Here is a 57,671-nt window from a genome sequence, read left to right as displayed (position 1 = left end):
TCAGGGAGCGATAGAGCACTTTGTGCTCAAAGTACATATAGGGGTTGGGGTCTTCCAAAGCCGCATTCAGCAGCCCCTTGGCATCATATACGGTAGATGGGTAGACAATTTTTAACCCTGGTGTATGGAAAAACCAGGCTTCGTTGGATTGAGAATGAAATGGCCCGGCGGCCACGCCAGCTCCCGTTGGCATCCTCACTACCACATCTGCCTTCTGTCCCCACCGCCAGTGGCTTTTGGCCAGGTTGTTCACGATTTGATTGAACCCTTCAGTTACGAAATCAGCAAACTGCATTTCCACCATCGACTTCATGCCTTTGATGGAAAGCCCAAGGCCAGTGCCTATGATAGCTGATTCACACAATGGCGTGTTGCGTACCCTGTCTTTTCCAAATTTTTCAACAAAGCCATCCGTCGCTTTGAAAACTCCGCCGTACTCTGCAATGTCCTGGCCCATGAGCACAAGCTCGGGGTATCGCTCCATGCTTTGACGAAGCCCGTCGGTAATGGCATCGAGAAAGCGCTTCGGGGAGGTGCTCTTACTCTTTGGAGCAACTACTTGCTGCACGAAAGGGCTATAAAGGTCAGCCAGCTCCTGCTCTGTAGACGGAATTACCTCCGGCTCACTGAAAGCTGTCTTGACTGCCTTGTCTACCTGGCCTTTTATCTTCTTCCTAGTCTTTTCTGCGGTCTCGTCGGTCAGCACGCCAGTTTCGAGCAGATATTGTTCAAAATTATTAATTGGGTCTTTGGTGGCCCAATAGTCCATCAGCTCTTTAGGCACGTACTTGGTACCGGACGCTTCCTCGTGCCCACGCATCCGGAATGTGTTGGCTTCAATCAGAATTGGACGTGGATTTTTTCTAATGTCTTCCGCCAATCTGGATATGTTGAGATAAACTTCCAGGATATTATTGCCGTCGATGCTGATCGTTTCGATGCCATACCCTGGCCCTTTGTCCACAAAAGATTTGAACTTGAACTGCTCGTTGCTGGGTGTACTCAGGCCGTAGCCGTTGTTCTCTACAATAAAAAGCACCGGCAAATTCCAGACAGCCGCCACATTAAGTGCCTCGTGGAAGTCGCCCTCGCTGCTGCCACCATCGCCGGTGAAAACAGCGGTTGCGGCATTCTCCTTTTTCAGCTTACCTGCCAGGGCAATACCATCTGCCAGGGCCAACTGCGGCCCCAAATGGCTGATCATTCCCACAATCTTGTACTCTTGCGTTCCAAAGTGAAATGACCGATCCCGGCCTTTGGTAAACCCATTGGCCGTGCCCTGAAACTGCGAAAAAAGCCTTTCATAGGGAATACCACGGGAGGTAAACACGCCAAGATTCCGGTGCATAGGCAGGATGTATTCGCTTTCCTTGAGAGCGAGTGTAGCCCCAACGGATATTGCCTCCTGGCCAATGCCTGAAAACCATTTGCTGATTTTGTTCTGGCGAAGAAGAATAAGCATTTTCTCTTCAATCAGTCTGGGTTCTAAAAGCTTTTCGTATATGGAAAGAAGCTGTTTATCTGTCAGCGACTCCCTGTCAAATTTCATTTGGGTGTGGGTTCCGGCCGCAATTGCCATAATCTGTTGTTTAATTGTTAGCCAAATGTAAATGTTTGAGCTTTGCGGAGGAAAGCGGAGATGGAAAATTCTTCGCAAAACCGAACCTTTTACTTATTCGATGTAGTTTCGGACAATAGTATCAGTGAATGCTTATTTTAGCGACAATTTTGTAGCAAATGATTCAATTCGAAAGTTTTAAACTGGCCAATGGGCTGGAGGTGCACGTTATACCCGACCCCAGCACCGAACTGGCAGTGGTCAATATCTTATACAAGGTAGGGTCGAGAGATGAGGAAGAGCATAAGACTGGCTTTGCTCACCTTTTTGAACACCTGATGTTTGGCGGCTCAAAGCATATTCCCAGCTACGATGAGCCGCTTCAGTTGGTTGGCGGGGAAAACAATGCTTTCACGAGTCCAGACATTACCAATTATTATATCACATTGCCGGCCGCCAATATCGAAACGGCTTTCTGGCTGGAATCGGATCGTATGCTGAGTTTGTCGTTTGACCCAAAAGTGCTGGAAGTGCAGCAAAAAGTGGTGATTGAGGAATTCAAGCAGCGTTATTTGAACCAGCCTTACGGCGATATTTGGCTGAAGCTAAGGCCCCTGGCTTATAAAGAGCACTCCTATAAATGGGCGACCATCGGCAAGGAAATTTCTCATATAGAGAATGCGACCATGAGCGATGTGCAAGATTTTTTCTTCAAATATTATCGTCCCAATAATGCTATCCTGGTAGTGGCTGGCAAGGTCACTACAGAACAAGTACAAAAATTGGCAGAGAAATGGTTTGGCCCAATTCCAGCAGGAGATGTCCCAGCACGGCGCTTGCGAGCGGAACCAAAGCAACATGATGCACGAATACTGAATGTGCAGTCAAAAGTGCCTTTGAGCGCTCTTTACAAAACCTTTCACATGAGTGGAAGGGCAGCCGACAACTACCAAACTATCGATTTTCTCGGTGACATTTTGGGCAGAGGTAAATCGAGCAGGTTATACAATGTGCTGGTGAAGGAGAAAAAAATATTCAACAGCATACAGTCGTATGTGCTGGGCTCCATTGACCCCGGCCTGCTGATGATTGATGGCAAGCTGAATGAAGGACACAGTTTTGAAGAAGCCGACAAAGCCATTGATGAGGTGTTGGGTGAAATAAAAACGAAGAAGATCAACGACGACGAGTTGATCAAAGTGAAAAACAAAGCGCTTTCATCTCTTGTTTTCTCTGAAGTGGAGTTACTGAACCAGGCAATGAATGTGGCTTTCATGTCGTTTCTGGGAGACCCAAACTGGGTGAACAAGGAGACCGATAAAATCGAATCAGTGACCACTGACAATATTCTTGACGAAGCCAACAACATTCTCACCAACGACAATAGCTCCACGCTCTACTACGAAGCAATAAAATGAAAAAACCAACTATCAGGATCGGCTACGGATACGATGTGCACCAACTAAAGGAAGGCTACGACCTATGGCTGGGAGGCATTAAAATTGACCACGAAAAAGGGGCTGTCGGACATTCGGATGCTGATGTGATCATCCATGTGATTTGCGACGCCATTTTGGGTGCTGCCAATATGCGGGATATAGGGTTCCACTTTCCTGATACCGACCCGAAATACAAGGGCATCGACAGCAAGAAACTGCTCGACGAGGTGATGACGTTGATTCGAAATAAACACTATGAGGTGGGAAACATTGACGTGACCCTGTGCGCCCAAAGGCCAAAAGTGAATCCGTTTATTCCCAGAATGGTGGCCGTTCTTTCGGAAGTAATGGATGTAGCCGAAGAAGATATTTCCATAAAAGCTACTACCACCGAAAAGCTAGGCTTCGTTGGAACCGAAGAAGGTATTGCCGCCCATGCCGTGGCGCTTATTTATAGAGTAGAAAAGGCGAAGGGAGAAGGTTAATGAACGCAAATGTTTACTTGATCCTGACGGAAGACGGCTCCCATTCCTTAAAAAATGAAGCCCTCAATGAGACCTACCACTCGTTCCATGGCGCTGTTCAGGAATCAGCTCACGTTTTTATCGCAATGGGGCTCGGGCATTGGTGTGATCATCACGACAGTTCACCGAGAATTTTGGAGATTGGCTTTGGCACGGGGCTCAATGCATTTTTAAGTTTGATTTTCGCAGAAGAGCACCAACAGGAGGTTTACTTAGAATCATTAGAGACCTTTCCTTTGCCAGCTGAAATCTATGAAGCACTTAATTATGCTGAGGCGGTCGGAAATGCAGAGTTTGGTCACTTGTTTGACCAGCTACACACGTCTCAGTGGGGTGAAAAAGCTGAGCTGACTGCCCATTTTTCACTTAAAAAAGAAGAAGCTCCGGTGCACGAATATTCTCCAACCACTCCTTTCAATATCATCTATTTCGACGCATTTGCCCCCAACAAGCAACCTGAGATGTGGACAATGGACGTGTTACAAAAGATGTATGACTCGCTTGCCCCAGGAGGTTTTCTGGTCACTTATTGCGCACAAGGGCAGTTTAAGCGAAACCTGAAACAAGCGGGTTTTACGGTGGAGGAGCTCCCCGGCCCGCCAGGCAAAAAGGAAATGGTAAGGGCTGTGAAAAGTTAGGTTATGCTGTCACCTTTCTCAAGCTCACACTCAAATCCTTTTTCACTAAAATCATGTGGTTGTCGGGGATAGGCTTCCAGTCTTCAGCAAACTCCGTCAATTTTTCAGACACAATCATCACCGACTTTTCTTCTGGCGTGGCAGGCAACATGTGGCACATGCCGTCTTCGCACACATAGCGGCTTCCTTCTGAGTAGTACAGAGTCAATGGCTTGTCGCTCGGGTTTGAAATGTACCGCAGGCCCACCATGCGCTCACCGTCAACAAACACCATGTTGAGGTAGGCAGGGTCGGTAATCTCAGCTTCATGCATGGCAGCCTTCATGTCGACAATCATTTCCTCGAAGGAATCGGCCACATCCTCGGCGTCGAAGTTGGTGCCTCTTGTCGCCAGCTTATCAAGAAAAACGGCGAATAGGTGCTCAGAGTCCGTCTGGCCTTTGATCCAGCGGTAGCGATCTTCATGTAGAGAAGTGGTTAGTCGGCGTTTTATTTTGATGAAATCGTCGACGCCACCATTATGCAGCATCAGGTAGTTTTGGTAATGAAAAGGATGGCAATTAGCCTCCGATACGTCCCCTTCGCTGGCAGCACGAACATGGGCTACCAGGCATTCCGACTTTACTTTTGGGGCCAGGTAGCGCAGGTTACGGTTGTTCCACGCCGGATAAATCGACACAAACGTGGCGGGGTCAGGCGAAATTTCTTTGTGGTACCAGCCTACGCCGAAACCGTCACCGTTGAGCGGCTCCTCAATTTCTTTGGCGCTAAAGCTCTGTTTGATCATGGAGTTTTTAGGCTCGTACAGGAATTTATCCATCAGGATGGGTCTTCCCAGGTAGGCGAGGAGTCGGCACATAAGGGTGTGTAGTTAAATTGAGAAAAGATAGGGGATTTTTGGAACAGACAATTTAAATCCCGTCTATTTAATTACTTCGTTGGCAGCCGATAAAGCAGATTGATAAACTTTTGCTGAAATAAAGAAACTTGCCTCTTCAATCAGTTGATCCAAAAGAGGTTTGACAGCACCGATAAACCCTTTCTCCTTTGCTAAAATCAAAATGCCAACAAGGCCAATGCACCGAATATTATACGACTCAGCGATAGCCCTTCCTTTTCTTTCGTCAATCAAAAGGAGGCTATTAGTATATGTCAAAGACAAGGCAATTGCTTCGGACTCGCCTCTATCGAGCGTTTCCGTAAGTTGGTCATAAACGGAAAAATCTTCAAGGCTCTTTGTCTTTATCCAATCGGCATTGACAAAAACACTCATATCGATTCCGAAATTTGCCAACTGTTCGATTTCAACAAACACTCTTTCGGGTATAAAAACATCCCCAAACAGAGAATGGAGCAAATCTAATTTTTGTACCACTATCAAGTTGGACACAGAAGATGTGTCTGCAACTACTACCACCTCAAAGCTTCTTTATTATCTGAAGATCTTTCTCCAAGTCATCTTCACCATAGTGGACAGGTATTTTCCTGTCGGCAAGAATCTTTTGGAACTGGAACGGGTGAATGCCAGCAAAGGCAGATGATTTGCCCATGGTGAAGACGTCCCTTTGAAACAGGAATATAGCCAGTTCAAGCTTGAACTGCTCTTCAGACATGTTTGCCTGATTGAGTATTTCGTCTGTGATAAGCAAACTCATACTTCAAATTTAATCAAATTGAGCCAAATATTACAATCTACACCAGCGCCTCCCACAACACCTCCACCGGATGCTTCGCCACTCTGTCGGTTCCATCTTTGATCTGATGGCGACAGCTGGTGCCAGGCGCTGCGATAATCGTTTCGTCGGCTTCTTTCCTTACCGCTGGAAAGAGCACTAACTCGCCAATTTGCATCGAAACCTCATAGTGCTCTTTCTCATAGCCAAAAGAGCCCGCCATGCCGCAGCAACCACTTGGAATGAGTAGCACCTCATAATTTTTTGGCAGACTAAGCATTTTCTTGGAAGGCACGACGGAACTCAGCGCCTTCTGATGACAGTGGCCATGCAGCCTGATTCTTTTCTTTTCTTCAGTAAACTGCTCCGCTTTGATGTTTCCCTTTTCCATTTCGGCCGCCAGAAATTCGTCGATTAGGAAAGTGTTCTTTGCAATTTCCCTGGCCTGCTCCTTTACTTCACCTCTGGTCAGGTCGATGTATTCATCCCTGAAAGAGAAAATTGTACTTGGCTCAATCCCCAGCAATGGCTTTTCATTTGACACCTTACCCGCCAGCAACTTGATATTCTTCTCCGCCAGCTTTTTGGCTTCTTTGATCAGCCCTTTGGACAGGTGTGCCCGACCTGACTCTTCGTGAGTGGGCATTTCGACCAAATAGCCCAGCCTGTCCAGCAGCTTTACAGCTATGGCACCTATCTCGGCATCGTTGTAGTCGGTGAACTCATCGCAAAACATGAGCACGCTTCCCTTGGCTTCAGATGGATCTACAGTCGGTTTGAACTCCTTCTCAAACCAGGCACGGAAAGTTGTTGTACTTAATCTTGGAATAGGCCTGTCCTGAGCAAAACCCAGGAATGCTTTAATAATGGGTGCGGTAACCGGATTGCTGATGGTGAAATTGTACAAGCCGGGAGCAATTGATGCAAGCTTGCTGGCTTTGGCAAAGCCAGCCACCATCCTGCTACGGAAGGGGATGCCATTTGCTTCATGATAATGCTGCGTGAACTCTGCTTTCAGTTTGCCCATGTCTACGTTGCTTGGGCACTCCGATTTACAGCCCTTGCACGACAGGCACAAGTCCATCACCTCTTTGATCTCTTTGTGGTCGAATGGGTTTTTCTTCGTACTGCTCGTCAGCATTTCCCTGAGCATGTTCGCTCTGGCCCTCGTAGTTTCCTTTTCGTTGCGGGTGGCCATAAAGCTCGGGCACATGGTACCTCCACTCAAATGGGTTTTTCTACAGTCTCCTGAGCCATTGCACTGTTCGGCTGCCCGAACAATTCCCAGCGTTTCAGAAAAATCGAAAAGTGTATCAATTTCTTTGGTGCCTTGCCCGACCGTATACCGAAGTGACGTATCCATCGGCGGCGTGCGAACGATCTTGCCGGGGTTCAGGATGTTTTCCGGATCAAAAGTGTCTTTGATCCTTTCCATCAACTCATAGTTTTTTTGCCCGACCATCTGAGGGATGAACTCCCCTCGCAACCTGCCGTCGCCATGCTCTCCGCTCAAGCTACCTTTGTATTTTTTTACCAGGGTCGCTATTTCCTCGGCAATGGTGCGGAACATTTGCTGGCCCTCGGCTGTCTTCAAGTCCAGAATAGGGCGCAGATGCAGTTCGCCAGTGCTGGCATGTGCATAATGCACGCTGCTCAGCCCATATTTATGCAGAATTTCGTTGAACTCCCTGATATATTCCGGCAGCTCGTTCACATCCACAGCGGTGTCCTCAATCACCGGAACGGCTTTGGCATCTCCGGGCATGTTAGCCAACAATCCGAGCCCTGCTTTTCTCAGCGTCCAAATTTTGCCCATGTCGTCACCAAAGAGAACTGGAAAATGATAGCCCAGGCCAACTGACTGCATCTCAGCAATCATCGCTGCAACATCTCTGTCTCTTTCCTCGGCTATTTCCCTTCCGATTTCAACCACTAAAATGGCTCCCGGGTCACCCTGAATAAAGAACCTGTTTTTGTTTTGTTCAATATTGCTCTTTGTGCAATCGAGAATGATTTTATCAATCAGCTCACAGGCGCTTGGGTTGTATTTGAGCGCAATGAGGTTGCCCCGCAAGCTTTCTTCGATGGTATTATAGTGAACGCAAACCAGTGCCCTGTCTTTTGGGGGGAGTGGTACAAGATTAAGCTTCAATTCGGTGATAAAAGCAAGCGTACCTTCCGATCCAGCCAGCAGCGAGCAAAGATTGAAGTCGGGGCCCTTTTCGCTGAAAGGCTTTTCCCTCAGGAGCATGTCCATGGCATACCCTGTGTTGCGCCTGGGGATGCTTACCTTGGGGAATTCCCGCTCAATTTCCGCCTGGTTTTCGGGGTCATTTAAAATGTTGAATAGTTCTCCGTAAATCTTGTTTTCAAGGCTGGAATTGCTCTCCACCTTCTCCATGAACTCATCCTGATCCAGTGAATGAAAGATTGCATCGGAGCCGTCACTTAGAATTACTTTGGCCTCCAGAAGATGCTCCCTCGTGCTGCCATACACCACAGAATTGGAGCCGCAGGAGTTGTTACCGACCATGCCACCTACCATCGCCCTGTTAGCCGTAGACGTCTCCGGGGCAAACATCAGGCCGAAAGGTGCCAGGTGTTTGTTCAAATCATCACGCACAACGCCCGGATGCAGGCGCACCCACCTTTCTTCCTTGTTTACCTCAAGAATCCGGGTAAAATATTTGGATACGTCTACCACGATGCCACTGCCTACTACCTGACCTGCCAGTGAAGTACCCGCAGTACGTGGAATCAGAGAGGTTTTATGCTGACGAGCAAATTCAATAAGTTTCCTGATGTCGGAAATGCTCTTTGGCATAGCCACAGCGAGCGGCATTTCCTTGTAGGCGGACGCATCCGTAGAGTATAACCTCCGCAGCACATCGTCAATAAAGAACTCTCCTTCCAGGGTCGAGCCGAAGGATTTTAAGGTGTTTTGCATAACTCACAAAGAAGAACTCAAATTTATGAGTTGAATCAAACAAATGAACAATAAGGGGGATATTCTTTATCTCCAGGAGCTAAATCCTTGTGAGCACAAAGTCTTTCTTTTCACCTTGCTCGAAGCTTTTGAGGGTCATGCTCTCATCAGTTTTTTCGTATACTTGCCAGGTGCCGTCTATTACTTTAGATGGTTCTTTTGGATTGGTAAGATCGACGGTCAAAACCTTTGCCGCCTCATCTACCTCATAAGACCCATAGGAATCGTTCTGTCCATTCTTGTTGACAAGAAAATCGCCATTCGAAAATATTTCAAATGTGAATTCCGAAAGCGTTGCTGTTTCGTCAGTTCCAGCCAGCTTATACGTTGTAATCGACCATTCTCCTTCAAAGTCCGCCGCTGTGATAGCCACCGGCTTGGGGTCTTCATCTTTGCTGCATCCCAGCACAGCCACTGCCACAAATAGTAGGGCCCATTGCCTCCACACACCTTTCATCGTCATCCGCTTCTTTTTTATTGTATGAATTTAAACAATTAATCAGGCCTTTACACTGATTCGTCAAATGATTCTTCTGGTTCTCGTCATTTTACATTTAATTTATTATTCGAAAGGAATTACTTAAACGAAATGAAAAGAACACACCCGATTTTACTGGCGGTTGCCTTTTTGGCAATTTTCAACCAGAGCTATGGTCAAAACTCAGATTTGAAAGTCAGCAAATCTTCCGAAATGTCTATTTCTGGCACCTCCACACTTCATAGCTGGACCTGCAATGTCACTGACGTAAGCGGTACTGTTAAAGTAGATGAGAAAATTCTCAAAAAAGGCGAATTCAAGAAAGGCGATAAAATAGCGGCGGTGTCTATTACTGTGCCCGTGCTTAGTATCAAAAGCGAACGTGGTGAAACCATGGAGCAGAAAATGTACAATGCGCTCAAGTATGAAGAAAATCCAAACATTACATTTTCACTGACCGACAATCAGATCACCTCGCCGGGCAAAGAGACCTTTGCTGTAGAAGCAAAAGGAAACCTGACCATTGCCGGTAAAACAAATGCTGTCACCCTCCCTGTGGCAGGAAAGCGGGATGCCAGTGGAAAGTATTCGTTCGAAGGTTCCTACAAACTAAATATGAAAGACTATGACATGGAGCCACCAACCGCCATGTTTGGGCAGATAGTAACCGGAGAAGAAGTGGAAATATCATTTAAACTAATTGTGGAGAACTGATAAGATTATGTTGTTGAAAAGATTGCTAACTATTTGCTGCGTTTCGGTGGCGGGTTTAACTTACGCTCAAGAGGGCCTGGAGCCCATTACCAAGACGATAGAAGGAAGTGAAGTGTCGTTTAAAATGGTTCCCATTCCAGCTGGTACTTTTACGATGGGCAGCCCCGAAGGCACAAAAAACAGGGAAGAAGACGAAGGCCCTGTTCATCAGGTAGCCCTGGAGGCATTTTATATGTCTGAGACCGAAGTGACATGGGAACTGTACGAATTATTCACTGACAAGGACAAAAGAGCTACCCTTGTGTATGTGGATGAGGCAAGCCAGAAGAAGGCCGATGCTATGGTAAAGCCAAGCACGCCTTACCTGGACCCCAGCTACGGCATGGGTAAGTATGGCTTTCCCGCTACCAGTATGACGCAGTACGCCGCTGTCACCTTCTGCAAATGGCTCAGCGAAACCACTGGCGAGTTTTACCGACTGCCGACTGAGGCCGAATGGGAATATGCCTGCCGGGCAGGTTCAACCACAGCCTACTCATTTGGTGACAACGCAGACTCACTTAAAAGTTATGCCTGGTTCTACGACAACAGCAACGACAAATACCACGAGGTGAAAGGCAAAAAGCCGAATGCCTGGGGACTTTACGACATGCATGGCAATGTGATGGAATGGACGCTCGACCAATACCAGGCCGACTACTATGCAAGCATTGAGGACGGCAAAACCAACCCCTGGAGAAAGCCCACCAACCTACATCCGAGGTCGGCCCGTGGAGGCTCATGGGACGACGACCCGGAAGACCTGCGGTCAGCCAACAGAACAACATCATCTCCCAACTGGCAAAAGCGTGATCCACAAATTCCTAAAAGCTTCTGGTGGGCATCAGACGCCCCATTTGTAGGCATCAGACTGGTAAAGCCAGCCAAGCAACCAACAAAAGCAGAGCAAGCGGCCTTCTGGGCTTCCGTTCTTGATGAAGGTTAACTATATTGATTTCCTGAAACTACCAATACATACTTAACACATACCGTTATGACTCATATTGATTCAAAAAATACCTCCGGGCTCAATCGCAGAGATTTCGTAAAGGGTTCTGCCATGGCCGCCGGTGGCATCATGCTCAGCGGCCTGGCATGGGATGCCAATGCCATGACCCTGCAAAAACCAAAGGAGCTTAAGCTTGCCCTCGTAGGCTGTGGCGGCCGTGGTTCCGGCGCCGTAGTACAAGCGCTTATTGCTGACCCCAACGTGAAGCTGGTGGCCATGGCCGACGCTTTCAGAGACAGGCTTGACGCTTGCTACAGCAACATTACCAAAGACGACGTAGACGGCAAAGGCAGTTTGAAGGCAAAAATTGACGTGCCGGAAAAGAATAAATTTGTTGGATTTGAAGGCTATAAGAGCGCTATTGACCTGGCTGACGTCGTCATCCTGGCCACACCTCCAGGATTCCGCCCTTATCACCTGGAGTATGCCATCAAGCAGAGCAAGCATATCTTCTGCGAGAAACCTTTGGCTACAGATGCGGTTGGCATCCGTAAAGTTTTAGGTCTTCTGGAAGAATCGAAGCAAAAGAACCTCAATATAGTCGTTGGTCTTCAGCGTCACTACGAGTCTTCTTATCGTGAGGTCATGAAGAGAGTTCACGGTGGCGAAATAGGCGACGTTACGTCAGGCCAGGTTTACTGGAACAGCGCTGGTGTATGGGTGAGAGAAAGACAACCTGACATGACGGAGATGCAGTACCAAATGAGAAACTGGTATTATTTCAACTGGCTGTGCGGCGACCACATCGTGGAGCAGCACATCCACAATATTGATGTGATGAACTGGGCCAAGCAAGGTTATCCGGTGAAGGCGCAGGGCATGGGCGGGCGCCAGGTAAGAACTGGCAAGGAGTTCGGCGAAATTTTCGATCACCACTATGTGGAATACACCTATGAGGATGGTGCTATCATGAACAGCCAGTGTCGGCACATCAAAGGCTGCATGGACAAAGTAACCGAAGAAATTGTAGGCACCAAGGGTCGTGCCGATGGCAGCGGCAACATTGTCGACCTCAAAGGAAATATTATTTACAAGCACAGGGGCAAGGACGATCCGAACCCATACGAGCAGGAGCACGTCGAGCTATTTGCCTCCATTCGCAAGGGTGGTGTCATCAACGACCTTGAAAATGGTGCGAAAGCAACCATGACTGCTATCATGGGACGTATGGCCACCTATTCTGGAAGAGAACTCACCTGGGAAGAAGCAATCAATTCTGAGGTGAACTTGTTCCCGGACAGCCTTGCATGGGATGCGAACCCGAAGTCAATGCCCGACAAAAATGGTTTTTATACCATTGCAGTACCGGGTGTAACTCAGGTTATCTGACAAGAAATCGAGTAGCTATCATTAGACCCTGGCGGCTTCAAACCCGTCAGGGGTTTTTATTTAATTGACAAATGACTGGCCAAAGATGAGTTCCTCTACGACGTCGCCATCCTTCTTCCATACCATAGCCGATACCTCGCTGTTTCTTTCCAGGAACCTTCTTATCTCTTCCATTTCCATTACGCAGAAGGCGGTTGCATAAGCATCAGCCTGAGCGCCTGACGGTGCCGTAACAATGACAAAGGCGCCATTGGTCAACGCCTCCCCGGTTTCGGGATCAATGATGTGTGAGTATTTTCTCCCCCCAAACTCAAGGTATTGATAAATGTCGCCTGATGAGGCAATGAAACAGTTGGAGCATTTGATCAGCTCATTGATGCCAGGGCCGCTGCTATTTTTGTCCTCTAAACGAAACTCCCACGTAGCTTTGTTGGCAGGAGCATCTGCCGCTGCGATGGAGCTGCCCGTTGACACGAACGACCGTGCAAACCCCTCTCCCTTTAGCACCTTAAGTGCCTCGTCAACAGCATAGCCTTTCCCGATTCCTCCGAAGTCGAGTTTCATCCCCTTTTTTACGTATTTTATTTTGAATGGCAGCCTGCTTGTGTCAAACACAATAGCATCAAAGCCATTGACGGCCAAAGCCTCCGCAATCTGCTGTTGTCCGGGGAGCTCATTTTTTCGTTTTGCCCTTCTCCACAACTGTACCAAAGCACCAATGGTAGGATCAAATGCTCCAAAAGTTTGTTCAGATATGGCCTGCGACATTTTGAGCACCTTCCCTAAGTCCTCACTCACTTCTACCCAGTTGGCAGGGGATGTAGCATTGAGCTGCCAGCTTTCGCTTTGTTCTGAGTAGTCGCTCAGCGCCAGGTTAATTTCATCGATTCGGGCAAATGCCTTGTATGCTGCCTGTCGGGCCATAAGGCTGTCAGAGCCATCAATAGTAATATTAAAGATTGCACCCATTTTCGGCTCAGCGAAACTAAACTGCTGGCCCCGGGACTCCAAAACAGATAGTAGCAGTAAGAAAAGTAAAACCGTTGGCTTCAAAACAAGTGACTTTATATAATACAACGCTCAATCATCAAACTAAGCGAGGAATAAACGCAGGTTTTATCTATTTTGAAAGTTGATTTACAGAAACACCTACTTAACTCGTTATGGCAAAGAACATTTCCATGTTTAAAAGGGCGATTGCCTTGTCAATCGCCGCCGCTTTTTTTACCCACTGTTCCCAAGAAACTCCCCCAGTCGATCGCTCCACACTAACCGACGCCCAAAAGCGGCTGCCGGAGTATGCCGTTTCGGGGCTGGAGGTGGCTGATGGGTTGGAGGCGACACTTTTTGCCGCCGAGCCCATGATCATGAACCCTACCAACCTCGATGTTGATCCCAGAGGAAGAGTTTGGGTGTGTGAAGCGTTTAACTACCGCAGCGAGCTCAATCCAGGTAACGAAGTAGATGCGAAAGGGGATAAAATCGTCATTCTGGAAGACACGGATGGCGATGGAAAGGCCGACAGCCGAAAAATATTTTACCAGGGAACGGATATCAATGCCGCTCTGGGCATAGGCGTCTTTGGCAACAAAGTCATCGTATCTTGCAGTCCAAATGTTTTTGTCTTCACCGACGAAGATGGTGATGATGTGCCAGACAAAAAGGAGGTGCTTTTTACGGGACTAGGCGGAGTGCAGCACGACCACGCCATTCACTCTTTTACTTTCGGCCCGGATGGCAAGTTCTATTTCAACTTTGGTAATGCAGGTGATCAGCTACTGGACAAAGACGGCAACCCCATTGTCGACATGGTGGGCAACGAGGTAAACGGCTCCGGCAACCCATACCGCCAGGGGATGCTCTTCCGCTGCGACACCGACGGCAGCAACATGGAAGTACTCGGTTTCAATTTCAGAAACAACTATGAACCGACAGTCGACTCATATGGCTCCATCTGGCAGTCTGACAATGACGACGATGGCAACAGAGGGGTTCGCATCAACTTCATTCTGGAGTACGGCAACTACGGCTTTACCGACGAGTTCACTGGTGCGAGCTGGAGTACCCGTCGCACGAATATGGAAAAGGAAATTCCACTTCGCCATTGGCACCAAAACGATCCCGGTTCGGTGCCTAACCTTTTACAAACAGGTGCAGGCTCGCCTACCGGCATGGTCGTTTACGAAGGGGACTTGCTTCCTGAGAGGTTCAGGAACCAGATGATACACACGGATGCGGGGCCTAATGTCGTTCGGGCATATCCGGTAGAAAAAAAGGGAGCAGGCTACACTGCCTCCATTGTCAATATACTTAAGGGCAATGACGACCCATGGTTCCGGCCTTCGGATGTATGCGTAGCACCAGATGGTTCATTGTTCGTCGTCGACTGGTATGATCCTGGAGTTGGTGGACACCAAATGGGCGATCAGGCCCAGGGAAGGGTTTACCGTGTGGCTCCCAAGGGTGTCGACTATGAGGTAGAAAAAGCAAACGTTTCCGGCGCTGAAGCGGCAGTGAAGTCTTTGCAAAGCCCCAACATGGGCACTCGCTATCTCGCCTGGACGGCCCTTGAGGCAATGGGCAGTGAAGCGGAAGCCGAATTGAAAGGTCTTTTGGCCAGCAGCAATCCAAGAATGAAAGCAAGAGCTCTGTGGCTGTTGGCAAGGATTGACGGGAAGACAGATGAATACATTCAGCTAGCCACCAACGATGCAGATGAGAACATAAGGATCACCGGATTAAAAATTGCCAGAAGCCTACAGGTAAAAAACCTGGATGACTATCTGGCAAAGGCAGCCTCCGACAAGTCGCCCCAGGTAAGAAGGGAAGTAGCCATTGCAGTTCGCTATCTGGATTCACCAAAAGCGGTGGATATTTGGACCGACCTGGCCATGCAATACGATGGAAAGGACAGGTGGTATTTGGAAGCATTGGGTATAGGTGCCGATCCCAGAGGCGAAGAATTCTTTAACAACTGGATAGAAAAAGGTGGCCTGGAGAAGCCAGGAGCCAACGACATTGTGTGGAGAAGCCGGGCCAAGTCGGCCCTGCCAATGCTGGCTAAGCTGGCTACAAATGGAGACGGAGGCATGCATGATAATCTCCGCTATTTCCGTGCCTTCGATTTTCACAAAGATCCTTCAAAAGACAATCTGCTTGCTGGTATGCTGACGATCAAACATCCCCAGCAGGACAGCATAAAGATTCTGGCCCTGAGCCATATTTCGCCAGAGAAAATAAATTCGGATCCGGCAGTCAACAAAATCATGAGGGGGTCGCTGGCACAAATGAAAGGCACTCCAACGTATATGGATTGGGTAAAAAGGTATCAACTAAGGGACCAGGTTCCATCTCTGGTGAGCATCTACACACAGTCGCCAAAAAGTGAATTTGGCCCCGAGGCGATTAAACTTGTGCACCAATTTGAGGGCATCGACTTTTTCAAAAAACAACTTCAGCAAAAAGACAACGAGAAGGTCATCGAAACGCTGAATGCGATGACCAACCTTTGGGGCTCGGAGGTTTGGAATACTTTCAAGGAAATATCACTCGATGAAAGCAGAGACCTGGCGGTAAGGAAAGCAGCCATTAAAGCCTACGGAACAGGTTGGTCGACCGAAAACAACCTTTTGGACATGGCACTGGCCAACGAGGTGCCCGAGGAGCTGAAAGAGACCGCCATGTACACACTTCTCAACGGCATAAAAAGCTCTGTGAGGAAAGAGGCTGCCAAAATGCTGGCCGCCGGAGATACCAAGTTTGGTTCCATCGAAGAGTTGGTGGCTTTGGATGGAAGTGCTACAAACGGCGCTGCCATGTTCGAGAGAGTTTGCTCCACCTGTCATGTGGTCAACAACAAAGGAACCCAGTTTGGCCCACAGCTATCGGAAATTGGTGACAAGCTTGGGAAGGAAGGGCTTTATAAAGCAATTATGTATCCCGATGCCGGCATCAGCTTTGGGTATGAGGGCTTTTTGATCACGACGACAGCCGGCGAAAAAATAGCCGGTTATATTTCCAGCGAAACCAGTGACGCACTTGAGGTAACTGTCATTGGCGGTGCCAAAACAAGGTATGCCAAAAAGGATATCGTATCAAAAGAGCCACTTGAGAACTCGTTGATGCCTACCGGGCTGCACAACGCTTTCACACAGCAGGAGCTGGTCGATTTGGTGGCTTATTTGTCCTCGTTGAAAAATGGAGCGCCGGTTGCTGCCCGATAACACAAAATATACCTACTTGAACACCTAAATAATTAACGAAATGAATAGAAGAGATTTTATTGGCAGAGCAGCGCTGGCAAGTGGCGCAGTGTCGCTTATGGGAGGAAGTGCCTTTGCATTACCGAACAAGAACACTTTCCAAGCCGTTGGTAAGCCATTTAAAATGGACTATGCGCCGCATTTTGGCATGTTTAAAAACCATGTTGGTGATGACCCAATTGAGGAGCTGAAATTTATGTTCGACCAGGGCTTCCGGTCGCTTGAAGACAATGGGATGCTTGGCCGACCCGTTGAAATGCAAAACAAGATCGCAGCAACCCTCGAAAGACTTGGCATGCGAATGGGCGTGTTTGTGATTGACGGCGGCGACAATTGGAAAATTTCCTTGACCACAGGAAAAAAAGAGTTTAAAGATACGTTTGTTGATGCCTGCAAAAGATCCGTGGAACTGGCCAAAAGGGTCAACGCAAAGTGGATGACGGTTGTTCCGGGCTTCTACGACGCAAGCTTACCCATAGGAATACAAACAGCCAACGTAATCGACGCACTAAGAGCTGGTGCAGAAGTACTGGAACCCCATGGGCTGGTGATGGTACTCGAACCGTTAAGTGACAGACCTGACCTCTTCATGCGAACTTCCGCCCAAACTTTCGAGCTTTGCAAAGCCGTGAATAGCCCCGCCTGCAAAATCCTGTACGATATCTATCACATGCAAAGAAACGAGGGAAACCTCATTGCCAATATCAATCTTACGTGGGAAGAAATCGCCTACTTTCAAATTGGCGATAACCCGGGAAGAAAAGAGCCGACTACTGGTGAGATCAACTACAGGAATGTGTTCAAGCATATTTACGACAAGGGATACCGCGGTGTAATGGGCATGGAACACGGCATTTCAAAATCCGGAAAAGAAGGAGAAATGGCGCTTGTGGCTGCCTATAGAGAAGTTGACAATTTTTAGTGTAAAAATAAGCCGTTTACCGATACTCATTCATTACAGCCACTTAGGGAATATCCTCCTTGCAAAATGAGGGATTTTTGAGCTTAAATAGTTATAGAATGCTGAATTGTGTCAACTTTCGAAGTTGGTACAATTCAGCTCATTCCAGGCTTCAATGCCGGGTTTGACTTTGTATTGATTTTTATCTGTTTTACCTATTTTGATGCGAAAACTACTACCCTTGCTTCAGCTGGCCATAGGCGCTTGTCTGTACAATACTGCTCCGGCACAAAACCTCGTCAGCCAAAATCCCTCCATAGAAGTTCTCAGCAATCAGTACGACACCGAAGTCGGGTATAGTGGCAGAATATTCAACGGTGCAGAATATGGAATCAAGTATGCAGATGTTGTTGATCATGCTTTTTTAGTTTCTGAGTGGCAACCTGGCAGCATCAACTTCCTTGATAGAGAATACAAAGGACTCGAACTGCGGTATGACATTGTGAATGACCTGGTTGTTCTCAAACACTACAATCCCAATAACGGCATTTCCATTTCCATCATGCCGGCTCAGGAAAAGATCAATTCTTTTACACTTGCTTCGGTAAAGTTTGTTCGCCTGTCTCCGCAGGTTACCGGCGAGCAAAAATCCCGCTTTTACGAACTGATTGTAGACAAAGAATATAAACTGATTGCCAGGCACACAAAAGAAAAGTTCATAGATAAGTCAAGAGGTGCGCCAGTGGTCGGATTTCAACACAAGGTCAAATTATACCTTAAAAAAGACAATGAATTGGTCATCATCAGAAGCAAGCGAGCGCTATTAAAGGTTCTCGAAGACAAAAAGAAAGAACTCGCTGACTACTCAAGAGCCAGGAAACTGTACTGGCGAGAAAACCCAAAAAGAGCCGCTGCCGTGATAGTTAGCCATTATTTTGATTTAAAAGCAGAAAACTGAAAATGAAAAAAGCAGCTACTTTATTACTTATAATAGGGCTCGGGTTCCATTCTCAGGCACAAAACCCAACCATCACCGCTACTTTCAGTGAAACACCCTTTGATCAGGCTGTAAAAACCATAGAAGAGCAAGCGAAAACAGCGATCTTCTACAATCCACAATGGACAGACACTTTACGTGTAAACGCTACTCTTAACTCCGCCTCTCTAAGAGAAGCTTTAACAGCCATCATTCCGTCGTCTTCCGACTTAAGCTTCTTCATCAATTCAGGCGGCAAAGTGATTATATCGAAAGGCTATGTGATCCGGGAAAGCCTCCCTGTTGATTTTTTCACGAGGGAGCCCGTAGAAGACAAAATGGAGGTAGCTGCCCTGGAATTAGAAAAAACAAGAAATAATCAGGGGCCCGTGGAGGCTGCCATTGAAAACAAGACTTTCGAAGTAGGCAAAAAAACAGCAGTGCTAGCCACTGGCAAAGCCACAGTTGCCGGATATGTGAAAAGCATGGCTTCCGGCGAACCTGTGATTGGGGCTTTGGTCTATATCGAAAACCCGAAAATTGGCACCATTACGGATCAGTTTGGCTACTACTCTCTCACGATTCCCAACGGCAAGCAAATGCTGAAAATCCAGAATGTGGGAATGAAAAGCACGAGGCGCCAAATCATTCTCTACTCCGATGGGCTTTTTAACATAGAAATGGAAGAGGACGTGGTGGCTTTGAAGGAAGTGGTAATCGAAGCTGAACGGGATGTGAACGTTACAGGCATGCAAATGGGGCTCGACAGGCTCGACATTCAGTCGATCAAGCAAATGCCTTCAGCTTTTGGCGAGGCCGATATTATGAAAGTAGCCCTAACGCTGCCTGGAGTGCAAAGCGTTGGCGAAGGCTCTAATGGTTTCAACGTGCGGGGCGGCAGCACCAGCCAGAATCTTATTTTGTTGAATGACGCCGTGATTTACAATCCTTCTCACCTTTTTGGCTTCTTCACGGCTTTCAATGCCGACGTGGTAAGGAATGTGGAGTTGCACAAAGCGGGCATTCCGGCAGAGTATGGAGGCAGAATCTCCTCGGTTTTTGAGGTAGACATGAAAGATGGCAACAAGAAAAAATTTGCCGGCAGCGGCGGCATCGGACTTGTCACCGGCCGACTTTCTCTGGAAGGCCCCATTATAGAAGACAAAGCTTCGTTCCTTATCGCTGGCCGAAGCAGTTACTCAGACTGGATTTTGAAAAGGTTGCCAAACGCCACTTTCAAAAACTCCACTGCCGGTTTCAACGATCTGAATGCGAGAGTGACCTACGACATTGATGAGAAAAACAGCGTCTATATTACCGGCTATTTGAGCAATGACAAGTTTAGTCTCAACTCGGATTCACTGTACCAATACACCAACTCCAACGCTTCCATCAAATGGAAAAAAATATTCAATAGCAGACTTTATGGGGTTTTCACGGGAGTTTCCAGCCACTACGACTACAGCCTGTCATCTGAAGATGTTCCTGTAAACGCCTTCAATCTGGGCTACGGCATCAACCAGCACAACTTCAAAGCCGACTTCAGCTACTTTCCGGAGTCCATGCATAAGATCGACTTTGGGCTGAGCAGTATCTACTATGACCTAAGCCCTGGCTTCAATAAACCCGTAGGTGACCAATCCATTCTTCAGGAGAAGATTTTGGAAAAGGAAAAAGGAATTGAATCAGCCATTTATGTGGGCGACAAGGTCGATGTCAACGACAAGCTTTCCGTCTACCTCGGATTGCGCTATTCTATGTACTCTTTTCTTGGGCCAAAAAGTGTTATTCAATATGACCCAACCCGGGCAAAGGATGTAAATACCATGCAGGACACTGTGCAGTATCCTCCAGGTGATTTTATCAAAACCTATCACGGGCCGGAATACAGGGCTTCCATGAGGTATGCCTTCAATCCCATCAGTTCTGCCAAGTTGAGTTTCAATAGAATGCGACAGTACATTCATCAGCTGTCCAACACCCAGGCCATTTCTCCTACTGATATTTGGAAACTCAGCGATTCCTACATCAGTCCGCAGATTGGAGATCAGTTCTCTATAGGGTACTATCGCAATATGAGATCCAACAGTTTGGAACTGTCAGTGGAAACCTATTACAAGTGGCTAACCGATATGCTTGACTATAAAAACGGTGCAGTGCTTGTGTTGAATGAGCACCTCGAAACTGACGTGATAAAAGCCAAAGGCAAGGCATACGGCCTTGAGATCATGCTGAAAAAGAAAACTGGCAAGCTCAACGGATGGGTAAGCTACACGTACTCCAGAACGCTCGTGCAAATTGCAGGGCAGTTTCCGGAAGAAAGAGTAAACAGAGGCACATACTTCCCCGCCAGCTACGACAAGCCGCATGACCTGACGATTGTTTCAAACTATAAATTCACCAGGAGGATCAATATTTCGGTCAATTACACATACAGCACCGGCCGGCCAATCACCTACCCGTTATCGGTGTACACGATAGGTGGGGCGAACAGGGTTCACTATTCCGACAGAAACGCCTACCGCATTCCAGATTATAGCCGAATGGATCTCTCGATTAACTTCGAAGGCAACCACAAGATCAAGAAGCTAGCCCACAGTTCATGGACCTTCGCCTTGTTCAACGTGCTTGGGCGCAACAATGTGTACTCCATCTACTTTGTGACCGAGCAGGGAGAAATCAACGGCTACAAGCTTTCCGTCTTTGCCCAACCCATTCCAACCATCACCTACAATTTCAGATTCTAATTCCATGAGAAAGCACAAAGGTATTTTTGGAAGAGCGCTACTAAAGTCATCTGTGTTCCTATGGGTGCTGACCACAAGCAACCTGATTCAGGCTCAGGACGTTTCCTACAAGGAAGAGATTCACATACAGCACGATGGGCCTGTGTATTTAACAGGTGATCGGTTAAGATTTTCAGTCACATGTCTTGATCAGTCAAACCGCCTGCTTTCACCACTTAGCAGACTGGCTTATGTTGAACTCCTCGACAGCGAAAATACACCACTGGCACAGTCGATCATCGATTTGAATGATGGAAAAGGAAAAGGCGACATTCTTTTGCCATTTACCGCCACTTCAGGTAACTACACCTTGAGAGCCTATACCAAATGGATGCGAAATTTCCCACCCGAGGACTATGCTTATTCAATCGTTACTATTGTCAATCCATTTAAGTCGCTAGGTCTGGTAGAAACCACTGAAAAGCCAGCTGCCAGAAAAGCATATGCTCCCACAGCGGGCCTGAGCATATCAACCCCCAGCGACATATATCGCTCAAGGCAAAAAGTAACCATCAACCTTGGCTTGAATGGCGTAGAAGGTAGACCTGCTAATGGGCTGGTGTCAGTTTCTGTAAGCAAGGTGCCTGATTTCTTCATGACAGACCAGGAAAATTCCGGGAAGCTTCCTGTGGTTGTCAAAAAAAATCCCTCCCAGGCTTCATTTAAACCCGACAGGCACTACTTGCCTGAAACGAAGGGGCAATTCCTCACTGGTAAAGTGTATGAATCGGGCACCACAACCCCAAAGGCAAATGAATTGATCTACCTGTCCATCATTGGAACTCAACCGGAATTTTATACTTCAAAAGCTGACAGCGAGGGCATCATCCGGTTCGAGATTGTGGACTTTTATGGCCAGGGGGAGGTGCACCTGCAAAGCAGCGATCCTGATGCCAATGTAGATATAGTTATCGATCCTTCGTTTTCAGAAGCCTTTGTTGCACTTGAGGTTCCGTCACTGAATATTGATGAGAAGTGGGAGAGTTACCTCACTCAGGCAAGTCAGAATATGCAGGTTAGAAATGTGTATTCCAGCATTATCCCATTTGATGAACACCAGCCGTCGGCTGACTCATTACCTTTTTATGGCATTCCCGATCAGAAATACTACCTGGATGACTACACAAGGTTCCCTTTGATGGAAGAGGTGCTGAGGGAATATGTAGCTGGTATTTTCCCAAGAAAAAGAAACGACGAATTCTATTTTAAGATGGTCAACGTAGAAAAAAATGAGATCATGAACGATGAACCGTTGATGCTCTACGATGGCCTTCCAATTAAAAAGGCGAACACCATTATGGAGCTGGATCCTCGCCTTGTGAAGCGGATTGATATTGTGACAAAAAGATACTTAATGGGGGGGGCAATTTTTGAGGGCATCACCAGCTTTCATTCATACAAAGGCGATTTAACGGGACTTGATCCTACATTAATTATTGGTCAGGACTATTCGTTTGTCGGTGTGCAACGGGCAGCGGAGTATGTGTTTCCCGACTATGAAGATGCTGCGTCGGCGTCCACATTACCGGACTTTAGAAATACCCTCTACTGGACCGATAGTAAAGAAATAGATAATGGAGATGGAGAGGTTGAGTTTTTTACCTCAGACGATACCGGCACCTATTTGATAGAGATTGAAGGAATCTCAGACTCCGGCGACTTGATCTCTCAAAAAAAGTTTTTCAAAGTGGAGAAATGAGAATCATCACTCTGGCCATACTGATATTTTTCGTGAGTGTTGGCTGCCTCGAAAGATTCGAGCCGCAAGGAACGAAGTTGACCAACCTATTGGTGGTGGAAGGGCAGCTTACAACTGGTGCAGAGGGCAACGCAATCAAACTCTCCAGAACCCGGGACATAGGCATGAAAGACATGATACCGGAGCAAAATGCTATAGTGAAAGTGACAGATGGCCATTCAAACGAATATCTGTTTGAGGAAACGCTACCAGGCACATATTACAACCCGGCGGTAGATTTGACAGCAAAGGTGGGAGAAAAATATGTGCTCGACATTGTAACCGCCGACGGCAGTCACTATCAATCCAGCCCAGTTACGCTTAAGCAAGCTCCCCCAATTGAAAAAGTCTATTATCGCAGTGAAACGAGGCTGACTGACGACGGGAGAGTGCTGTCAGGCATTGCTGTTTATCTAGATGCCTTCGACGAGAACAACAACACCGACTACTACCGTTGGGAATGGACAGAAAATTGGGAAATTCAAATGCCGGTCAACTCAAAATTCGACTTTCAAGTCGATAAAGACACCGTCGGAATGGGTTATCCCATACCTAAAATTCTGCCAGTGAATATTTGCTACAGCTCCGACACCTCCAGCAGAATAATGGTGGCCAGTACCAAAACGCTCTCAGAAGACCGTGTAAAAAAATATGAGATCAATTTCACGAGCACCATGGGATTCAAATTAAAGAGCCTGTATGGCATTATAGTAAAACAATATGCTCTTGACGAAGCTGGTTACAAATACTGGGAGGCCTTAAGGGCAAGCAGCGAAGGGGTAGGCACCTTATTTGACCCACAGCCTTATGAACTTACAGGGAATATTTTTAATACAAGTGATGCCAACGAACCGGTACTGGGCTATTTTGATGCCAGCACAGTGTCAGTTAATTCGCTGGTAGTCATCCGTGACCAACTTGATTCTCTCGTCTATCCTCTGGAGCAATGTTTTGAAGAGAAAGACACAGTGCCTTACAGGCTTGTACAAGACTACCTACAGGCTGGCTACTTAATAGATACCACAGGTCTGTTTGGCACCACTTACGTAATAATGGCACCCGTAGATTGTAGCGACTGCAGACTCTACGGGTCGCTGGAGCGCCCAAAATTCAGACCTGATTGACAATTGGCCGAATTATGTAACATATCGTCCCAAGACTTCTTTGTTAAAGGTAAAAATCTCTTCAGAGTGACTTTCACTCTTTTGATAGGGTTCGACCTCGTTGGATGCACCGAGCCTTTTACTCCAGAGTCGAAAGTTTACAAAGGTGTCCTTGTGGTTGACGGGTTTGTATCAGACGCAGAAGCCAGGTCATCAATAAAACTGACACGCAGCTCCCCTATCGACATTGCAATTCCCACCCCGGAATCAAACGCCATTGTATCGGTAATAAATAAAGAGGGAAAAAGTTTCGAGTTTGAAGAAACCTCGCCTGGCATTTACCAGAGCATAGCGGCAGGTTTTAAGGGTGTGGTCGGGCAAGCCTATTCACTTGACGTTTTGACTGACAATGGCAATCACTACCAGTCCAGGCCGGTTACACTAAAAAAATCACCGCCGATAGATAGTGTTTATTTCGAACCCTCCGTCAGGCTGTCGGATATTGACGGAGATACAATTACAGGAGCAGCCATATTTGTTGACACACATGACGACACAAATTCTACAAAGTTTTACCGATGGGAATGGGAGGAAGACTGGGAAATAAGAGTACCCTACCCCAACACGTACGACTGGATCACCTACGAGGACGGCAAATTTGGGTTTCCCAAAGAAAATGGAAATCAGATCGGCCTGTGTTATAGCCACCAAGTGGGTAGAAACATCCATATTGCCACTACCAATCAGCTGTCAAGTGACCAGATCAGTAAGTTTGAGCTCAACTACGTCACAACCCGGGATGGCTATAAGTTAAGGTCTCTTTATAGCATTTTAGTACGGCAATATGCGCTTGATGAAGAAGCCTTCTTATATTGGTCGGAGCTCGAAAAGACCTCTGAAACACTGGGTACTTTGTTTGATCCCCAGCCCTATGAATTGCGAGGAAACGTTTTTAACACTGACGACCCCGACGAAACCGTTCTGGGCTATTTTGGTGCCAGCACGGTTGAAGAGAAGCGCCTCTACATTACCCGTGAACAGCTTAAGGACATCAAATACCCAACCAACCCCTGTGGCCAGGACTTGCTTGAAGTTGAGTACAGGTATGTGTACGACCATTTGGAAGCCGGATACGTTATTGCTTACCTCGGCGACTACGGGGCTATCTCACTGTATATGGCACCGAAAGATTGCTGCGACTGTAGATTTCATGGCGTATTGGAGAAACCTGACTTTTGGCCGTTATGAGTATGCGCATCAAGACAATATTGAATTATTGGCTTGCCACGGTATTAGCGCTGGGAACACTTGGAGTCAGTTGTATTGAGAAAATTGAACCCAGTCCCAGCTTCAACAACCGTTCGCTTGTAGTTGACGGTTTGATTACCGATGAGTGGGCACCTTACACGATTAAACTAAGTAGAACAGCTTCATTGGGAACGCAAATCACTGACCCCGAGCCAGGAGCAACGGTGGTGGTGAAGTCGTCTGAGGGCCAGGAATATTCCTTTGAAGAATCCTCGCCAGGCCTATACCAAAGTAATCCTGATGAATTTATTGGAAAAACAGGGAGGTTCTATACACTCGAAATAACTACCAAAAATGGACAACACTACCTCTCCGACGCAACCTTGTTAAAGGCTGTTCCTCCCATTGACAGCGTCTATTTCGAACCTGCCTTGAGGCTTGCTGACTTTTCAGGCGACACCATTACTGGTGTAGCAATATTAGTCGACACTCATGACACTACTAATACTACAAGCTACTACCGATGGGATTGGGAAGAAGCATGGGAGATAAAAGTACCTTATCCAAACACCTACGACTGGGTAGTGTGGCCTGTATTGATCCCGACGGCCGAGCGCTTCGGTTATGAGGTTCCTAATAATCATCGTGTGGAGAGATGCTACAGCACTAAATCCTCTAGTGGCCTTCTGCTCAGTACTTCGGTTGGGCTTGCACAAGATCGTATCAGCAAATACGAAGTAACCTACGTCAGCACAGAAGGGTACAAATTGAATTCCTTGTATAGCATCCAAGTAAGGCAATATGCACTTGATGAAAAGGAACATCACTATTGGTCGGAGCTGAAGAAGCTGTCAGAATCGTTGGGAACGCTATTTGACCCACAACCATACGATCTCCGTGGGAACATGCATAGTATAAACGATCCTGCTGAGCCCGTGCTGGGCTACTTCAGTGCAAGTGCCGTCTCAAAAAAGAGATTGTATATCGACCGATCTGAACTTCTTGATATCAAATTCCCCTACAGCGTATGCGCTCAGGAGCTCGCTTATGTTGAAAACAAATACGTTCAAAACTATATAGAAGCTGGGTATCTGATTGCGGCATTAGGTGATTATGGCTCGGGGCACTACTACCTGGCTCCAGCGGAATGTTGCGACTGTAGATTTCATGGCGTATTGGAGAAACCTGACTTTTGGCCGTTATGAGCGAAACGATTCTTTCAGCAAATATCTCCAGAAAGCTAGCACTGGTTTTGCCCATCGTTCTCATTTTTGACGGGTGCATTGAACCTTTTGATGGGAAATCGACAGACTATGAAAACTCGCTGGTTGTGGACGCTGCTATTTCTGACGCACCTGGCCCCTATCAGGTTCTCCTTTCAAGGAGCAGACCGTTCGGCACCCTTAACTCTTTACCTCAGACTGGTGCTTCGGTTTGTGTGACCACACTTGAGGGCGCATGTTATCCATTTACAGAAGTAGCTCCGGGCAAATATCTCAGCGACTCAGCAAAGTGGCGAGCGCAGATAGGCACTACTTACAAGCTGGAAATTGACGTAAATGGAATTCATTTCGAGTCCTCCGAGGAACTACTGCGAAGCACGCCAGCCATAGATAGTGTCTACTATGAGCCTGAGGAGAGGTATACTGACACAAATGAAGTATTGTCGGGAATAGCCTTATTTGTCGACACACATGACGAAAACAACTCGACCAGGTTCTATAAATGGACATTCATTGAAAGCTGGGAAATAAAGATAGAATATCCCATCGATTTGAACCTGTGGAAATGCTACGACTCAGACACTTCCAAGATTGTTCAAATTGTCTCCACCCGTGGGCTATCAAAAAATGTAGTTAGCAGGCATGAACTCAATTATGTGAGCACGGAAGGATTCCGGCTTGGCTCTTATTATAGCCTGCTTGTACGACAGTCAGCCATCGACCAAAAAGCCTATAAATACTGGGCGGAAATCAAGCAATCCAACGAAATGGCTGGCTCTTTGTTTGACATTCAGCATTACCCTATCAGAGGAAATATTCATAATACGTCGGACGCCGAGGAGGTGGTTTTAGGGTATTTTGAGGTGCTATCGATACAGGACAAGCGAATCTTTATCTCCAGAACAGATGTCAAAGATCTCAACTTTCCAGGGCCTTCGTGCTATAGTTTGTGGGATGGCCCTCCACCTGATCCACGGTTTTTGCCCAGACGCTGTACAGACTGCACCTACCATGGCGGCTCATTGAAGAAACCTGACTTTTGGCCTAACTAATACCTTAAAACAAAAAAATTGAAAATCACTGACACAATATTCTTTCAAAGAAAGTTATTTATTACCGGCAGAAATGCGCTATTGCTTGTGCTTTTAGGCAGCTGCATTGAACAATTCGACCCAAAAGTAATTGCTTACCAAAGCGTATTAATAGTAGATGGCTACCTCTCTGATAAAGCAGAGCCTTACAGAATTACTTTGTCACGGTCGAGGGCCCTAAATAATGAAGAGTTTCTTCCTGAGCTTGGTGCCAGTGTATCGATCATCGGAAGTGAAGGCGAAACATATCCCCTGGTAGAAGGCGATTCTGGCCTTTACATGAGCAATCCCAGCGAGTTTGTTGCCATGGTTGAACAAACCTACATGCTGGACATAGTCACGGCCAACGGAAATCACTACCAGTCGGATCCTGTTGAAGTAAAATTAACCCCGCCCATCGATAGTGCTTATTTCAAAAGAGAGCAGCGAATCGATGATGAAGGGCTGAATCTGGATGGGGTAAAAATACTTGTGGATGCTCATGACCCAACATCAGGCACGCACTATTACAGGTACGAATGGTCGGAAACCTATGAAACCTATTTGGCATATGCCGCTCCATGGGATTATGATTCTATGGCGCCAGATCCGAGGTTCCCCATTAAGCGCAAGGAAGTCTTCGCTCAGGTGTGTTATAGTTCAAGGCGAGGCAATAGCATATTGATCGCTGACACAGATCAACTCGCCGAAGATAAAGTAAGTGAATTTGAAGTAACCTATGTAAGCACAGAAGACTACAAATTGAGAACGAGGTATAGCATTTTGGTAGAACAATTTGCGCTGGATGAAAAGGGCTTTCACTATTGGTCTGAGTTAAAAAAGAATTCTGAAAGTCTGGGAACCCTATTTGATCCCCTGCCCTACGAATTGCGTGGAAACATCAAAAATGTAAACGACCCCGACGAAGCTGTACTTGGCTATTTTGATGCGGCTCAATCGTCACAGTTTCGTTTGTTCGTTGAAATTGACCAGTTAAGAGATCTGACTTTCCCATCCACCGGCTGCCCCAATTCCCTGGACACAGTGGCCTTGCAGGACATCCCGATCAACCTGACGAGGGGTCGGCTTATTTCCGTGTTAGGGCCTTATCCAGTTCAGTACGTTCTCATGTCGCCCAGAAGGTGTGCCGATTGCAGAGTCTATGGGTCGTTAGAGAAGCCGGACTTTTGGTAAATGATAAACACTTTCAACCTTGAAAGGAAACACTTTTTTAACCGGCCTTCTTATTCTCACATTGTGGGGCTGCGTGGAACCTTTTGAGCCAGAAACAGGAGGTTTTAAAAGTGTGCTGGTGGTGGAAGGCAACATCTCCGATGCCGATGAGCCCTACCTCATCACTGTGAGCAGAACTGCGCCGCTGGACGCCTCCGGAGCCATTCCCGAAAAAGGTGCCTTTGTCCAGGTGAAAGACGAAGAGGGAGCTGCTTTCCTATTTACCGAGGTTGCGCCCGGCAAGTATCATAGCAACCCACTTGATTTTATCGGATGTTCTGGTAAAAACTACACCTTGAGCATTATCACATCATCAAACCAGCGTTATGAGTCTGACGTCGTCACGTTGAAACCTACTCCTCCCATCGACAGTATTTATTTTGAACGAGAGATGCGCCTAACTGACGCTGGAGACAGTCTGGATGGGATTAGAATTATGGTAGATGCGCATGATCCACTTGGAACGTCCGAGTATTACAAATATTCATGGACAGAAACTTACGAAATACGACCACACTATCCTTCCTATTATGAATGGAATTTTTCGGTAACTCCACCTGCCTTTGTTCGTCGCAATCCAGAAATTAATCTTTGTTTCAAAACCGACACCTGCCGGCAAGTGCTGGTTACAAGCACGGCGAACCTAAAAACGGATCGGGTAAGCGAATTCGAAGTGAATTATGTGAGTACGGTTTCCTTCAGACTTAAATCAAGGTATAGCATTCTTGTTCGGCAGCAAACGCTAAGTGAAAAGAGCTTCAGGTACTGGAGCGAGGTACAAAAAACAAGCGAAAGTTTGGGAACACTCTTTGACCCTCAACCTTATCAGCTAACGGGCAACGTGCACAACATTGATGACCCTGAAGAACCAGTGCTTGGCTATTTTGACGCCAGCAGTGTTGCGCAAAAACGAATTTTCATTGATCGGGAAAAAGACTTGCGCAGCCTGACCTATCCCGCCGAACCATGCATCAATCAACTAAAAACCTTCTCGCCACAGGAGGAAGGAGACGTGTTCAAAGACGAATTCAATCTTTTCATCTCGTGGGGCTACTTAATAGTTGATGCGGAAGGCCTACTATGGGCTCCCCCGGAATGTGCCGACTGCCGACTGTACGGCACGTTGGAAAAGCCCGACTTCTGGCCTGACTCTCCCTAACGAAATTATACTATAAAGTATCAACGGCTTTCGCTAATTTCCGCTTCTAATTAACCCTATCTGAAAATGAAGAAGCTATTTATCCTGGCAATTGTCGTATTGTCTGTAGCACATTTTTCATCCGCTCAAAAATGGACAGTGGATGATGTGGTCAATCAGGAGTCTCTTTCCGACGCAATTTTTTCTGACGACAACAACCTGGTGGCTTGGGTGAAACGCAGGCCTGCTCCCGACAAAGACAGCTTCGTGTCCGACATTTACCTCACCCGGCTAAATAGCAAAGACAGGGACGGCAACTTCAAAACAGTGCAGCTTACAAGAGGCGATGAGTCGGAAAGCAATCCTGTATTTTCTGCCGATGGAGAAACTATCTACTTCCTTTCTTCAAAAGTGAAGGGCAAGAACCTTTGGGCTTTGTCACTTCTCGGTGGAGAAGCTTACGTAGTTGATTCTTTCGACGTATCTATTTCTCAATTAAAAAGGCTGGATGCAAAAACCTTAATTTTTAAGGCGGAGGAAGGCAAGACGCTTTATGAGACAGAGATAGAAAAGAAGAAAGACAATGTGCAGGTGATTGAAGACTCTGTGCATGTGAAACCAAGCAGGTTATTCACGTTCGATACGGACAAGAAAAAAGTGCAAAGGGTAACGGACAACCTGTTCCCCATCAGCAGCTATGCCATTTCGCCCGATGGCAAATGGGCAGTAACCTCGCAAACCATGTCGCCCCATTATGGTGTTGACGGCAAACCATCGCCAACACACCACCTTTGGAACCTCACTGACAAAACGAGTCAAGAGATACTGACTACAGCTTATCAAACCCCGGGCAACTTCCAGTTTGCTGCTGACAACAGCGGATTCTATTTCACAAGCGTCCTTTCGTCCAACCCTGAGTGGCAGGGTGCAGGTATCGACCTGCTGCATTTTTATGCCCTTGCAAACAATAGCGTTACGCAAGTCAACCTGGGGCACGACTGGGGCTTGGGTGCTGGCTACGATGTGGCCGGCTCTCTGGTGATCGGCTCACTGGCAAAAGGCGCCTACAATGGGCTGGCTTTTTATAGCAAAAACGGGGGCAACTGGAGCAAGGAAATCATCAGTGCAGGCAACTACACCGATCATTTGAGTGTGGTAGCGGCGGCCAAAAATGGGGCAAAGCTATTAGTGGGATACTCCACAGCGTCTCTTCCCACCCAAGTTCGGGTAGCGGAAGTTGTCAAAGGAAAGAAGGGCAATTCGCTGGCCGTTGGTCAGGAACTAACCAAACTTAACACACACCTGGCGAAAAAGCCGATGACAAAATCGGAAGTGATTACCTGGACAGGTGCCCTGGAAGAGGAAGTGACTGGCATTCTTTATTATCCTACCGACTATGACGCTGGGAAAAAATACCCGCTCATCGTAGCCATTCACGGTGGCCCGTCGGGTGTGGACATGGATCGCTGGGCCGATCGCTGGGGATATTATCCCCACCTGATGGCCGAGAAGGGCGTGTTTACCCTCAAGCCCAACTACCATGGCTCATCCAACCATGGGCAGAAATTTGTCGAGTCCATCAAAGGGCATTACTACGAATACGAGCTGCCAGACATCATCAATGGCATCAAGCTGTTGAACGAAAAAGGGTATATCTACGAAGACTCCATGGCGGTAATGGGCTGGTCGAACGGTGCCATTCTGGCGACTATGCTCACAGTGGAGCATCCTCACCTGTTCAAAGTGGCTGCTGTAGGTGCTGGCGATGTGAATTGGACTTCAGACTATGGCAATTGTCAGTTCGGTGTCACTTTCGATCAGAGCTACTTCGGTGGTGCGCCATGGGACAACCGCAATGGCAAAACCTACAACGAAGCCTACATCCTGAAGTCGCCGCTGTTTGAAATGGAGAAAGTGAAAACACCCACACTCATTTTCCACGGCAGCGAAGACCGGGCTGTGCCACGGGACCAAAGCTGGGAATATTACCGTGCCCTCCAGCAAATCGGCCAAGCCGATGTGCGCTTCCTATGGTTTCCTGGCCAGCCCCATGGGTTGCAGAAAATCACTCACCAGCAGCGCAAGATGACAGAAGAAATTGCCTGGTTCGACAAGTACATGTGGGGCAAGCCAGACAAAACCAATGAGGCTTTCAAAAAGGGCAGCCCTCTCGCCCAACTGATCAGCAAGGAGAAAGCGAAAACGACAAACGGAGCCTATGGCGAAATGGTGAGGGGAAGCCTGATACCTGAAACTGTTGCGACTAAAAAAGACTCTATTGCCATTGGCAAATTTGAAGTGACTAATGCGCAGTTCAAAGCCTATAGCAGCGAGTTCAGCTACCCGGCCGGGCAGGACAATTTCCCCGCTGTGGTGAGTCTGGAGCAGGCGAAAGGCTACACCTCGTGGCTAAGCACTCAAACCGGCCAAACCTACCGGTTGCCTTCAACGGCAGAAGCCAAAAAGCTGCACGACCTGGGCCTCAAGTCGGCTGCGAAGGAAAACACGCTCAACTACTGGGCTGGCTACAACATCACCATCGACGACCTGACCGACTTCAAAGCAAAATTAGCTGACGTAAAGAGCTCACTGCTCAAAGAGGTTGGTTCCTTTCCGGCCTCTAAGGTAAAAGAGGCTGAAGTCTACGACCTTGGCGGTAACGTGGCAGAATATGCCTCCGATGGAAACACCTACGGTTTTGGAGCCTATGATTTTGCCGATGAAAAGGCTGGAGCAATAACGGCGGACAAAAGGAGTGTTGGGTTTAGGGTGGTGAGGGAGTAAATACGCTCATTTTCCGCTTAAATAGGGCTATCACCGTACAAGTTTGGAAATGAGCGCCTGTAGGATTAAATTATATTAAGCATCACCTACAAATCATTTCCCGCTATGACTATCAAAGCCCTCCTGCTGCTCTTCTTTTTTCTTTGCTGTGTCCGATTAAGTGCCCAACCCGGATGGATTTGGCCAGAAGATTCGACCAAAGCTGCCAAAGCAAAGGAGTACTATGCGCTTTATTCCGACCTGTCGAAGCTGGGCAATTCTGAGGAAGCACTACCCTACCTTGAGTGGCTGCTTGCTGAAGTGGCGAACCTGAACGTGGGCCTTTACATCGGTGCTGCCAAAACCTACGAAGACCTGGCAGAAAAAGCGGAGGACGCAGCAGCTAAGGCATCCTACCAGGGCAAGGTATTGGCCATCTACGACAAGCGCATCGAATACTTTAATCACGAAGGAGAAGTACTCAACCGCAAAGCATTTTCAGCCTACAAGTTCTACAAGGACAACAAAGCGAAATACCCGGAACTGATTGAATTGCTTGATAAGGCAAACAGCCTCAATGGAGTGGCTGCATTCGACAATAACCTCATCGCTTTTATGGATGTGCTGAAGAGATCAAAATTGACTGGAGGAGGGATTTCCGACGAAAAGGTGCTAGAGTACTATGACGGCATCAGCGAAATTCTTGAGGCAAAGATTGCCAGGGAACCATCGGAATGGTTGATTAAAATACAAGAAACCATTGACCAGATTCTCATCGAGATTGTTCCGCTGGATTGCAGTTTTGTAGAAAATACCTTGGGAAGTAAATTGAAAGAAGATCCCTCCAACCTGAAGATGGCAAAGAAGGTTTTTCATCTTTTGCTCACAGGCAAGTGCACCGACAGTCCTCTCTTCTTTGAATCCGCCAAAATCATCCAGGAAGAAGCTCCATCCTATGGTTTTGCCAGAATTCTGGCGGCAAAAAGAGCTGCTGACGATGATCATGAAGCTGCGCTAAGATACTACAACGAGGCGCTAAGCCTCACCGATGAAAATGACAAAAAGGCTGAGACGTCGCTGGACATTGCCAGGATTTATGCAGCTCAGGAACAAAAGGCGATGGCTCGAACGCATGCGAGAAAAGCGCTCGGGTACCAGGAGGAAATGCCTGAAGCCTACAACCTGATAGGTAACCTTTACTACCATAGCTATGAGGATTGCCGTGAAGGCGTAAGCCGGGTGAAAGACAGGGCGGTGTTCATTGCAGCCTATGACATGTACCGCAAAGCGGGCAATGCAAAAGGCATGGAAGAGGCAAAAAGCCAGTTCCCTTCTATTGGAGAAATTTTCGAAGAAGGAATGCAGGAAGGAGATAAAATTGTTCTAAGCTGCTGGGTGAAGGAAAGTGTTGTATTGCAGAAGAGATAGTCAACAACTTTTTTTGTAGTCGCCTACGGCAATTCAGTGATCGGTTGTAGCTTTTCGTATTGACTACATACCGATCACCGCTTACCACTTACCTCCTCACACCCTCTTCATCACCAAACAAACCCTTGCCGGCAAATACACACTCAGAAAGTGCTCTCCATACAGGTTCACTGTTGGATAAGTCATTTTGTCGTCTACTCTTCCGAAGCCTCCGAACTTAGCGTGGTCGCTGTTGAGCACGATTTTGTAGTCACCACCCTGCGGCACTTTGAACCGGTAGTCGGGCACTGAGTTTTGTCCATGAAAGTTGAACAGGAAGATCAGATTCTTGCGCTCAAAAATGATGACCTTATTGGTATCATCCATATTAAGTTGCTGAGCTGGCAAGCTGTCCGGAATAGCCTCCGAAGTAGCCAGGTGCACCATGGCTTCGTCAAAACTGTTGAGGTACTGATACCGCAGATCGGCATGATCCACAAGGCTCCACTGCCTGCGGGCATATTTGTAGCTCCAGCCATTGCCCTCCCTCGGGAAGTCGACCCACTCAGGGTGCCCAAACTCGTTACCAATAAAGGTCAGATAGCCTTCACCGCCCAAAGACAGAGTAAACAACCGTAGCATTTTGTGCAGCGCAATGCCCCTGTCGATGATCAGGCTTGGAAGCTCCTTGTGCATGTGGGTGTACATTTCCTTGTCCATCAACCAAAAAGCCAGCGACTTATCACCCACAAGGGCCTGGTCGTGCGACTCGGCATAGGCGATGTTTTTTTCTCCAAACCGCCGATTTTGCAGCGTACTCCACATCTCGTGGATATTCCACTCTTCATCGGTTTTGTGTTTCAGCAACTTGATCCAATAGTCGGGAATGCCCATGGCCAGCCGATAGTCAAAACCAAGGCCTCCTTCTTTGGTGGGTCGGCACAGGCCCGGCATGCCACTCATGTCTTCGGCGATGGAGATAGTGCCTTTTTTGGAATGAATGATTTCGTTGGCCAGCTGCAGGTAGGTGAGTACATCCCAGTCGACCCCGGCAGCGAAATATTTGTCATAGTGATCGAAGCTTACGTTGCCATGATGGAAGTAGAGCATCGACGTAATCCCATCGAAGCGATACCCATCAAAATGAAACTCCTCCAGCCAATATTTCACATTCGACAACAAAAACTGCTTCACCTCCCATTTGCCGTAGTTGAATAGCATGGAATCCCACTGTTCGTGAAAGCCCCTGCTCCCCTCATGAAAATATTGGGTTTGCGTGCCATCGAGCTTGTTGAGTCCTTCGGCAATATTCTTCACAGCATGAGAATGCACAATGTCCATGATCACTGCTATGCCCATCTCATGTGCTTTGTTCACCAGATAGCGCAAGTCGTCCGGTGTGCCAAATCGGCTGGTGGGTGCAAAATAATTGCTGACATGATAGCCAAAGGAGCCGTAGTAGGGATGCTCCTGCACGGCCATCATTTGTATGGTGTTATATCCCAGCTTCTTGATCCTTGGTAAAGTAAGCTCGGCAAACTCCCTGTAGGTGCCTACTCCCTCCTTTTCCTGCGCCATACCCACATGGCACTCGTAGATAATGGGGCACTTGCTGGCCGCCACCGATGAAAACTTGGCATCCGACCATTTGAATTTTTTTGCTGGCTTATAAACGCAAGCAGAGAAATCATAAGTGGTAGGATCTTGTACCACGTAAGTGGCGTAGGCTGGAATCCGGTCCATTTCGCCAGCTTCAGACTTTACGTGCACTTTGAACTTGGTGCCGTCCTGGAATTTCTCGCCCTTCTTTTCTTCAGCGATGAAAATCTCCCAAATGCCTTCCTTGTTTTTCTTCAGCTTGTGTGCCTCTCTGTCCCACCCATTAAAGTCGCCCACCACTGAAAGCGCATGGGCGGCAGGCGCCCACTCACGGTACCACCAGCCATTGGCCTTGTCGTCGTAGGTAAGGCCAAAATACTCGTAAGCCGAAGCAAATTGATCCAGAGAGCCAGCGGCCTTTTTAATATCCCCCATGGCTGCATTGAACCTTTCGATCCTATTACTCACCTCTTCAGCATAAGGTTCCAGCCAGGGGTCATTTTTAACAAGTATCGGAGTGGTAGTCTTTTTGGCCATAGTTGCGGGGTGTTTTAAATAAAGAAGTCAGGCATGAGGTTGGCAGAAGGGTCGACAGCATAACCAGCGAGATCGGTAATGCCCTCCGCCTTCAACACTTCATCGTCAATATAGAAATTGCCGGTGGCTTCTGATGACTTTCTCCTTAAAATATAATAAGCAGCGTCGGCCAGTATCTCCGGTTTCCTCGACTGGTTCACCATCTGATCACCTCCCAGCAAGTTCTGCACGGCGGCGGTAGCAATTGTTGTTCGGGGCCACAAAGCGTTAACAGCAATATTATCTTTTTTAAACTCCTTGGCCATGCCCAGCACACACATGCTCATGCCAAACTTGGCCATGGTGTAGGCTACGTGAGGCGCAAACCAGCGAGCCTCCATGTTCAGCGGCGGCGACATATTCAAGATATGAGGGTTCTCCGCCTTCTTGAGGTAGGGAATGCACGTCTTTGACATCAAAAAAGTGCCTCTGGTATTTACCTGATGCATGAGGTCGTATCGCTTCATTTCGGTGGCCAGCGTTGGTGTAAGGCTAATGGCACTGGCATTGTTAACCAGTATATCAATCCCGCCAAACGTCTCCACTGCCTTCTCCACAGCGGCCTGCACCTGGTCTTCAAAACGGATATCCACCATCAACGGCAAAGCCTTACCTCCCGCCTGTTCGATTTCCTCGGCTGCAGTATAGATAGTGCCTGGCAGCTTCGGATGAGGTTCGGTTGTTTTGGCAGCGATTACAATATTGGCACCTTCACTGGCCAATTTTTTTCCGATGGCAAGGCCAATTCCTCTGCTGGCACCGGTGATAAAAACTGTTTTATTCTTAAAATATGTCATATATTTATGGGTTCGATCTGCATCATTTAGAAAGGGGTAACGTTATTGTTTAAATTAAGGGAATTATTCATAATTTAAGAATGATTGTATAGAATAACTCCGCAACGTTGCTTCAATAAATAATTCGTTCAAGTAGACGCTCGCAAAACGCCCGCACAATGAGTAAATTTCAAAGACGCCTCTTTATACCTACGCTGCTAGTACTGGCCATCGGCTGGTTTGGTTTTTCCAGCTACAGCGACAAATTTTTTCAAATAGCCAAGAACCTCGATTTGTTTGCTTCCATCTACAAGGAAATTAACACCTACTATGTGGACGACGTGAACCCTAACAGGTTGATCAAGACAGGTATTGATGCGATGCTGGAAAGCCTCGACCCCTATACCGTATATATTCCAGAAGACGACATAGAAGACTTCCGCACAATGACAACCGGTGAATACGGGGGCATAGGTGCCAGCACAGAATTCCTTGAAGGACACCACACCATCATCATGCTACAGGAAGGTTACCCTGCTCACAAAGCGGGCTTGCAAATAGGGGATCAAATCCTGAGCATCAATGGCATTGAAGTTGAGCAAAAAGAAACCTTCGATTTGGGCAAGCTGCTCAAAGGGCAATCCAGAACAAACTTTGGCATCACGGTCAACAGATATGGCAAAAAGGAGCCGATGGTGTTTCAGGTGGACCGTGAAAAAATCACCATCGACAATGTGTACTACTCGGGCATGGTGAATGACAATATTGGCCTGATCAAGTTAACAGAGTTTACCACACATGCCGGGGACGAAGTGAAAAAGGCGGTGATCAAATTGAAGAAAGAAGGTGCCACTTCTATTATTCTTGACCTGAGAGACAATCCCGGAGGGTTGCTGCATGAAGCAGTTAATATCTCCAATATTTTTCTTCCAAAGGGCAAAAAAGTAGTTGATACAAAAGGCAAAATCACCGACCTCAACAGAACTTACAAAACACTGGATGAGCCGGTGGACACTCAAATCCCATTGGCCATTCTGACCAACGGAGGCAGTGCATCAGCTTCCGAAATTGTGGCTGGCGTTATTCAGGACTTCGACAGAGGCGTTTTGATTGGCGAAAAGACATTTGGAAAAGGACTCGTACAATCCACACGCCCTCTGAGCTACAATGCCCAGCTCAAAGTAACTACCGCCAAATACTATATCCCTAGCGGCAGATGTATTCAGGCGTTGGACTATGCCCACCGCAATGCCGATGGCACGGTCAACAAGCTGCCTGATTCTTTGAAAGTAGCGTTCAAAACCGGAAATGGCAGGGTGGTTTATGATGGCGATGGACTGGATCCTGACGTGGTGGTTGAGGTAGAAGACTATCCAAGCATCGCACTTGTGCTATCTTCCAAAGGGTATCTATTCCAGTATGCCACGCTTTACCATTACCAGCATCCACAAATTTCGGCCGCCAGAGAGTTTCAGCTGAGCGACGCCGACTACAACGATTTTCTGAATTGGGTTCGTAAAAAGGAGCTTTCTTACGAAACTTCGGTGGACAGGGCTTATCGTCACCTGCTTGCCGCAGCCAAGAGAGACAAGACCTACGCCACCCTTGAAGACCAGTTGGGTTCTCTGGAAGAAAAAATTAATGCGCTGAAAGAAAAAGACCTCACCAAGTTCAAAGACGACATCAAAGGGCTGTTGGAGCAGGAGATCATTACCCGCTACTACCTGCAGAAAGGCCTCATCGAAGTGACCTTCCCCGACGATCCGGATATTCAAAAGGCGATTCAGGTGCTGAATAACCCTGCCGAATACAAGAAAATATTAGGCTGAAAAACTTTTTAGATAATTCTATGTAACCTTTCTCTTCGACCAAGGTTTTCCCGCCGAACATGAATCGATAACCCCAGGTGGTTTGAATGCTTTGGACGACAACTCGCTCATGCTGAAAGTCAAGGCCGGCGATCTTGACAAGATGGCTTTGCTGTATGAGCGACACAACAGAAATCTTTTTGGCTTTTTTTATAAGCTAACCGGCAGCGGATCGGTGAGCGAAGACCTTGTGCACAATGTCTTCTACCGAATGCTCAAGTACCGCTACACCTTTACGGAAGACACCTCCGGCAGTCATCGGTTTACTGCCTGGATGTATCACCTGGCAAGGAATGTAAATGCCGACCATTACAAAAAACAAAAGAAGGTTTCTTACACCGACGACATGGAGCCCTGGGAAAGAAAGCTCAAGGTGGATGAGAATGCGCATTCTCAAATGGCCAAATCGCAAGATCTGGAGCTTTTGCAAAAAGCGATCAAACACCTGGCGCCTGAAAAGCAGGAGATGCTCATCCTCACAAAATATCAGGGGATGAAGTACGAGCAGGTGGCTCACATCTTCGGGATCACTGAAGGGGCAGTAAAGGTGCGGATGCACAGGGTGCTGCAGGAATTGCGAGAGGTTTATTTAAAGCTGGAAAACGTATAACATCATGAGCCAGGAACAACTAAAAGAGAAATGGATGGACTACATGAATGGGTCCATCACTTTGCAGGAGTGGGAAAGCTTTAAGAGTCAGGCCAACCCGGCACAGCTAGCCGAACTGGAAGGCCTTGAGAAAATCTGGCTGGCCATGGATGAACTCCCCGCCACACCAGAGCCGGGAGCCACAATGGACGAGCGTTTTTACGCCACCCTGAGTGAGTTCCGCAAAGAGGTGACAGCACCAAAGGGAACCGTAAACTGGGCCAATGTTTTCGAAGTATTTTCCTGGAGACGGCTGGCACTTGGCATGCTCATCTTCGCTGTCGGTGGTGGCTTTGGGTACGTTCTCTCGCCTTCCGGCGAGTACAAGCAAGAAATCAGCTCGCTTTCCAGTGAAATGAAAGACATGAAGCAAATGATGATGCTCACACTGCTTGAGAAGCCAGCCGTTCAGGACCGGTTGAGGGCTGTGAGCTTGTCGTCGGAGCTGCCGGAGGCAGACAGCAGGGTTATCGAGGCACTTGTTCAAACATTGAATACCGATGAAAATGTGAATGTGCGAATGGTCACCGTAGAGGCTTTGGCGAGGTTCGGGCGATATCCCGAAGTGCGGCAAGCTTTGGTGAGCTCCATCGGCAGGCAATCGTCGCCCATGGTGCAGATTGCCCTGGCGGAGGCCATGGTAGCGCTCAACGAAAAAGGAGCGGTGGAGGCCCTCAAAGGGCTTTTAGAGAAAGACGACCTGAATGACATTGTGCGGCAAAAAGTACAACAGAGTATCGAGGTATTGACTTAAATACTAATCAAATGAAGAATCTATTGTTAATCATATTGCTGGTTGGCTGCTTCGGCTATGCCCGGGCGACTGAAACAGAAAAAATCAAAATTGAGAAAACGCTGAAGTTTGCTACGCCTTCGCCTGATAATGTGCTTGAGATTTATAATATCAACGGCTCCCTGCAAATAGAAGGCTACGACGGGCAGGAAATCATAGTCACGGCGGAGCTCACCATTTCAGGAAAGACGCAGGCATTGCTTGACAAGGGAAAGAGTGAAATGAGCCTCGGTATATTAGAGGACGACTCCGCTCTGGTGCTTTACAACAAGGCGCCTTTCATTCACAACGAAAGGATTGAAGGCCCGTGCAACTGCCATTGGAATTGGAGCAAGGACGTCGATTATAAATTCAGCTTCGACTTCAAAGTGAAAGTGCCGAGAGGCGTTAATCTGCACGTGCGCACGGTGAATGACGGCTTTATTGCCATCGACGGCATGAACAGCAACGTATCGGCCCACCACGTCAACGGCGATGTTACCCTCACACAGATGGGAGGAAGCGTGGAAGCAAGAACCATTAACGGAGAGCTGCTGGTTCGGCATACCAAGGCTCCGGTGGGTGGCAACAGCTACTATTCTCTCAATGGCGATGTGAATGTGTACTATCCGGGTGAGCCCGATGCTGACATTACCTTCAAAAGCTTCAATGGCTCCTTCTATACTGATATGGAAATGCTGGAAGTAATGCCACCCGCATGGACGAAAGAGGTGACTGAGAAAAATGGCAGCACCAAATACAAGCTAACACAGAAAAACAATATTAAGGTGGGCAAGGGCGGCAATCTGCTGGCCTTCGAAACCTTCAACGGAGATATTTATGTCAAAAAATCAAAATAATTGGACAATGAGAACATTTATCAAATTATCATTTATCGGGCTGTTAGCGGCGGCCATTTCCCTACCAGCCAAAGCGCAAGAGGGAAACAAAGAAACCATTGCTATTCCCCTTTCCTCACCTGGTGAAAAAGGCAAATTGGAAGTAGGCCTGGTCAACGGATCCATCAATCTGGCCGCTTACGATGGCAAGGACGTGATCATTGAGGCAGTATCCGGTGGTGGGAAAAACGACGACCGGGGCGTGGTAACACCCACTGGCATGAAACGCATCAGCAGTAACCCCATGGAGCTGGAGGCAACCGAGAAAGGCAACACGGTAAAAGTTTCCACTAACTCCTGGGCAGTTACGATGACTTTAAACATCAAAGTGCCGAAAAACTTTGACCTCAAACTCTCCACAGTGAACGATGGCGACATTGACGTGAAAGGGGTTACCGGCGCCCACGAGATCAGCAATGTGAATGGAGAAATCACAATGACGCAGGTGGGAGGATCAACAGTGCTCAATACCGTAAATGGCGACATCAAAGTGACACTTGAAAGTGTAAACCCTGAAGCTCAAATGGCTTTTACCACCCTAAACGGTGACGTGGATGTGACATTCCCGGCAGCTGTGAAGGCCACAGCCAAAATGCGCTCTGACCGGGGAGACATCTTCAGCGACTTCGATATGGTGATAGAGAAGTCGGCACCAAAAGTGGACAAGTCTTCGTCCAATGGGGTATACAAAGTATCTATCGAAGACTGGGTATTTGGCAAAATCAATGGCGGCGGAAAGGAATACCTTTTCAAAACCATGCAGGGCGACGTGTATATCAGGAAGAAGTAGTGGAGATAAAAGCGGGACGAAAGCCCGGCTCCAATAGGGTGCCGGGCTTTTTTGTGAAAGATGGCGTTAACCTTCCGCCAGGTATTTCTTTTTATACTCAAAAGGCGTCATACCCGTCACCTTTTTGAAATGCCGGTAAAAATTGGAGACGTTGTTGAAGCCACACTCAAAGCAGATCACCTCGGTGGGCAGCTTGTCCTCTACAATCGCCCGGCACACATTGGAGATTCGTATCTCAGTAAGGAAATCAGAAAAGGTCTTCTTAGTCATTGTTTTGAAATACCTGCAAAAGGAGGTGAGGCTCAGGTTGGCCAGCGAAGCCACCTCCTCCAGGGTGATTTTCTCCTTGTAGTGTGCCAGCACGTAAGAGTAAATTTTTTCGAGCCGCACCATTTCTGACTCGCTGGACAGGTGGCTGAAGGCGTAGGCTGGTGCGATGGTCTCGAATTCGTCAGTTTCTGACAGCACTTTGAGAATGGATAGCAGGTAGATCACCCTGTCGAGGCTTTCGGCACGAGCGGCATCGTCCAATAGTTCAATCAGTCTTGCCTTGCTTTCCCCGTGAATCTTGAGCCCCTTCTTCGCTTTCTCAAAAAGCCTCGGAATAAGGTAGGCTTCCGGCAACGAAAGGAAGTCCTTTCCGAAGCAAGTTGGGTGGAAATGTAGCACATAAGCCTCCACCTGCACATTTTCATCCCCTGCGAAATACGCTTCTTTGCAGCGCCATGTGTGAGGCAGATTTTGCCCTAAAAAAACCATGTCGCCACTAACGAAGTTGCTCACATTGTCGCCAATGTATTGTGTTCCTTCTCCCCTCACAATATAGTGCAGTTCGAGCTCGGGATGGTAGTGCCACAGGGTACCAAAGTTGGGCCGGCTATCGTGCCGGATGCTGAATGAATTCTCAGCACCAATGGGTACTTTGTGAAAATGGGGTTTCATAAATACTATGCTGCTCGTTGCCTGTCAAACGATGGCGGCTAGCCTATTTAAGTATAAAGTTGTCACTTTTTATCAGACTTAAAACAGCAACATGTTAAAATCATACAATTTATTGGTAAAAGCAGACAGTGGTTGATCGATTTAAAGACTGATCTTCGTAAGCGTACACTTTCCTTTTGTAAAAGGCGACTAGCAACACTGAAAGATGCACCGAATTAGTACAGTAATTCTCTTTGTTCTCATATGTAGTTTGGTGACAGCCCAGGCACCTGATGTATCGAAGGTGCCTGGCGTTGTTGTCGCTCACAGTCCCGCTTCATCGGGAAAATACATCGGCTCCCCGAGCCTGGCGGTGCTCCCAAATGGTGACTACCTTGCCTCTCACGACTTTTTTGGCCCCAACTCCAACGAACATGTGAAAGCTGACTCCAGGATTTACCGGTCAACGAACAAAGGGAAATCCTGGAAGTTTGTGACCGAAATTCATGGTGCCTTTTGGTCGAAGCTTTTTGTGAGCGAGGGAAAGCTCTATTTCATCGGCACCGACAGGCACCACGGCCATACCATTATCAGAACCTCAACCGACAACGGCAATACGTGGACCGAACCGGTCGATAACAAAACCGGGCTGATGCTGGAAGGCGAGTACCACAATGCCCCCGTTCCCGTGATTGAACACAATGGTCGGCTGTGGAAAGGGATGGAAAGCGCTATGGGCCCCATCAAACAATGGGGTAAGCGGTACGGGGCCTTTATGATGTCGATTCCTGTAGAAAAAGACCCACTGGTGGCCGACAACTGGACGTTTAGCAATACTCTGTACTACGACTCTATTTACCTCGAAGGTAATTTTGGAGGCTGGCTGGAAGGCAATGCGGTGGTGTCGCCCGAGGGAAAAATACTGGACATACTGCGGGTGGATGATCGCTCCACACTGGAAGAAAAAGCTGCTTTTATTTCAATCAGTGACGATGGAAAAGTAGCAACGTTTGATGAAACAACTGGCTTTGTTCCTTTTCCCGGGGGAAGCAAAAAGTTCGCCATCAGGTTTGACCCAGAAAGTCAATTATACTGGACCATTGCCAACTATATACCGAAGGAAGTAAAGGCCGCCAACCAGGGGAAGAACCCGGCCAGCCTGAGAAATACCCAGGTGCTCTTCAGTTCTGAAAATCTGCACGACTGGACACTGAGGAAAGTCCTCCTTCAACATGAAGACCCGGTGAAACATGGTTTCCAGTATGTCGACTGGCAGTTTGAGGGCAAAGACATCATCTTCCTGTCGAGAACAGCTTATGACGATGGACTGGGAGGGGCACACAGAAGCCACGACGCCAACTTCCTAACCTTTCACCGGATCAAGAAATTCAGGAAGAAGTGAACCTTTCACAATGAGAACTATGGTGTTTAGCAGACTATATTATTGTGGACTAGCTTTAATCGTCGCAGCTTGCGGGCCTTCCAAAACAGCCGAAACCAACATGAACCTGAAAGAATATCAGCTCACAACAGATGCCAAAGGCCATTATTTAAATCAAAGGCAAGCCTTTTCGCCAGACGACCAATGGCTGGTGTACGACAACAGAAACGACGGTTCCCAAATTGGGCTGAACCCTTCAATTGAAATGGTCAATATTGCCCATGGAGAAGTGAAGCAAGTTTATAGTGCGCCGAAAGCCAATGCGTTCGGCCCCGGAGTAGGTGCTGTGGCTTTCAATCCGAAGCAAAATGAAATCCTTTTCATCCATGGCCTCACCCACTTCGACGCCTCAAAACCTTACGATTTTACCCGGCGCACCGGTCTGACTGTTGATCTTGACGACAATAACAAACTAATCAGAAAGGATGCCCGTGACGTAGTTCCGCCCTTCACTCCGGGGGCGCTGAGAGGCGGTACACACGCCCATTCCTACAATGGCGATGGCCGATGGATCAGCTTTACATACAACGACGATGTGATAGCGGAGCTGTCCAAAACAGATTCCACGAAAAAAGACCTGAGGAATATCGGCGTCATGATCGACAAAGGGCCTGTGGCCGTGGAAAGTGAGACAGCCGAAAGCTTCGGCGGTACCATGTTTTCAGTGATCGTGAGCGAAACAATAGAAAAACCCCAACCAGGCAGCGATGAGATTGAGAAGGCTTACGAAGAAGGATGGGTTGGTACCAATGGCTACCTGAAACCGGATGGTAGTCGGGTGCAAAAAGCATTAGCTTTTTTAGGCGACACAAGAGCCGCCAATGGCCAGCTAGTGGCTGAAGTTTTCATTGTCGATCTCGATACTGATCTCACCAAATCCGATCCGGAGAGGCCATTGGAAGGAACTACCACCTCACGACCCTTTCCCCCGGCGGGCGTCCGACAAAGAAGGCTCACCTACACCGCCGACCGAAAGTACCCCGGCGTTCAAGGTCCACGGCAATGGCTGCGCAGTCTGCCCGACGGTTCAATGGTTTTCTTTCCTATGAAAGATGACAACGGCTTTGTGCAAGTGCATGCTGTTTCACCAAACGGCGGCGACACCAGGCAAATCACGCACAATGGCTTTTCACTTGACACCTCGTTCAGCATCAGTGCCGACGGAAAATATTTGGCCTACGGCTACAACCAGGACGTGTACCTCACCAATATTCAAACAGGCGAAACATCGAAGGTGTCCCCTGACAGGAGCTACGACAGCACTGATCTGGACAACATCAACTGGTCAAACGAAGGGCATGTGCTCGCTTACAACCGAAAGGTGGTAACCGCTGACGGTGCCTGGTACCAGGTATTCATTTTGAAATAAATTTTTGATAGCAACTATATGACTGGGAACAAAAAATTGAAACAACCGCTCATCGGCATCATCCCACCCATGGTGACGCCTTTGCTCGAAGACATGAGCCTTGACCTGACAGGTCTCAACAAAGTGGTGGAGCATTTGATAGCTGGAGGGGTTGGCGGCTTGTTTATCCTGGGCTCCACCGGCGAATCGACGAGCCTTAGCTATTCGGTAAGGCATCAGCTGATTAAAGAAACTTGCCGGGCAGCGGCCGGCAGAGTGCCGGTGCTGGTGGGCGTTACCGACACCTCGTTGACCGAGAGCCTCAGTCTGGCGGAAGCAGCACATGTAGCTGGAGCCTCGGCAGTAGTAGCCGCACCGCCCTACTATTTCAATCTAAACCAAAAGGAGCTCTTCAATTATTACGAAAAGCTGGCCGGAAGCCTGACCCTGCCGCTTTTCCTCTACAATATGCCAGGGCTGTGTAAAGTGCACATCGAAGTGAACACTGCTATCAGGCTCTCAGACCATCCAAACATCATCGGACTCAAAGACAGCTCGGCCAACTCAGTCTACTTCCAGTCGCTGTATCAGTCGCTGCGTACAAAACCTGATTTCACCTTGCTGGTCGGGCCGGAGGAAGCCATGGCCGAGTCGGTGTTGATGGGAGGCCACGGCGGAGTGAGCGGAGGAGCAAATATGTTTCCGAAGCTGTTTGTAAAACTTTATCAAGCTGCGGCGCAAAAGGATTTTGTCACAGTTGCGGATCTCCAAAGCATAGTCATGGGCATCAGCAACAGCCTTTATGGAGTGGGCATGTACAGCTCCAGTTACCTCAAGAGCATCAAAACTGCCTTGTCGCTGATGAACATTTGCCATAGCCACATGGCTCCGCCACTGGCAGCCTTCGACGCCGCTGAAACAAAACATGTGACGCCTATCATCGAACAGTTTAAATTGACACTTGAAAAAAGAGGCTTACTTTAACCATCCCTACGCAAAACTAACACCTACCTACCATGGACTTGCCAATTATTGACCTGGCCATCTTCTTCATTTACATGCTGCTGATCATCGGCTTCGGCATCTCGTTTTCGTTTCGCAAACGAACCGCCGAAGACTACACCCTGGGTGGCGGCAGGCTACCCGCCTGGGCGATTGGCATGTCCATCTTCGCTACGTTTGTCAGCAGTATCAGCTTTTTGGCGTTGCCAGGCAACGCCTACATGGGCAACTGGAACGGCTTTGTCTTCAGCCTTTCCATCCCTTTGGCAGCCATAGTAGCTGTGAAGTATTTCGTGCCTCTTTACCGAAAACTACAGAGCGAGTCGGCGTACTACTACCTGGAGCAACGTTTCGGGCCCTGGGCTGGCACCTACGCTTCCGTTTGCTACCTCCTCACGCAACTGGCCCGCATGGGTGCTATTATGTACCTTCTGGCCCTACCCATGAATGCCCTGCTCGGGTGGAGCATTCCGCTGATCATTGTGGTTACAGGTATCAGCGTGATTGTATACGCCTCACTTGGTGGCTTTGAGGCTGTTGTATGGACAGACGCCATTCAGGGCATCATCCTCATTGGAGGTGCATTGGCCAGCCTGCTCGTCATCATGTTTTCTATGCCCGAAGGACCGGGCCAGGTATTTACCCTTGCCTCGGAAGCTAACAAATTCAGCTTGGGCAGCTTCTACTTCGACTTTACCACCTCCACTTTCTGGCTGCTGCTGATTTATGGCCTGTTCATCAACCTGCAGAACTTTGGCATCGACCAGAACTATGTGCAGCGCTATCTCAGTGCCCGCACCCAAAAAGCAGCGGAGAAATCGACCTGGCTGGGGAGCTTGTTGTACGTGCCCGTATCGCTGCTTTTCTTTTTTATCGGCACGGCCTTGTTCGCTTACTACCAGGCCCAGCCCGACCTGCTGCCCGCCGATTTGCAAGGCGCAGGCGATAAGGTATTCCCTTATTTTATTGTCACCGGGTTGCCGACCGGCGTTACAGGGTTGTTGATTGCCTCCATCTTTGCAGCGGGTATGAGTACGGTCTCTACCAGTATCAACAGCTCGGGCACCGTCATCCTGTCCGACTTCTATAAGAAGTTCTTCAACCGAACACCCACCCAAAAAGAGTCGATGCGGGTACTGCTCACAGCTTCGTTTGCCATGGGAGGCAGCAGCATTTTTGTGGCCCTGGCCCTCAATGGCGTGACCAGTGCGCTTGATGCCTGGTGGGCGCTGTCATCTGTCTTCAGCGGAGGCGTCCTTGGTCTCTTTCTCTTAGGCGTGATCTCCAAAAAGGCCAAAAGTGTGCATGCGGCCATCGGTGTGGTAGTTGGCGTGCTAGTGATTCTGTGGTTGAGCCTGTCTCCGGTTTTCTTCACTGCCGACGGCTGGCTGGCTTTCAAAAGCCCCTTCCATGCTAACCTCACCATCATTTTGAGCACGACGGCGATATTTTGCGTGGGGTTTGGGCTTTCAGCTTTGCTTCAGGGTAAAAATAGTAAGGCCTGAGATCGCAGTTTTTTGGATCAATCTGTATTTCTGGGGTGTTGAATGTTTCGTGTGTGGCTAAATAAAAAAGCAAAACTGGTTTAATGCGTCTCGCCCGGCCAGGTTAGGCTTGGACCTATTGCTTTTTTATGACCACTCGAGATGTTGGGGTTGGAAGGTAATCCCCCATATTTTTCAATTGATCCAGTTTTTTGATTTTTACATATTGAGCACAATGCGCCACTTATCAGACTCAGCATATTCCTTAATAGCCAAATTCCGTTGCTTCAAAAGGTTCTGCATATACCTCTTAAGCACAATCGAGTCAAATACTTTCCCAAGGATGCCAAGTGGCGAATCATAATCAAAACAGTCCCGCATTTCAGTTTTCCCATCAACATCCCTGAAATGGTGTTCATGACGGAATCTCTTGAAAGCACCCTCCACCATCTCATCCACAAAGAAATTTGGGTAATCTAACTCAGTGATTCTTGTCATCAGCGTTTGCCTGATGCCGAAGTGCCTTGCTCTCCAGGTCACTGTTTCACCCAAACCAATAAGGCCCGAAGTCACGCCCGCTATTGCTTCTTCCTTTGTTTGACTGGTGGATATTTTATGGAGGTCGATACTTCTCGAAAGATCAAAACACCTCTCAATAGGAGCGGCAATTACCATCTTTATCTGAATAATTGGCATAACAGTTTTCCAGGTCGTCAACAATTTAACGTTTTCTGGGCATGTCTTCACTCATGACCACTGCACTTCACACCCGGCATCACCGCCCACGACCGGAAAGTGGTCGGCAAAAAAATCGTATAATAAAACCAAAAAAACAGCCTGGTCAAAGAAAAAATTATCTCATGATAGCTATTATTGGCCTTTCAATATAAAGTTACATGAAAAAGCTACAACTATTCCTGATTCTATTAATTCTGTCATTTCCACTTTTCAGCCAAAAAAGCTTCACAGAGGGGTTTATCGTCACTCTCGCTGGTGATACTATAAAGGGCAAAATCAACGAGAAGGATTTTTATCTCAACTTCTCTCAATGCCAGTTCAAGGCCGACCAGGGAGATCAAGTGATAAAGTATGCACCGGGAGAGATAGCAGGCTTTAGCATCGAGGGCCTCAACTATTTTATCTCTGAAAGCATTACGGAGGTAGATCCTGATCGCCCCATGAAGTTCATAGAAGTGCTTGTGACAGGCCGAACCTCGCTATATAAATACAAGGAACACTTCATCTTCAAGAAGGACACGCTCCAGTATATGGTAATTGAAAGTGCGCCCATGATAAGAGAACAGAACGGTGTCTATACCAATGCCAAGGCTAACCTTGTGCATTTCGGCATTCTCACCTACCTGTTTCAGGACTGCCCGGAGATTGAGCTATCGCCATCGAAAACCAATATCAATCGTGATAAACTTATTAGTCTGACCAAACAATACAACACCTGCCGAGGATCAGACTACGAGGTAGTCTTCAAAAAGAAACCAATAGCCAGGCTTGCGCCTTCTGTGTACACCGACTTTGGCCAGATGAAGCTAGCATTCGATTATTCAGGTAACACCACCGGGGACGAAACCTTGCTAGGCAGTGGCCCTATAGAAAGTTCGATTCGCCAAACCGGTTTTGCCATCGGTATATTACTTCCGAGAATTAGCGATAGATTGATGGTAGAGGTAGGAATGAACTTCTCGCAATTTGACTATTCGTTTTTGCATAACGTACCATATGTTTTCCCTAATGGAAACATTGCAGAAGCCGTTAATGATGTAATTATCGACGGAAAAATGACGAAAATCCCTCTGGTAATCCACTATGAGCTATTCTCGAAAAGTAAAATCACACCATATATCCGGGCGGGCATGATCCTTAGATCAATGAAATACGGGGGCGATGTTGGACGAAAACGGTACGTACAATATGAAGGCTACTACGATGAAGACTATTACGAATTTGAGTCGGCAAATCCCCAGCCTGGTTTTCTGGCAGCCGCTGGGCTTGAAGGAAAGCTAGGAAGGCATATAGGTATTTTTGGCCAGCTTCAGTTCAACACTTTCGGAGATGCGACCCAATATGACAATAATGAAGAAGGCCGAAGCCGACAAGTTCTTAACTTCAAAATGAAAAGAAATGACTATTTGGTAGGGTTTGGTATTAGGGTTCGATAGCTCCCATCTCGCAAGGGTCTTCCCCCGCCCGGGCGGGCTTGTGGAGATTTGGCTGTGGTGTCTCGCCGTTTCGCAACAGTTATTGCGTGGTGCTGATTTCTTGTAAGACTTAAAAAAACACTACTTTCATAGTCTGGAAATCAAAGAGTTAAATCGAAAAAAGATTCCGATTGTGAAAGTTGACAAATCACTGGACAAGCTTAGCAGCAAGGTGCTTTTTCCAGAAAAATTGGAGAAGGCCAACAGGCAGCTTAAATCCACCGGGCTACCAACACTAAACACGAAGAAATAAGATTTGCTAAACTATATTTAGTTGCAAAATTGTTCGCTGCGGAGAGTCTGACTTCAACAAAGTGTGAAGTTTACCCATGATCAAATGTAAATCTCGGCAGCATGTTTCAAATGGATGAATAGTAATGTTGGGAAAAGACGATGGCGTACCCTTATCCGCAAAGATTCTTATTGCTTCGCTGCTTGTTTCGGCGCTTACATATGTTTTCTATAAGGGCTATACCGTGAACAATTCTGAGGTCAGGTACACTATCGGCGAAATTTTAGAGAAATACAGCGACAGTAAGGGTGTTGGGAAAACAGTGATTTACCGTGTTGGCTCGGAGGACATTAGGGTGCATTGTTTTTCGCCACAGTGCAAAGAAGCGACTGTGGGAGATCGATATGTGCTGAAATACTATATCGACAATCCTGTCTTTTTTGAAATCCTATTTGATCATCCAATAACAGGTAGGTTTGAGGTACCGATGGATGGTTGGGAGCAAGTACCTTCTGACTTGATTCATTGAGATTCGCCACCCTCCCATCTCGCAAGGGTCGCCCCATCCGGGCAGGCTTGTGAGTTCCTTCATTCGGCGTCTCGCCGCTTCAAAAATCATTATTCTTAACAATCTCACACCCTTTCCGCCACCACCAACACCCTCTCCCTACTCCCCACTGTCAGCCCCATCACAAAACCCTCCTCGCCCTCTTTCAACTTCAGGCGCTTTTGAAGCTCCGCCGCTTCCAGAGGAAAGTTCTTGCTCATCACATGGGCTTTGGCAAAAGGCAGCTTCAGGCTTTTCAAGTCTTTCGAAGAAAAAGGCAGCACCTCCAGCACCCGGAACGTCCGGCCGGGGAAGTCGGGCACCAGCGTGGCCGACGTATATAAATGTGTATTAGGGTGGAGCTTCTTCAGCCCATAGCGAACCGCCACCGTTTTGTAAGCGCCCGATTTAGTAATGGCCACATTGGGATCGTAAATGAAGGCCCCAGGCTCACTGAAACTCACTCCAGCCGATGCCTCCTCTTCCAGGCTAAAGCGCAGTACAGTTTCCTGCCCACCCTGCACCTGCCAGGCTTCTAACTCCACAGGTCCGCCGCTATTGTCACACACAAACAACACCTCCTTGCATTCGTTGTTCACCGCCAGCACCAGCACCTTGCTCACGCTGCCCAGGTCACGCAGGCCCTGCTGTATGTCGATCATCGGCGACGCCTTGATCAGCACGGTGGTGGCCCTTTTCAGCAGCTCCGGCAATAGCTGCACCACATCGGGCGTGCTGTCGCTAAAGCCAATCGCCCGCTTGTGGCCCGCCCGGCGGTCGGGGTCGATATAGATAAGGTCAAAAGAATCGGTGTTGGTGGCCAAAAAAGCCTCGGCGGTGCTTTGCACCACCTGCAAATGCTCAGCACCCAGCACCCCAAAATTGTGCCTGGCCAGGGCACACCTTTCGGCGTCTGCCTCCACATACACACCTTTTTCAAAAGACTGGGAGAAAAAAAACGTATCCACGCCCGTGCCCCCGGTCAGGTCGGCGAAGGACCCGCCCGCCCAGCGGGCGGCTTTAAACCGAGCCGTCGTTTCCGACGAGCACTGCTCCATGGCTACGCCATGGGGAAAAATAATGCCATCCCGGCTCAGCCAGGATGGCAATTTGTCTTTGGCCTTTTGTCGGGCCTTTAGTTGAGATGCCAGAAGGGAAGCACTCACTCCCCCCGGCAGGTTCTTCTGCAAAGCAAGCTTCGCCGGACTGTCCGTAGCATGGGCCTTCAAAAAAGCCTGAACATCCGGTTGGCTCAGCGCTTCAATCAAAACACCAGATTGGCTCCTACCAGGTACTCCGCTATTTGCACCGCATTGGTAGCAGCCCCCTTGCGCAGGTTGTCCGCCACTATCCACATATTGATCGTGTTCGCCTGCGACTCATCCCTGCGGATCCGGCCTACAAACACCTCGTCTTTGTTATGCGCCCAAATCGGCATCGGGTAAATATTCTTCGACGGCTCGTCCTGCAGCACCACACCCGGCGTATTGCTCATCAGGTCACGCACCTCACCCAGGTCAAAGTCTTTCACAAACTCCACGTTCACCGCCTCGCTGTGGCCACCTACCGTAGGCACACGCACCGTAGTAGCCGTCACTTTAATGCTGTCGTCGCCCATGATCTTGGTCGTTTCCTTCACCATCTTCATCTCCTCCTTGGTGTAGCCATTGTCGAGGAACACGTCAATGTGCGGCAGCACATTCATATCTATCTGGTGAGGGTATACCTTCGGCTCCGATTTTCCAGCCCGCTCGGCCATCATCTGATCCACGGCTTTTACGCCCGTGCCCGTCACCGACTGGTAGGTACTCACCACCACTCTCTTAATCCCATATTTCTTATGCAAAGGCGCCAGCACCATCACCATCTGAATGGTGGAGCAGTTGGGGTTGGCAATAATGCGGTCGTCGATGCGAAGGGTGCTGCCATTGATCTCCGGCACCACCAGCTTTTTGGTAGGGTCCATCCTCCAGGCCGACGAGTTGTCGATCACAATTGTGCCCGCCGCCTCAAACTTAGGCGCCCACTCCAGCGACGTGCTGCCACCGGCCGAAAAAATAGCGATATCAGGTTTTATGTCCACCGCCGTTTGCATGCCTATCACGCTGTACTGTTTACCCTTGTATTTTATTTGGGTGCCGACACTGCGTTCCGACGCTACCAGGTACAACTCATCAAAGTGGAAGTTCCTTTCTTCCAGCACTTTCAACATCTCGGAGCCCACAAGCCCTGTGGCCCCTACTACCGCTAATTTCATTATAGTCGAATTTTGAATACTGAGGTGCAAAAGTAAAAGAAATCATTAAAGCCCAGCGGGTTTGGGCCATGATAATGCGGGAATGGGAGGGGGATTTTTTTGATGTGGGCGTGCCCCCCGCCAGTAACGTATTGCTTAAGTAGCGTGAGTTGGAGAAAAGAATTTCGTCATTCCGGAAAATAAAGCCCCAAATTCAAAAAGGGGGCTTTATTTATCCGGAATCTCGAATAGCTATGATTAAGACCATTTTTGGCATTCTTTTCTCCAACTCACGCTACAAACGAACATCACCTGGCGGGGGTCGGGCTATCCGCTTCAAGTCCTCACCGCCCCGATATATCGGGGGCGGTTCCGGGCTTTCCGCTGCTATCCCTCACGCAGAACAAACTGTGGATGGTTCGAAGATCTTTGGCAAACCTTGAAGGCTTTCAGTAGTGAAAAAGCTTTACAGCTTGCTTAAAATAGGATAAAAGCTAATCACTCTGATAGAGATAACCAGTTAGAGAAATCTGATAAGCGTTATGAATTATCTGAATAGAGCAATGGATTCAATATTTAAGTACAAAAATATTATGAATAAAAGCAGTTGATACAAGGCATGACATGCCGTTTAGTCTGACAGAATATTCATGACATTTTGTCGTAATTTTGCGAAATATTATCTAACTCGACTGACAAATTACCCAAATAATGTGTTCGGTCGAGTTTTTGATTACATCTGATGAAAATTTAATCCGAATGCAGATAACTACTCATAATTCACTTCATCGTTGGACTCGTAATTTTGTGGAATGGATAGCTCCAGAACCCGACGATGAGTCTGCTACTTGGGATCATGCGCAAAAAGTCCTCGAAAACATTAAAAACAAAGCGGAGGAAAATGGCTTGGTTGTCGTTGACGCTGTAATATCTGGATCACTACCAAAAGGCACTGGTTTAAGGAGACATCTCAAAGGAAATTCTTCCGTTGAAGGTCAGGATATTGATCTTTCTTTCATCCTTGAAAAGGAAAAAGATCTTTTGGGTAATTTGAAATGCCTTGTTCCAGATTTTCAATCTTTTGCAAAATTATGCTATCCTGATTCCGAACATCCACCCCTCACGAAAAGTAGCGCTCCCTTAAAATTCATAGGTAAAAAGTTACACTATGACCTTGTACCATTATTCAAATCTGGCAATAATGATCATCAAATATTGGTCAGAACGAATGGAGATGAGTGGAAGACCTCCGTTTTAAAACATATTGAGTTCACACATTCACGAGTTGCGACAAGCAAAGACGAATGGGGTATTGTAAAATTCAGTGATATGGTTCGACTTTTTAAATGGTGGAGATATGAAATGCAAGAGTCTTCTGGGGTGTTTGGAAATGAGAAAGGCGATCATTCGATCCCTAGCTTTCTCATAGACCTATTGTGTGCAAAGGCTTTTGATGAGTGTGGTGTCAAGTCAACCTATCCCGAAACGCTTGCCATGTGGTTTGCTTACCTTGAAAATCTGGCCCATAATAGGGATGCTGTTGTCTTTAAAGATAATTATAAGACTTGGGAAAAAGATCTAAATGCGAATTGGATTGTTCTGGATCCGGTCGATAAAAACAACAACGTGGTAGGAAATTATACAAAATGGAACAATCGATCTATTGATGAATTAGCCAAATGGCTTGCAGACGGTAGAGATCATGTGAATCGAGCCCTGAGATTGGCGGACAATGGCGATGAGTCCAAGGCCAAAGCAGAATTCATTAAACTATTTGGCAGTGCATATAAAAACCACACTGAAGACTAAAAAAATGACAGCATATTCTACAAACTCACTTTCGGGAACCCGATCAGCAACTGATGCGAATATTCGGGATGTCTTCAAAAAAATCGAGGATGACTTTTGGGCAATCCGCACACGAGGGTTTAGTTCGATTGATTTGAATTGGTTGAAGTCGACCTTCGAGGATATCCAATATATAGCACTGAAGAGGGAATTAGAAATAGCTGAATTACAATTTACATCGGGAAATGAAAAGTGGATTGTTAGATACGAAATTGACGATATTGGATCCATTCAGAGAGACAATGAATCAGGCGGCATTCGATTTATGTCTGTTGCCGCAAATGCCAATATCAATATAGTAATACGAAGGACAAAGAAGACTCAAGAAACAAATGATTACTTGAGCACAAGGGGATGGGGTAACAATGGAAGTCTACAGGGGGAAAATGGCGAAGAAGACAGAGCTTTTTCTACAGGAAACTATAGTGCGACTAGAAAATTGACAGGCAAATGGTAGAAAAAATTGATGTAGTATCCACACTCCATTTCGATAAAGCGTTTCAAAAAAAATTCGACAGTTTAATTGGTCTGGATCAAGAAAAAGAGAGTTTACTTTTTGGGCTGAAAATCATCCTTGATGAAAATGGAATAGCGAGCTGGAAAAAAAAACATCATAAAGACGGGCTGCCGTTTCTGGAGCGGATCAAATCAAGGTCACCTGCAATTATACTATCTGGGGATGTAGGTTGCGGCAAAACTGAATTGGCACTTTCCGTCGCTTCTCCACTCTCGACATTGATGGGAGGTCAGACGATCAAGGTGTTCGAGACTCCCACAGATATACGAGCTGGGGGGTACGTAGGTGACATTTCTAAGAGAATTGTTGAAACGTTTAAGGACGCAAAATCTAAGCTAACTAGCCGAGAATTTGGAATTCTAATTATTGATGAAGCCGACGACCTTGCAACTAGTCGTGAGCAAATGCAAGCACATCACGAAGATCGAGCCGGCGTCAATGTCCTTATTAAAGAGCTTGATAGTCTTGAACGAAATAATGGAAAGATGGCAGTGATTTTAATAACCAATCGGGGTGGTTCTATCGATCCGGCAATTAAACGCCGAGCAAGTCTTCAAATTCAATTTGAAAGGCCAAATCCCGAAACCATTACCCTATTACTAAAAGGAATTTTGGATGGTATTAAATATACAGATTTAGAACTTCAAAGTCTTGTGAAACAATGTATAGAGAAACAACCAGCTTTTACATTTTCCGATATCATCAGAAGAATTGGGGAAAATGCACTAGTCAAATCTATTAAATCCGATTCCCCTCTTTCAATTGAGACAATTCGCAGCGTCATCGAAAAAACTAAACCATCACCTGAATTTAAACAACATGAATAATTATGTCGGGCTAATAATTATTTCTCACCAGACTTTCGGTAAGATTTCTATAGAAGAGATCTTTGACGCTCTTCCAAAAAAATGGAAAGACCTGGACAGAAGGGTCATGGAAATCAAACCAATTATGAAAGAGCTCGGCGATGAAGCCGGAATTGATTGGAAGTCTGTGGCTCATCAACAGACTTCGATATGGAAGGATAGTGTTCATCCAGTCATAAAATCTAATCCAGGTTTCGGGGTTGTATATTTTGGTATGGCGCATATTCCATTAGCTATACATTTAGGACACTTGATGGGAAGCGCTCAAAATTGCGAAGTGTTCCAAAAGCACCATGAATCGAATCAATGGGTTTACAATAGTTCCTCAGCGAAGTTTCCGGCATTTGAGAGCACCGGAAATCCCAAGGAAGAATTAGTAGCAGAAGGAGAGGTTTCACTAAGATTTTCCACACACTATTCAATTGAAAAGGCAGACGTTGAAAATTTCCCGGATCCTCTTGTCGCACATATATATAAAAAAGCGAAAAATTCTGAACTAGATTCTTTCACATCTCATAGCGGCTCGCAAAAGGTTGGGATAGAATTCAGAGATGTATTAGATAGTGTAAAAAACAACTTACCAAATGTTTCCAAAATACATCTTTTTACGGCTGTGCCCGTTGGTGCCGCTTTGATGATGGGTAAACAGATTTCACCAACTATTCATCACGACAAGGAAATTCAATTATACAACTATCAGGAAGGAAGTTATTGGCTATTTCGGTCAGACCATGCCACCCATTTCGGTTTATCTATGCCACTTTGAGAGCGCTGTAATTTGGGTAAAAAATATTACTTCAGCATTCCTTTTCTTAATGATTCTCCAGAGAGGTTTATCCTGTGAGAAGAGTT

47 protein-coding genes (1 of these 47 running past the window's edge) are annotated in these 57,671 nt (G+C 47.3%); 34 read left to right on the top strand and 13 right to left on the bottom strand.

Annotated elements, in window-relative coordinates; genetic code table 11:
• Positions 1 to 1,579: the 5' portion of an alpha-ketoacid dehydrogenase subunit alpha/beta gene (locus RIF36_RS07990; protein WP_502880846.1), read on the bottom strand. Its footprint begins 428 nt before the window's first position; the window shows 1,579 of its 2,007 coding nt (coding positions 1-1,579); the start codon lies at positions 1,577 to 1,579; its stop codon lies beyond the left edge, outside the window.
• A 158-nt stretch (positions 1,580 to 1,737) separates the two neighbouring features.
• Here RIF36_RS07990 and RIF36_RS07985 point away from each other — a divergent pair, with 158 nt between their 5' ends.
• The 3 genes from RIF36_RS07985 to mnmC2 are packed head-to-tail and all read left to right on the top strand — an operon-like array spanning position 1,738 to position 4,159.
• On the top strand, positions 1,738 to 2,976 hold the full coding sequence (locus tag RIF36_RS07985; protein WP_350124574.1) for a M16 family metallopeptidase: 1,239 nt from the start codon (positions 1,738 to 1,740) through the stop codon (positions 2,974 to 2,976).
• Positions 2,973 to 3,482 carry a 2-C-methyl-D-erythritol 2,4-cyclodiphosphate synthase gene (gene ispF, locus RIF36_RS07980; RefSeq protein ID WP_350088558.1) on the top strand — a complete coding sequence of 170 codons (510 nt, stop codon included), beginning with the start codon at positions 2,973 to 2,975 and terminating at the stop codon, positions 3,480 to 3,482. Before RIF36_RS07985 ends, ispF begins: the two co-directional genes overlap by 4 nt.
• Positions 3,482 to 4,159, top strand: coding sequence for a tRNA (5-methylaminomethyl-2-thiouridine)(34)-methyltransferase MnmC2 (gene mnmC2, locus RIF36_RS07975; protein WP_350124577.1), 678 nt, complete (start codon positions 3,482 to 3,484; stop codon positions 4,157 to 4,159). The genes ispF and mnmC2 overlap by 1 nt, the downstream gene beginning before the upstream one ends.
• Position 4,160: 1 nt before the next feature.
• Here the strand turns inward: mnmC2 and RIF36_RS07970 are convergent, their stop codons facing one another.
• The 5 genes from RIF36_RS07970 to RIF36_RS07950 all read right to left on the bottom strand — a co-directional run bounded on the left by RIF36_RS07970 (position 4,161) and on the right by RIF36_RS07950 (position 9,281).
• Positions 4,161 to 5,018, bottom strand: coding sequence for a class II glutamine amidotransferase (locus RIF36_RS07970; RefSeq protein ID WP_151997618.1), 858 nt, complete (start codon positions 5,016 to 5,018; stop codon positions 4,161 to 4,163).
• A 63-nt stretch (positions 5,019 to 5,081) separates the two neighbouring features.
• A complete protein-coding gene (locus RIF36_RS07965; protein ID WP_350088567.1) occupies positions 5,082 to 5,576 on the bottom strand; it encodes a PIN domain-containing protein in 495 nt (164 codons plus the stop codon).
• Between the two features lies 1 nt (position 5,577).
• Positions 5,578 to 5,814, bottom strand: coding sequence for a UPF0175 family protein (locus RIF36_RS07960; RefSeq protein WP_350088570.1), 237 nt, complete (start codon positions 5,812 to 5,814; stop codon positions 5,578 to 5,580).
• A 37-nt stretch (positions 5,815 to 5,851) separates the two neighbouring features.
• Complete coding sequence (locus tag RIF36_RS07955; protein WP_350124583.1) at positions 5,852 to 8,779, bottom strand: FAD-binding and (Fe-S)-binding domain-containing protein; 2,928 nt, start codon at positions 8,777 to 8,779, stop codon at positions 5,852 to 5,854.
• Between the two features lie 79 nt (positions 8,780 to 8,858).
• Positions 8,859 to 9,281 carry a hypothetical protein gene (locus RIF36_RS07950; RefSeq protein ID WP_350118597.1) on the bottom strand — a complete coding sequence of 141 codons (423 nt, stop codon included), beginning with the start codon at positions 9,279 to 9,281 and terminating at the stop codon, positions 8,859 to 8,861.
• 126 nt (positions 9,282 to 9,407) lie between these two features.
• On the opposite strand from RIF36_RS07950, the gene RIF36_RS07945 reads away from it, so the two are divergent.
• From RIF36_RS07945 to RIF36_RS07935, 3 genes are read left to right on the top strand one after another with little or no spacing between them, the layout of a single operon-like run.
• Positions 9,408 to 10,010 (top strand): YceI family protein, encoded by a 603-nt coding sequence (locus RIF36_RS07945; RefSeq protein WP_350124586.1) that lies wholly within the window; start codon positions 9,408 to 9,410, stop codon positions 10,008 to 10,010.
• Positions 10,011 to 10,017: 7 nt separating this feature from the next.
• Positions 10,018 to 10,995 carry a formylglycine-generating enzyme family protein gene (locus RIF36_RS07940; RefSeq protein ID WP_350124589.1) on the top strand — a complete coding sequence of 326 codons (978 nt, stop codon included), beginning with the start codon at positions 10,018 to 10,020 and terminating at the stop codon, positions 10,993 to 10,995.
• Positions 10,996 to 11,043: 48 nt separating this feature from the next.
• Positions 11,044 to 12,387, top strand: a complete 1,344-nt coding sequence (locus tag RIF36_RS07935; protein ID WP_350124592.1) for a Gfo/Idh/MocA family oxidoreductase — start codon at positions 11,044 to 11,046, stop codon at positions 12,385 to 12,387.
• 60 nt (positions 12,388 to 12,447) lie between these two features.
• On the opposite strand, the gene RIF36_RS07930 is transcribed toward RIF36_RS07935, so the two are convergent.
• Positions 12,448 to 13,356: an FAD:protein FMN transferase gene (locus RIF36_RS07930; RefSeq protein WP_350124594.1), complete on the bottom strand. Its 909-nt coding sequence runs from the start codon at positions 13,354 to 13,356 to the stop codon at positions 12,448 to 12,450.
• 194 nt (positions 13,357 to 13,550) lie between these two features.
• Here RIF36_RS07930 and RIF36_RS07925 point away from each other — a divergent pair, with 194 nt between their 5' ends.
• The 13 genes from RIF36_RS07925 to RIF36_RS07865 all read left to right on the top strand — a co-directional run bounded on the left by RIF36_RS07925 (position 13,551) and on the right by RIF36_RS07865 (position 34,256).
• A complete protein-coding gene (locus tag RIF36_RS07925; protein ID WP_350124597.1) occupies positions 13,551 to 16,610 on the top strand; it encodes a PVC-type heme-binding CxxCH protein in 3,060 nt (1,019 codons plus the stop codon).
• 40 nt (positions 16,611 to 16,650) lie between these two features.
• Positions 16,651 to 17,571 carry a hydroxypyruvate isomerase family protein gene (locus tag RIF36_RS07920; RefSeq protein WP_350124600.1) on the top strand — a complete coding sequence of 307 codons (921 nt, stop codon included), beginning with the start codon at positions 16,651 to 16,653 and terminating at the stop codon, positions 17,569 to 17,571.
• 202 nt (positions 17,572 to 17,773) lie between these two features.
• A complete protein-coding gene (locus RIF36_RS07915; protein ID WP_350124602.1) occupies positions 17,774 to 18,508 on the top strand; it encodes a hypothetical protein in 735 nt (244 codons plus the stop codon).
• Positions 18,509 to 18,510: 2 nt separating this feature from the next.
• Entirely contained in the window at positions 18,511 to 21,273 is a 2,763-nt protein-coding gene (locus tag RIF36_RS07910; protein ID WP_350124605.1) for a TonB-dependent receptor, read from the top strand.
• Positions 21,274 to 21,277: 4 nt separating this feature from the next.
• Positions 21,278 to 23,011 carry a hypothetical protein gene (locus RIF36_RS07905; protein WP_350124608.1) on the top strand — a complete coding sequence of 578 codons (1,734 nt, stop codon included), beginning with the start codon at positions 21,278 to 21,280 and terminating at the stop codon, positions 23,009 to 23,011.
• On the top strand, positions 23,008 to 24,174 hold the full coding sequence (locus tag RIF36_RS07900) for a DUF4249 domain-containing protein (protein WP_350124611.1): 1,167 nt from the start codon (positions 23,008 to 23,010) through the stop codon (positions 24,172 to 24,174). Before RIF36_RS07905 ends, RIF36_RS07900 begins: the two co-directional genes overlap by 4 nt.
• A 66-nt stretch (positions 24,175 to 24,240) precedes the next feature.
• On the top strand, positions 24,241 to 25,401 hold the full coding sequence (locus RIF36_RS07895) for a DUF4249 domain-containing protein (protein WP_350124614.1): 1,161 nt from the start codon (positions 24,241 to 24,243) through the stop codon (positions 25,399 to 25,401).
• The gene (locus tag RIF36_RS07890; RefSeq protein ID WP_350124617.1) at positions 25,398 to 26,606 is read left to right on the top strand and encodes a DUF4249 domain-containing protein; all 1,209 of its coding nucleotides are present in this window, start codon (positions 25,398 to 25,400) and stop codon (positions 26,604 to 26,606) included. Before RIF36_RS07895 ends, RIF36_RS07890 begins: the two co-directional genes overlap by 4 nt.
• Positions 26,603 to 27,676, top strand: a complete 1,074-nt coding sequence (locus RIF36_RS07885; RefSeq protein WP_350124620.1) for a DUF4249 domain-containing protein — start codon at positions 26,603 to 26,605, stop codon at positions 27,674 to 27,676. Before RIF36_RS07890 ends, RIF36_RS07885 begins: the two co-directional genes overlap by 4 nt.
• An 18-nt stretch (positions 27,677 to 27,694) precedes the next feature.
• Positions 27,695 to 28,888 (top strand): DUF4249 domain-containing protein, encoded by a 1,194-nt coding sequence (locus tag RIF36_RS07880; protein ID WP_350124623.1) that lies wholly within the window; start codon positions 27,695 to 27,697, stop codon positions 28,886 to 28,888.
• Between the two features lie 19 nt (positions 28,889 to 28,907).
• Complete coding sequence (locus RIF36_RS07875; RefSeq protein ID WP_350124626.1) at positions 28,908 to 30,086, top strand: DUF4249 domain-containing protein; 1,179 nt, start codon at positions 28,908 to 28,910, stop codon at positions 30,084 to 30,086.
• A 66-nt stretch (positions 30,087 to 30,152) separates the two neighbouring features.
• Complete coding sequence (locus RIF36_RS07870) at positions 30,153 to 32,849, top strand: S9 family peptidase (protein ID WP_350124629.1); 2,697 nt, start codon at positions 30,153 to 30,155, stop codon at positions 32,847 to 32,849.
• 105 nt (positions 32,850 to 32,954) lie between these two features.
• A complete protein-coding gene (locus RIF36_RS07865) occupies positions 32,955 to 34,256 on the top strand; it encodes a hypothetical protein (protein ID WP_350124631.1) in 1,302 nt (433 codons plus the stop codon).
• Positions 34,257 to 34,352: 96 nt separating this feature from the next.
• Here RIF36_RS07865 and RIF36_RS07860 read toward each other — a convergent pair whose 3' ends face one another.
• Together RIF36_RS07860 and RIF36_RS07855 are read right to left on the bottom strand one after the other, a co-directional pair.
• Positions 34,353 to 36,371: an alpha amylase C-terminal domain-containing protein gene (locus tag RIF36_RS07860; RefSeq protein WP_350124633.1), complete on the bottom strand. Its 2,019-nt coding sequence runs from the start codon at positions 36,369 to 36,371 to the stop codon at positions 34,353 to 34,355.
• 14 nt (positions 36,372 to 36,385) lie between these two features.
• Positions 36,386 to 37,207 (bottom strand): SDR family oxidoreductase, encoded by an 822-nt coding sequence (locus RIF36_RS07855; protein WP_350124636.1) that lies wholly within the window; start codon positions 37,205 to 37,207, stop codon positions 36,386 to 36,388.
• Between the two features lie 158 nt (positions 37,208 to 37,365).
• On the opposite strand from RIF36_RS07855, the gene RIF36_RS07850 reads away from it, so the two are divergent.
• From RIF36_RS07850 to RIF36_RS07830, 5 genes are all read left to right on the top strand, one after another.
• On the top strand, positions 37,366 to 39,015 hold the full coding sequence (locus tag RIF36_RS07850; RefSeq protein WP_350124639.1) for a S41 family peptidase: 1,650 nt from the start codon (positions 37,366 to 37,368) through the stop codon (positions 39,013 to 39,015).
• Between the two features lie 82 nt (positions 39,016 to 39,097).
• Positions 39,098 to 39,664: an RNA polymerase sigma factor gene (locus RIF36_RS07845; protein WP_350124642.1), complete on the top strand. Its 567-nt coding sequence runs from the start codon at positions 39,098 to 39,100 to the stop codon at positions 39,662 to 39,664.
• Positions 39,665 to 39,668: 4 nt separating this feature from the next.
• Positions 39,669 to 40,457, top strand: a complete 789-nt coding sequence (locus tag RIF36_RS07840; RefSeq protein WP_350124645.1) for a HEAT repeat domain-containing protein — start codon at positions 39,669 to 39,671, stop codon at positions 40,455 to 40,457.
• Between the two features lie 11 nt (positions 40,458 to 40,468).
• Entirely contained in the window at positions 40,469 to 41,335 is an 867-nt protein-coding gene (locus RIF36_RS07835) for a DUF4097 family beta strand repeat-containing protein (protein ID WP_350124648.1), read from the top strand.
• A gap of 7 nt (positions 41,336 to 41,342) precedes the next feature.
• A complete protein-coding gene (locus tag RIF36_RS07830) occupies positions 41,343 to 42,164 on the top strand; it encodes a DUF4097 family beta strand repeat-containing protein (protein WP_350124651.1) in 822 nt (273 codons plus the stop codon).
• A 66-nt stretch (positions 42,165 to 42,230) separates the two neighbouring features.
• Here the strand turns inward: RIF36_RS07830 and RIF36_RS07825 are convergent, their stop codons facing one another.
• A complete protein-coding gene (locus RIF36_RS07825) occupies positions 42,231 to 43,106 on the bottom strand; it encodes an AraC family transcriptional regulator (RefSeq protein WP_350124654.1) in 876 nt (291 codons plus the stop codon).
• A 205-nt stretch (positions 43,107 to 43,311) separates the two neighbouring features.
• On the opposite strand from RIF36_RS07825, the gene RIF36_RS07820 reads away from it, so the two are divergent.
• The 4 genes from RIF36_RS07820 to RIF36_RS07805 all read left to right on the top strand — a co-directional run bounded on the left by RIF36_RS07820 (position 43,312) and on the right by RIF36_RS07805 (position 48,381).
• Positions 43,312 to 44,487, top strand: a complete 1,176-nt coding sequence (locus RIF36_RS07820; RefSeq protein WP_350124657.1) for a sialidase family protein — start codon at positions 43,312 to 43,314, stop codon at positions 44,485 to 44,487.
• 100 nt (positions 44,488 to 44,587) lie between these two features.
• Positions 44,588 to 45,895 carry a DUF3748 domain-containing protein gene (locus RIF36_RS07815; RefSeq protein WP_350124660.1) on the top strand — a complete coding sequence of 436 codons (1,308 nt, stop codon included), beginning with the start codon at positions 44,588 to 44,590 and terminating at the stop codon, positions 45,893 to 45,895.
• 36 nt (positions 45,896 to 45,931) lie between these two features.
• On the top strand, positions 45,932 to 46,858 hold the full coding sequence (locus tag RIF36_RS07810) for a dihydrodipicolinate synthase family protein (RefSeq protein WP_350124663.1): 927 nt from the start codon (positions 45,932 to 45,934) through the stop codon (positions 46,856 to 46,858).
• A 32-nt stretch (positions 46,859 to 46,890) separates the two neighbouring features.
• Entirely contained in the window at positions 46,891 to 48,381 is a 1,491-nt protein-coding gene (locus RIF36_RS07805) for a sodium:solute symporter family protein (protein WP_350124666.1), read from the top strand.
• A 198-nt stretch (positions 48,382 to 48,579) separates the two neighbouring features.
• On the opposite strand, the gene RIF36_RS07800 is transcribed toward RIF36_RS07805, so the two are convergent.
• On the bottom strand, positions 48,580 to 49,077 hold the full coding sequence (locus RIF36_RS07800) for an SRPBCC family protein (protein WP_350149332.1): 498 nt from the start codon (positions 49,075 to 49,077) through the stop codon (positions 48,580 to 48,582).
• A 179-nt stretch (positions 49,078 to 49,256) separates the two neighbouring features.
• Between RIF36_RS07800 and RIF36_RS07795 the strand changes: the two genes are divergently transcribed.
• Both RIF36_RS07795 and RIF36_RS07790 read left to right on the top strand, forming a co-directional pair.
• Positions 49,257 to 50,534, top strand: a complete 1,278-nt coding sequence (locus tag RIF36_RS07795) for a hypothetical protein (RefSeq protein WP_350124672.1) — start codon at positions 49,257 to 49,259, stop codon at positions 50,532 to 50,534.
• A 416-nt stretch (positions 50,535 to 50,950) separates the two neighbouring features.
• A complete protein-coding gene (locus RIF36_RS07790; RefSeq protein ID WP_350124675.1) occupies positions 50,951 to 51,334 on the top strand; it encodes a hypothetical protein in 384 nt (127 codons plus the stop codon).
• Between the two features lie 104 nt (positions 51,335 to 51,438).
• Here the strand turns inward: RIF36_RS07790 and RIF36_RS07785 are convergent, their stop codons facing one another.
• Both RIF36_RS07785 and RIF36_RS07780 read right to left on the bottom strand, forming a co-directional pair.
• Positions 51,439 to 52,620, bottom strand: coding sequence for a THUMP-like domain-containing protein (locus tag RIF36_RS07785; protein ID WP_350124678.1), 1,182 nt, complete (start codon positions 52,618 to 52,620; stop codon positions 51,439 to 51,441).
• On the bottom strand, positions 52,617 to 53,609 hold the full coding sequence (locus tag RIF36_RS07780; protein WP_350124681.1) for an aspartate-semialdehyde dehydrogenase: 993 nt from the start codon (positions 53,607 to 53,609) through the stop codon (positions 52,617 to 52,619). The genes RIF36_RS07785 and RIF36_RS07780 overlap by 4 nt, the downstream gene beginning before the upstream one ends.
• A gap of 738 nt (positions 53,610 to 54,347) precedes the next feature.
• On the opposite strand from RIF36_RS07780, the gene RIF36_RS07775 reads away from it, so the two are divergent.
• The 4 genes from RIF36_RS07775 to RIF36_RS07760 are packed head-to-tail and all read left to right on the top strand — an operon-like array spanning position 54,348 to position 57,585.
• Positions 54,348 to 55,397, top strand: coding sequence for a CBASS oligonucleotide cyclase (locus tag RIF36_RS07775; RefSeq protein ID WP_350124687.1), 1,050 nt, complete (start codon positions 54,348 to 54,350; stop codon positions 55,395 to 55,397).
• A 4-nt stretch (positions 55,398 to 55,401) separates the two neighbouring features.
• Complete coding sequence (locus RIF36_RS07770; RefSeq protein ID WP_350124691.1) at positions 55,402 to 55,893, top strand: HORMA-1 domain-containing protein; 492 nt, start codon at positions 55,402 to 55,404, stop codon at positions 55,891 to 55,893.
• Positions 55,887 to 56,780: an AAA family ATPase gene (locus RIF36_RS07765; protein WP_350124694.1), complete on the top strand. Its 894-nt coding sequence runs from the start codon at positions 55,887 to 55,889 to the stop codon at positions 56,778 to 56,780. The genes RIF36_RS07770 and RIF36_RS07765 overlap by 7 nt, the downstream gene beginning before the upstream one ends.
• Positions 56,773 to 57,585 (top strand): SAVED domain-containing protein, encoded by an 813-nt coding sequence (locus RIF36_RS07760; protein ID WP_350124697.1) that lies wholly within the window; start codon positions 56,773 to 56,775, stop codon positions 57,583 to 57,585. The genes RIF36_RS07765 and RIF36_RS07760 overlap by 8 nt, the downstream gene beginning before the upstream one ends.
• The last annotated feature ends 86 nt before the right edge of the window (positions 57,586 to 57,671 follow it).

It is taken from the genome of Imperialibacter sp., from assembly GCF_040222815.1.
In the GTDB taxonomy this organism is placed as follows: Bacteria; Bacteroidota; Bacteroidia; order Cytophagales; family Cyclobacteriaceae; genus Imperialibacter.
Note: the sequence above shows the minus strand (reverse complement) of the source record. Positions and strands in the feature narration are given on the sequence as shown.

Bases quoted from the DNA above. Each gene is read 5' to 3' on its own strand.
- RIF36_RS07915 (WP_350124602.1), top strand. From the start codon at position 17,774: ATGCGAAAACTACTACCCTTGCTTCAGCTGGCCATAGGCGCTTGTCTG.
- RIF36_RS07935 (WP_350124592.1), top strand. From the start codon at position 11,044: ATGACTCATATTGATTCAAAAAATACCTCCGGGCTCAATCGCAGAGAT.
- RIF36_RS07920 (WP_350124600.1), top strand. From the start codon at position 16,651: ATGAATAGAAGAGATTTTATTGGCAGAGCAGCGCTGGCAAGTGGCGCA.
- mnmC2 (WP_350124577.1), top strand. From the start codon at position 3,482: ATGAACGCAAATGTTTACTTGATCCTGACGGAAGACGGCTCCCATTCC.
- RIF36_RS07760 (WP_350124697.1), top strand. From the start codon at position 56,773: ATGAATAATTATGTCGGGCTAATAATTATTTCTCACCAGACTTTCGGT.
- RIF36_RS07865 (WP_350124631.1), top strand. From the start codon at position 32,955: ATGACTATCAAAGCCCTCCTGCTGCTCTTCTTTTTTCTTTGCTGTGTC.
- RIF36_RS07825 (WP_350124654.1), bottom strand. From the start codon at position 43,106: ATGAAACCCCATTTTCACAAAGTACCCATTGGTGCTGAGAATTCATTC.
- RIF36_RS07885 (WP_350124620.1), top strand. From the start codon at position 26,603: ATGAGCGAAACGATTCTTTCAGCAAATATCTCCAGAAAGCTAGCACTG.
- ispF (WP_350088558.1), top strand. From the start codon at position 2,973: ATGAAAAAACCAACTATCAGGATCGGCTACGGATACGATGTGCACCAA.
- RIF36_RS07890 (WP_350124617.1), top strand. From the start codon at position 25,398: ATGAGTATGCGCATCAAGACAATATTGAATTATTGGCTTGCCACGGTA.
- RIF36_RS07840 (WP_350124645.1), top strand. From the start codon at position 39,669: ATGAGCCAGGAACAACTAAAAGAGAAATGGATGGACTACATGAATGGG.
- RIF36_RS07905 (WP_350124608.1), top strand. From the start codon at position 21,278: ATGAGAAAGCACAAAGGTATTTTTGGAAGAGCGCTACTAAAGTCATCT.
- RIF36_RS07815 (WP_350124660.1), top strand. From the start codon at position 44,588: ATGAACCTGAAAGAATATCAGCTCACAACAGATGCCAAAGGCCATTAT.
- RIF36_RS07775 (WP_350124687.1), top strand. From the start codon at position 54,348: ATGCAGATAACTACTCATAATTCACTTCATCGTTGGACTCGTAATTTT.
- RIF36_RS07860 (WP_350124633.1), bottom strand. From the start codon at position 36,371: ATGGCCAAAAAGACTACCACTCCGATACTTGTTAAAAATGACCCCTGG.
- RIF36_RS07945 (WP_350124586.1), top strand. From the start codon at position 9,408: ATGAAAAGAACACACCCGATTTTACTGGCGGTTGCCTTTTTGGCAATT.
- RIF36_RS07955 (WP_350124583.1), bottom strand. From the start codon at position 8,779: ATGCAAAACACCTTAAAATCCTTCGGCTCGACCCTGGAAGGAGAGTTC.
- RIF36_RS07795 (WP_350124672.1), top strand. From the start codon at position 49,257: ATGAAAAAGCTACAACTATTCCTGATTCTATTAATTCTGTCATTTCCA.
- RIF36_RS07900 (WP_350124611.1), top strand. From the start codon at position 23,008: ATGAGAATCATCACTCTGGCCATACTGATATTTTTCGTGAGTGTTGGC.
- RIF36_RS07830 (WP_350124651.1), top strand. From the start codon at position 41,343: ATGAGAACATTTATCAAATTATCATTTATCGGGCTGTTAGCGGCGGCC.
- RIF36_RS07940 (WP_350124589.1), top strand. From the start codon at position 10,018: ATGTTGTTGAAAAGATTGCTAACTATTTGCTGCGTTTCGGTGGCGGGT.
- RIF36_RS07970 (WP_151997618.1), bottom strand. From the start codon at position 5,018: ATGTGCCGACTCCTCGCCTACCTGGGAAGACCCATCCTGATGGATAAA.
- RIF36_RS07820 (WP_350124657.1), top strand. From the start codon at position 43,312: ATGCACCGAATTAGTACAGTAATTCTCTTTGTTCTCATATGTAGTTTG.
- RIF36_RS07960 (WP_350088570.1), bottom strand. From the start codon at position 5,814: ATGAGTTTGCTTATCACAGACGAAATACTCAATCAGGCAAACATGTCT.
- RIF36_RS07870 (WP_350124629.1), top strand. From the start codon at position 30,153: ATGAAGAAGCTATTTATCCTGGCAATTGTCGTATTGTCTGTAGCACAT.
- RIF36_RS07770 (WP_350124691.1), top strand. From the start codon at position 55,402: ATGACAGCATATTCTACAAACTCACTTTCGGGAACCCGATCAGCAACT.
- RIF36_RS07950 (WP_350118597.1), bottom strand. From the start codon at position 9,281: ATGACGATGAAAGGTGTGTGGAGGCAATGGGCCCTACTATTTGTGGCA.
- RIF36_RS07780 (WP_350124681.1), bottom strand. From the start codon at position 53,609: ATGAAATTAGCGGTAGTAGGGGCCACAGGGCTTGTGGGCTCCGAGATG.
- RIF36_RS07925 (WP_350124597.1), top strand. From the start codon at position 13,551: ATGGCAAAGAACATTTCCATGTTTAAAAGGGCGATTGCCTTGTCAATC.
- RIF36_RS07985 (WP_350124574.1), top strand. From the start codon at position 1,738: ATGATTCAATTCGAAAGTTTTAAACTGGCCAATGGGCTGGAGGTGCAC.
- RIF36_RS07790 (WP_350124675.1), top strand. From the start codon at position 50,951: ATGTTGGGAAAAGACGATGGCGTACCCTTATCCGCAAAGATTCTTATT.
- RIF36_RS07805 (WP_350124666.1), top strand. From the start codon at position 46,891: ATGGACTTGCCAATTATTGACCTGGCCATCTTCTTCATTTACATGCTG.
- RIF36_RS07765 (WP_350124694.1), top strand. From the start codon at position 55,887: ATGGTAGAAAAAATTGATGTAGTATCCACACTCCATTTCGATAAAGCG.
- RIF36_RS07930 (WP_350124594.1), bottom strand. From the start codon at position 13,356: ATGGGTGCAATCTTTAATATTACTATTGATGGCTCTGACAGCCTTATG.
- RIF36_RS07850 (WP_350124639.1), top strand. From the start codon at position 37,366: ATGAGTAAATTTCAAAGACGCCTCTTTATACCTACGCTGCTAGTACTG.
- RIF36_RS07855 (WP_350124636.1), bottom strand. From the start codon at position 37,207: ATGACATATTTTAAGAATAAAACAGTTTTTATCACCGGTGCCAGCAGA.
- RIF36_RS07835 (WP_350124648.1), top strand. From the start codon at position 40,469: ATGAAGAATCTATTGTTAATCATATTGCTGGTTGGCTGCTTCGGCTAT.
- RIF36_RS07910 (WP_350124605.1), top strand. From the start codon at position 18,511: ATGAAAAAAGCAGCTACTTTATTACTTATAATAGGGCTCGGGTTCCAT.